Below are 57,671 nucleotides of genomic sequence, written 5' to 3' on the forward strand. Positions count from 1 at the left end.
GCTCGTCCGTGCGGTTAAAGTTGTTCTGATTTGTCTGTAAATTTTTCTCTTGTACCTGCAATACATACAACGCATTGGTATAGCTGTCCCAGGCATTTCTTATATCACGCTCTACTTCTAGGGCAATTTGCTTTTGAAGAAGTTCCTGCGTTTCATAGTTGATTTTTGTGTTCTTGATGTTGGTAATGCTTCTCCCCCCATCAAAAAGATTCCAGGTAAGATTGATACCGCCTGTAACCCCAGTAGCTGAATTTTGTACCACGAATGCCAACGGACTGTTGTTATTGGATTCGTTCCAACCATAAGTTCCGGTTAAACCGATTGTAGGCAGGTAGGCACTTTTTGCAGATTTGAAATTGTAATTGTTGATGTTCAATTGTTTTTCTGCAATCTGTAATCGGATATTGTTGAGTTTGGCCTCGTTGTGCATATTTTCCATCTCAAGCCCGGGGATAAAATTCACCGTGGTATCCGCTGTGAAATTCTCGGACAGTTCACGATTGAGTATCAAGTTCAAATCCCTCATTGTATTTCTCAGCTGCTGTCTGGAATTCAATAAATTGATGCTATCCGTGTTGATATCCACTTCTGCGTTCAATACATCCAAACCTGTATTTTGCCCATAATCAAACTGATATTCGGCTCTTTTTAATCGCTCTTTGGAAATTTCAAGTGCCTGCGACAGGTTTTCAGTATTCTCCGTCAATCGAGCTACTTCATAATATACTGTAAACAATTGAAGTATGGTAGTCTCTATGGTTTGTTGCACTTCCAGTTCTGACTGTTGGGAACGCTCCTTGAAACTTTTGTAGTCATAATGCCTCCCCAATCCATCAAACAGCGTATAGTTTAGATTGACCGATGCATTGTAACGCCTGGTCTCCACCCCATCGGCAGTTCTGGTATCCCCATTGCCCAAAGTACCTTCCGTATTTTGTCTGTCGATAGTACCTCCGGCATTAGCAGTTAAACTGGGTAAATATCCTGAATTGAGGATATTAGCATTGTTATCATCAATTTGTTGCGTGTTTCTCGCCACTTGTATCCCCAGGTTATTGGCCAATGTCAGGTCTATTGCCTCTTCCTTTGTAAGCATTTGATCCTGTGCCGAAACGAATAAAATCGAGAAAAGGAGGGGTATTGTAGTTAAATAATGTTTCATTCCAATGTGCCTTCTAAAACTTTTGAAGCCTCTTTTTCCTGTGTATGATTAGTGCCTCCATTTTGACTATATAATCCATCTTCCATCATATGTTCCTCTTCATTGCGCTCCCTAATGGACCTTTCCACTTCTTCTCTAGTTGCCTTTTCTCCCGTCCATAGCTGTTTAAAGAACACCTTCACATTATTCCCAAAAGATAAAAAGATAGGCAACATTAAAAGTGTCAACACGGTGGCAAATGCAATCCCGTATGCAATGGAAAGCGCCATGGGTTTCAGGAATTGTGCTTGTCTACTTTTTTCCAAAAGTAAGGGTGCCAAACCAGCAATTGTTGTGATCGAAGTCAAGAAAATAGCCCTAAAACGAGATCGTCCTGCTTCATAAATGGCTTCATCAAACTTAAGTCCTTCCTTGAGGTTGTTGTTGAATTTACCGATGAGGACCAGGCCATCGTTCACCATAATACCTATCAAGGCTATAATTCCCAACAACGAAAGAATATTGATAGGGAAATTATGAATCCAATGTCCCCATGCAACAGCGGTAAGACTAAAGGGCACCAAAAGCAATAACAACAGGGGTTGGCTAAAGCTCCTGAAGGTAAATGCAATGGTGATAAAAATCAATATCAAAACTGTAAGCCCCGCATAATTGAGCGAATTCTGGAACTTGTTCCGCTCCCGGTTCTGTCCTTCATATGAAGGTGTGATAGATGGATTTTTGGACAAAATATCCGGCATGACTTCATTCCTTATCCACAACATGATATCAATGGCACTGGTAGTTTCCGGATTGGCCAAATCCGAAGTCAACTGAATTTCCCGTTGACCATCCAAGTGGTTAACGGCCACATCGCCGCGTTCAATGGTATACGTTGCAATTTCCTTTAAAGGAACTCGCTCTCCCATGGGGGTTAAAATGCGCATTTCGTCCAAATCCGTAATAGACGAACGATTAGTACGATCGTAACGTACCCACACCTTAATCTCATCTTGCCCTCGTTGAAAACGTTGTGCCTGGTTTCCAAAAAATCCTGCTCTAACCTGATTCATGACGGTTCTCAAATCCAATCCAAGCAAATAGGCATTTTCTTTGAGTTCCAATCTAATTTCTTTGATTCCGGCTGGATCGTTGTCGGCTACATCCTTCAATAGGGCATTGTTCAGCATTGCCGCTTTCAATTCCTCTTTTGCCGCCTTTAATTCCGAAATATTATTTCCCAACAGAGATACTGAAACAGGGTCTCCTCCAAAATTACCTCCAGAACCATAAATCAGGCTTTCAACACCAATTACCGGCCCCACCAATTCCCGCAACCTGCCGGTTACCATACTTGCCACAATATCATCTGGACGTTCTTCTCCCGGCAACAAGTTGATGATCAATGTAGCTGTTGAAGAACCAGGCCCCAAGGTCTTTAGCATGTTTTCATAAAGCACCTTGTCAGTTCCTTTCATGTATTCCTCTGTTAGTTGCTCATTTACAATTTGCGCTTTCTCCTGGATCATGGTGATAATGGAATCCGTAATCTTCTCATTGGTACCATTTGGCATTTGAAGTTCAACCGCAATACGATCACTGGCTATTCTAGGAAAAAAAGCTGTTCTAATAATACCGCCCCCTATGGAACCAAACGTCAGAGCCAAGGCCATAAAGAACAATGAGAACGTGAGGAATTTATAATTTAAGGCAAACTTTAGTGTCGGACTATACCAATTGTCACGCATGTACGCCATGGCCTGATCACCCAGCTTGTTTATTACTCGGAGTTTTGCAAATATTCTGCCCAAGCTTGATGTAGGGTCCTGACTTTTTGGCCTCAAGGCTTTGGAATGCGCCAAGTGGGCCGGAAGTATGATCAAAGCTTCCACCAAGGAAACCACCAAGGTCAATATAACAATTACGGAAACTTCACTAAAGAAGTCTCCAATTCGACCATCCAGGAAGAGGAACAGGGAAAAGGCCAAAATGGTGGTAATAATTGCTGAAAGTATTGGCGGAATTACTTCCATGGTGCCATCTATGGCCGCCCTAATAGGGGTTTTTCCTTTTTCGTAATGCTGATAGATATTCTCTGCAATAACAATCCCATCATCTACCAAAATACCGATTACAATAATCATCCCAAACAAGGAAAGCACATTGATCGTTACATTGAACATTGGGGCAAATACAAACATCCCTAAGAAGGCAATGGGCAAACCAAATGCAACCCAAAAGGCTAAGCGTGTGTTCAAAAAGAGCGACAAAAACAGTAAAACCAAAATCATCCCGATAACTGCATTCTCGGTAAGCAAATCGGTACGTTGGGTCAAAGTCTTGGACTGATCGCTGATCACTTCCAATTTGGCATTGCTGTATTTTTTATTGAAATCGGCCACATATTCCTTGACATTCTCGGCAGAGCCTATCAAATCTTCCGTATTGGTACTAGTGACGGTCACGTTTACAGACAACTCCCCATTAAGAAAGGATGCATTCGGAGTCTCCGAAAAGCGGTCGCGGATAACGGCTACATCTTTTAGTCGTACTGTTCTACCTGCTGCGTCGGCACGAACAACAACATTGGAAAGTTCATCACCATAGTATGAGCGGTTATTTGCACGAATCAGATAATCCTCGGAATTTGTTTTGATATTTCCACCGGTAACCAGAATGTTTGCATTGGTGACTGCCCTTGCCACTTCATCAAAAGTCAAATCATAGGCCAACAAACTGTTTTCGTTTACGGCGATTTCAATTTCTTCTTCTGGATAACCTGAAATTTCTATTTGCGAAATCCCTTCGATCGCACGCAAATCATTTTCAATTTGACGTCCAATTTGTTTCAGGGTGGAAAGTGATATGTCTTTCCCGCTTACGGCAAAACTTATTGTTGGTCTAACGGCTTCACGTTTGGATACGATCAAAGGTTCCATTCCGGTAGGAAATGTAGGCACCCGGTCTACAGCATTTTTGACTTCCAAGAGCATAAAATCTATATCTCTGCCCTTTTCTATTTCCACATTGATGGAACCACTATTTTCACGTGAGGTGGAAGTTACCCTCTCTACACCTTGTAGGCCTTTGAGGTTGTCCTCAATCTTTAGTACGATACCTTCTTCAACTTCCTGGGGCGAGGCTCCAGGATACGTTATATTGATCAGTATGTTCTGCGAATCCACCAATGGAAAAAAGGAGGATTTCAAAGAAAGTGCCCCAACAATTCCAAAGATGAAAAATGCCAGAATAATTACGTTGACCGCAACGTGGTATTTTATGAAATACGATATGACCTTTCTCACGACTTGGTTTTTTTGGCAGCATCGAACACCCTTACTTCCATTCCGGCATAACCGCCCGATAATGCTTTGGAGACAATAATAGCGTCATCTGGCACATCTTTGAGCACCACGGTCTTATCTGTATAGTATACTGGCTTGACATCAATTACATCCAAAATAGTGTCACGCACCACAAAGATTTGATTGTTCTCCAACAGCAGTGAGCGGTCCACCTCTATAGCATTTGGTTCTTCCTTGGCCTCCAAATTGGCTTCCAGATATTGCCCTTCTTTTAGGTTTTCACCTTCCACTTCAATATAGACCGTAATGGTCTGGGAGTTTTGGTCTACACGCCCATTAACACGGATAACTTTGCCCGTGAAAGTTTGTGTTTTCTCCAAATTTGAAAGTTCCACTTGTTTTCCCACGGTTAAATAATCCCCATAGGTTTTACTTACGGAAACTTCCAATTCATAAACACCTGTGTTTATGAATTCCCCCAGCTTCTGACCAACCCGAATTAGGGTTCCCTCGGTAACCAAGGCCTCCGTTAACACCCCTCTGAAAGGAGCGGATATGTTATATTTTGAAAGTCTTTGTTCTAGATTCTTGACGTTATAGTAACTCGATATCACCCCTCTTCCGGAAATGAAGAACTTTTCTTTTTCATTGCTCATTTCTGGCAACGTTGGGGTAGTCTTGTCCAAATCGAAACCATTCAGGTAGTTCTGCCACTTGGGATATATTTCTGGATAATCCAATCGCAAATCGGGCATTATGGAAGTAAGAAGGTTGTACAGATTACTTTTCGCAGATTGCACACTGGCGTAATATTCGTTGGCATCGATTCGAATCAATGTTTGACCAGAACTGTATTCTTGACCTGTTCGGAACAATTTACTACCTGTTCGAAACACACCTTGAACCTCAGAAAACAGCTCGACTCTTCTTTTAGCTCTAAGATTGCCATTGGCCGGTACCATAATCGGCACAGTGGAATTCTTAACTGTATCCACAAATACAGTCTTCACTACTTTTTGAGAAGGAGGTCTTCTTGTCTTCTTGCTGCCAGAAATCATTTTGGCAAGAAAAATAGAAAGAAAAATAACCACGCTGCCGGCTACGACCGATAATATAAGCTTACGCATGCACTAGGAAAATTAGTATTTGCAAAGCTATTCCCTACATTTTTTGGAAAGGTTAAATATTTCATAAATGTGGAAGGCGTGGGTTTTTAAAAACAAAAAAAGGGGATACACGCCTGCATCCCCAAACCAAACAAACTAAAGTATAACTAACTACTCATTTTCGTCAAAATCTTCCTCATCCTCAAATTTGGTATCCGCCATTCGTGTGCGTTTCAACTGAATAGCATTAAACTTGGGATGTTCTTTTCTTTCATCAGTGTCAAAAACCAAGAACTGATCTGTATCCATGGCGTTAAGACCTGTATACGAGTTGAACTTGTTGTTCTGTAGCTGTAAAATCTTAAGGCTGGCCAATTGGCTAAATTCAACAGGAATTTCTCCTCCCAATTGATTGTTGGCCAAAACCAACTCCTTTAACTGGCCCAAATTCCCTATTTCTTCTGGGATTGAACCCTCCAGATTATTCTCAAATAACCCTAGAGCCTCTAAATTGGAAAGATTTCCGATGGATTCCGGAATAATTCCCTTTAAATTATTACTGGAAAGGTTGAGCTCCTTTAGGTTCTCCAATACTCCAAATGAAGGTGGTATTGGGCCGCTCAAAAAGTTATTGAACATTGAAAATATTTCAAGTTCCTTAAGTTGCCCTATTTCTGTTGGAAGCGCACCTTTTATCCGGTTCATCTCCAAACGAAGTACCTTCAAATTTTTAAGATTTACGATATCCTTTGGTAAAACCCCAGTTATGCTGTTAAAAGCAAGATTAAGATGGGTCAGGTATTTTAATTTTCCCAAACTTTCGGGAAGCACACCGTTCAAATTGTTGTGGAACAGATTTATTTCAACCACATGTCCATCCTTCAATTCTATACCCTTCCAAGTGCCTACGGGAGCCTCAAGGTCCCATGTAGCAGTCCACTCTGGCCCCTTTGTACTATTGTATAGGTCCACCAGCACACTTTTTTCCTTTTGGGATATTTCATCTGCTGATACCCGCATGGAGGAAAGAGCCAACAATAAGAGTAAAACGACTAATCTATTCATTAATTACTTATTTAATTCTAAAGAATTTACTTACAAAGTAACTAAAGAACAGGAACAACTACAAAATTGATCGGTGAAGTACCCTAGAAATGTTGTGAAACCAGAAATTATTGTGGTTTGGATTTCTGCTTTTTGGCTAATTGTAGGATTCCAGCTCGCCTGACAGCTTTTCCCAATCCTCCATCAAGGATTCCAAAAGTTCCTTTTTACCATGGTAATCATCAAAAAAACCGGGTTTTGCAATTGTGCTGTCATAATCCATCAACAAATCATGATCCGCAATGGCTATGTCTTTTTCCAATTGCGAAATTTTCTTCTCAACGCTGCTCAATTTGTTCTTTATGGATTTCATCCGTTTTTGAGCGGCATAGTCATTTTCTTTTACCGGTTTTTTCTCCGTAGGTGCCTTGGTTTCTCCTTTTTCTATTTTTCTGAAGTCTTCCGCTTTGCGCTGATCCAGATAAAAATCGATATCCCCAAGGTATTCTTTAATGGCTCCATCCTTAAATTCATAGACCCTATCCGTAAGGCCTTGAAGAAAATCACGATCGTGAGACACCAATACCAATGTCCCTTCGAAATTCTGAAGCGCTTTTTTCAACACATTTTTGGACTTGATATCTAAATGGTTGGTAGGCTCATCCATTATCAAAACATTGAAGGGCTGTAAAAGCATTTTAGCTAGGGCCAAACGATTTCTCTCTCCTCCTGAAAGTACCTTTACATGCTTCTCCACCTCATCTCCACGAAAAAGAAAAGATCCCAAGATGTCTCTTACTTTGCTCCGATTGGTTTCATTGGCAGCATCAATCATGGTATCCAAAATGGTTTTTTCTCCATCCAGGTACTCTGCCTGGTTCTGGGCAAAGTAACCAATCTGAACGTTGTGCCCTGTCTTTAAACTCCCGGTATGGTCCAATTCCCCAACCATGATCTTTGCCAAGGTGGTTTTTCCTTGACCGTTTTGGCCAACAAAAGCTGTTTTACTGCCTCTCTCTACTAAAAGGTTAATGTTTTCCAACACCTGTTTTGGTCCATAACTTTTTGAAAGGTCTTCCAGCTCTGCGATCACCTTTCCCGGAGTTACGGACACTGGGAACCTTAGGTTCATAACGCTACCATCTTCTTCATCTACCTCGATGCGTTCCATTTTGTCCAATTTTTTGATCAGGGACTGTGCCATGGACGCCTTTGAGGATTTAGCCCTAAATTTCTCAATCAACCTTTCGGTCTGTTGAATCTGCTTTTCTTGGTTTTTTTGGGCATTGAGCTGTTGCTCTTTTATTTCCTTTCTAAACTCCAAGAACTTAGTATAGGGCTTGTTATAATCATATATTCTGCCCAAAGAAATCTCAATGGTTCGATTGGTGACATTATCAAGAAACATTTTATCGTGTGATACGATTACCACAGCCCCAGGATAGTTTTTTAGAAACTGTTCCAGCCAAATAATAGATTCTATATCCAAATGGTTGGTGGGCTCATCCAAAAGCAGCACATCGTTATTCTGGAGGAGTAACTTTGCCAGTTCAATTCGCATCCTCCATCCTCCGGAAAAGGTGTCGGTCAACTTATTGAAGTCCTCGCGTTTAAAACCCAATCCCTGAAGCACCTTTTCAGTATCTCCTTGATAGTTGTACCCTCCCAAAATTTCATATCTATGGGTAACATCGTTAAGGTCTACCATTAATTGGTGATAGGCTTCGCTTTCATAATCTGTACGTTCGGCCAAAGCCGTGTTGATCTCATCAAGTTTGAGTTCCAGCTGCTTGATTTCGGAAAAGGCTTGATAGGACTCTTCCAAAACAGTTCTTCCCTGTTCAAAATCAATATCCTGCTTCAGAAAACCAATATTGGTATCCTTTTCTGTTGCTATTGTTCCTTCATCCAGTGCCATTTCCTTGGAAAGCAACTTTAGCAGGGTAGATTTTCCAGCGCCATTTTTACCAATAAGCCCTACTCGATCTCCCGCATTCAACCGAAAGGAAATCTCTTCGAACAAATATTCGCCTCCAAAGGCAACAGAAAGGTTATGGATATTCAACATTTTATGTGACCTGAATTACAAAACTAACCTGGCTGAATCGTATTTTTGTGCCAAAATCGCTGCAAATGTTAAAAAAAGGAACCAAACTCTACAGCATTTTAACAGGAAGTTGTCCTAAATGCCATGAGGAAAGCATGTATGTAAACACCAATCCCTATGCCCTTCCCCAATTGTTTAAAATGCATGAAAGATGTTCAAACTGTGGTACCAAATACAAGATTGAACCATCCTTTTTCTATGGTTCAATGTACGTGAGCTATGCCGTGGGGATTGCCTTTGCAGTTGCTGCGTTTGTTATTTCCTTCCTTTTTGTTGGAACATCCTTGGTAAATACCTTTATTGCCATTGTAGCCACCTTGATCGTTTTTATGCCGGTCATTATTAGGTTATCCCGAAATATTTGGATCAACTTTTTTATTAAATATGATCCTCCCGTAGTAAAAAGTCAGTTGGAGTAGTACTTTTTGGTAAATCTGGATATGTTGATTTCTGGATTCAATTCCATGCCCTTCTCTATGGCATTGTATAATTGTGAGGAAACATACGGAGCCAAAAGCACTCCCCTGGAGCCCAATCCGTTTAGTACATAAAGGTTTTTGTGATCTGGATGTTGACCCACCAAGGGCCTGCGGTCGATTACGGTAGGTCGTATTCCAGCTACATGGTCCACTATTTCAAAATCACATTTAAGAAAAGTTCTGAGCTTCTCGAGCAATTCTGTTTTTGCTTCCTCGGTAGGAATATTGGTCTTGTCTTTCCATTTATATGTAGCTCCCACCAAATAGAGATCATCCTCCATCGGAATAGTAAACACTGAAGATTTGATCACGCTATTTTCCTTATAGCTGGGAGCTTTAATGGCAAGTAGCTCGCCCTTGGTTCCATTTAGTGGAAGGTAATCGAAATAGGGGTTCTTTTTAAGCCCGTAACCTTCGCAAAAAACGATTTGCTTGGCTTGTGTGGTTTTATACGAAATATGGTCTGACAAGGCCTTAAATTGATTAAAATCAAAGGTTTCTTGCTCCAACACTCCTTTTTTTCTTAAATAATCTTTATAAGCGACAAGAAGGGTTCCTGTGTCCACCCTTCCAGTGTATTTCACTTTTCCAAAACCAAAAGGTGCCTCAATACCAGGATTTTTGTTTTCCAGAATCTTTGTTGAAAGAAAATGATCAAGTCCAGGCTTATCAGCGGCCTCAAACCACATGTTCTGCTCCTCAATGGAAGCGAACTTGCGCAGTACGCGAAGCTTATGGTCCAGTTTTACTGCTAGCTTCTCCTCAAGATCGGAGTAGAATGGGGCTATTTTCTGCATTTGCTCCCCAGCTCTCCAGGCCATGGTGAACCTTTTGAGGATGACAGGATTGTAAAGACCGCCCGCCACTAGGGAAGATTGTTGGGAATCATCCGAAACTACCATATAGGATTTACCCTCTTTTTCAAGGGTTTCGCAAAAAGAAATTCCGGCCAAGCCTAGGCCAACTACCAGATAATCCAACATGCAGCTAAGGTAGTGATCTTGGTCGGGATTTTGTCATGAAACCATAATGTTTAAAAGGGTGGTAAGGCAGAGGTTTGGACGCTTGTTCAATTAAAAACCACATAGTAACACTCCAACCTAGATCTATCCATAATGGCATCTATCAACTCAAATAGGGCATCCATCAACTTGCGCCCAATTATTATCCATTTGTCCCTTACTATTAGAGTCCACAAAACTTTTTTATCATGAAAAAACATGCTTTGACTTATGCTTCGTGCATCCTCGTTACGCTACTTTTTGTGTTTTGCAGCAAGGATGACACCAAAAAACCGGATGTCCCGGAATCCAATCCACCCACAATTTCCAGTTTTACACCTTCAAATGGAACGGTAGGCACCGGTGTGACCATTAAGGGTTCCAATTTCAGCGCCACAGCAAGCGGGAACATTGTGAAGTTCAATGGGACCAAGGCCACTGTGAACACTGCTTCGGCCACGCAACTGGAAGTTACGGTCCCCTCCGGGGCCACCACAGGGAAGATCAGTGTGGAAGTGGACGGGGAAAAAGCCACCAGTGAAGGCACGTTCACTGTTACCGAGCCCTCGGCCAATGCACCGACCATTACCGGTTTTGATCCAACCGAGGGAACCCCCGGTACCACAGTGGAGGTCTCCGGAACCAACTTCAGTACCACTATGGCCGATAATCTGGTCAAGTTTAATGGGACCACTGCCAATGTAAGTGCCGCAACGGCCACTTTGCTCACTGTTCAAGTGCCCAATGGGGCCGAGACCGGACCTATCACGGTCACCGTAGATGGGGAGACCACCCAGAGCAGTGACGACTTTACCGTTAACGAACCCTCTGCAAATGCACCGACCATTACCAGTTTTGATCCAACCGAAGGAACCCCTGGTACCACAGTGGAGGTCTCCGGAATCAACTTCAGTACCACTATGGCCGATAATCTGGTCAAGTTTAATGGGACCACTGCCAATGTAAGTGCCGCAACGGCCACTTTGCTCACTGTTCAAGTGCCCAATGGGGCTGAGACCGGACCTATCACGGTCACCGTAGATGGGGAGACTACCCAGAGTAATGAGGACTTTACCGTGTTGGTACCACCGACAATTTCCATAAGCGGGTTTGCCCCCGACCAAGAAAATGTGGGCGCCGAAGTGGTAATCAATGGAGCCAACTTTGATCTCGACCCCGCCAATAATACCGTCAAATTCAATGGTGTGGATGCTGAGGTGACCAGCGCCAACTCCACACAACTTACGGTGACCGTACCCGAAGGGGCCACAACAGGCACCATTACCGTAACCGTGGGGGAACAGACTGGGGAAAGTACAGAAGAATTTACTGTAGGGCCATGGAGAAAACTCGCAGATTTTCCTGGAGAAGCAAGAAGAGATGGGGTTATGGCAACTTTGGAGGATGAAAATGGAAAATTATTTATTATAGCAGGTTTAGGGTTCTCATTTAACGGAAATACAGAACTGGATGATATATGGCTATACAATCCCGAGACCGATGAGTGGACGGAACAAAATGGTAGTTTTCCCGGTGGAAAAAGATACGGGCCATTTTCCTTTACCATTGATAACAAATGGTTTGTGGGAGCAGGAAATGACGGTCAACAGAAAGTAAATGACTGCTACAGGTATAATCCTTTAACTAAGTCGTGGGTTGTCGTTGCTACACCAGCCACTCCTCCAGGTCTGAACGGAAGAACCTTTACAGTAAATCAAAAAGGTTATTTATTTGGTGGCACTAATACTGCACATTTTCAAGAATTCGATACAAACTTAAATAGTTGGAATGATAAAAACACTATTGGCAATAATCCGAGAATACGTCCAGTAAGTTTTGTGATTGACGGTATTGGGTACATTGCGACTGGCTATAACAATAGTGACAATGTCTATTATAAGGATATACATCGGTACGACCCAAATCTTGATTCATGGTCTGAAATGCAGTCACTTGATATTGGATTAGAAAGATATGGCGCCATAGGATTCGCGCTTAACGGAAAAGGGTATTTGGGCACAGGTATAATTCATTCGGGTACACCCAAACACTTCTCAGATTTGTTTGAATATGACCCTAATTCCAATTCTTGGTCACAAAAGACATCATATCCTGGAGCTGCGCGTTATGGTGCATCTTCAACTACATTAAATAACAAAGCTTATGTTTCATTTGGCGAAACCAAATTCGCAAATGAAGACAGAAATGATTTTTGGGAATACACTCCTGCTCTGGATAATTAATTTACATACAATTCATAGGATTAAAAGGGGACTTTGTCCCCTTTTTTATCACCTTTTCTTTAAAGTAAAAAACAAAAATTTGTCTTTCCTGCGAAAGCAGGAAACCACTTTATACCAAAGAATGCCCCATAACATACACGAATACTATGTTTATATACTTACTAACCAAAAGAACGGGACCTTATACATAGGCATGACCAACAACCTACAACGACGGGTCCGGGAACACAAAAGTGGAAAGCTGAAAGGCTTTACCCAAAGGTATGGTCTCCACCGGTTGGTCTATTATGAGTTTCATCAGTATGTAAACAATGCCATTCTTAGAGAGAAACAGCTAAAAAAATGGAAACGCCAATGGAAAATACGGCTCATTGAAGCAGAAAACCCATACTGGTCCGATCTAGCAGAGGGTTGGTCTTGACCATGGATTCCTGCCTTCGCAGGAATGACCAAGTAAGAAACCGAAAGAACATCTAGAAAGGTCCAAGCCCAAAATAGACTATGGCTGGCTGACACCTAAAACAAAAAACGCCGCACTAGAGTGCGGCGTTATATGAATTGAATTGGAAAATTATTTTATGTGGATTCCGAAACAAGTTCGGAATAATTCAACCATCAACTTTGATTCGCCATTCGCTTTCAAAGTTGGGTTTCATTAATATGCCCACATGTCCTGTTCCCTATCGCGGATGACCTCTTTAATTCTTTTGGCCTCCAACAATTGGAACAAAGCATTGTCAAAAATATAATCGTCTATTTCACGGTCTCCGTGAACGTTATCCTCTTTATAGATTACACCATTAAAACGTCTTGCGTTCAATAGCATATCATAAGATATAGGTCTAGCGGAATTGCGCTGGTTGTAGACCTTGGCATCGTGCAGTATTTGTCTAGCAGCAGGATACCATACCCAGAACAGTTCTACTTTGTTCTCTCCTGGGTCCACAGATTCATCATCTATGAAGTTTACGTCTGGTGCAACAGGGGCTATTCCCAACAAACGATATTTAAGTTCACCTTGTCGCTTGTCAAAATACCAGATTCCTTTAATGCGATACTCTTCAATATCCGCAGCGCTCAAATCCCTTTGGTTGATAAACTCAGGGGAAATCTGTTCACCGGCATTCAATTGTTCGTATCCTAAATCTGTGGTATCCACTTTGCTCAAGGTAGCGCCCAAATCGTTCAACGTACGTTTTTCTGTGAAGTACGAATCTGTATATACCTCGGTCAGTTTACCATTTCTCATGTTTTTCATCAACACATGGTACAAAGACCTTCTGTCAGCCCCAATACCAATGGTATCGGTAGGGTAATACAGCGGGAAGTTGACACGCTCATCAAGATCTATGGTCTCCCATACGGTCTTGGACCATAGGATGTCCCTATCATCCACATAACCATACTCTAGGGGAGCATCATTATCTTGTTCTATTTGGGCTTCTGTCTTTTTTCCTATATCATCCGGCAGCTTGGCATTCAAGATGTTTGCCTGGGCCATCATTGATACGGGCAATAAGCTTAAAGCTCCAATTAAAAATGCATTTTTCCAATTCATGATTTTACTTCTATACTTTATTAGTTTGTAAGCTCAACTACAACAGGAGATACCTTTTTCAACTTGTAGCTTCTATTGTTGGTGATATATGCGTTGATATCAAAAATCTGAACGGCATCACCTCTTTTAGCTCTCTTAAGAGCAGACTTGGCCTGGCTGTTCAATTTGTTACCTTTTACAACGATCGTTGGTTGACCTGGCACCTTGAACTTAAATCCGCCAACGGCTAAGTTCAAATCAAAATCAAAGTCCTCCAACATAGCGCCAACTGTAGAAATCTCAAGGTTTCTTCTAGGCATTTTAACGCTACCTGCCTCACCTCTTACCGTACCACCTGGTCTTGGGATATCCTTGATCCTAAATTCAGACTTGGTAGAGATAGCTTGACCATCTGGCAATGTACCTGAAGCAGTAATGGTAACCGTTCTTCCAGTTCCAGGGTTCATGATATAGTTGCTACCGCTTCTTCTGGATAAACCAGCTGCTCTTGCGTTAACTTTATTATCAGGAATACCAGGGATGGAAATGGTCATTGGGTTGGCCACACCACGGTAAACAACGTTCATCTTATCTGCAGAAATAACCGCAGCGTTAGGCTTGGTGATAGTAGCAAAGGTGTTGTTCACTTCTACAGGAACTTCCTCACCATCTTGCATAAAGTACATTGTACCTGCAATAGTATGGTCACCAGCAGTTCCAGCACTGATCAACATTTTGATACCACCTTCTTCCAATAGATAGTCTTTTCCTTCAGTAAGATTTCTACCATCCAATTTAAGCTCTGCCTTCACAGGCTTGGAAGATCTATCGGTTTTACTGATGATAATTTTACCATCATATTTTTCACCCGTATAGAACGCGCTCTTAGATGCATGCAAAGAAGTCGCAAAGTTTTTCAAAGAAACTGCTTCTGTAAGGTTACCTTCCAAAAGACCTTTCAATACTTCTTGCTCAGTAGACATGATATCTGCCTGCAATTGTGTAATCTTGGTCAAGGAAGCAACTAGTGGATATCCTTCAAAATGGTAGTTCATCCAATCTACTTTGATGTTATCTCGTAGTCTGGTCACTTTTCCGTTATCATCACCAGTTTCAAATCTAGTTTGAACTGCTCCTTTGATCTCTGACATATTTTCTGGCAATGCAGCTAAAATCTGCTCTCTATAATTCTGAAGGGTAGACAAGAATTTCTCGCCTTCCGGCTTCAACTTGTCTCCTTGGAAAAATAGGTTGTCCAAATAGTCAGACTTATCCATAACAACATAGTTGTTTGGGTCTTCCTGATCGGCAAGCATGCCTTTTTTCAATTCCTCCAAGTACTCATAGTACTCAAGGGAAAGTTTTTGAACAGTCTGGGCTTTTTCAAACAAGGGACCATACTTGATCGCATCTTCAGATGCTTTGGTCTCCAGACCTTCAAAATAGGCCAAGTTGTTTGCTTCAGCTTTCTCATTGGAAGTTTCCAGCTTTGCATTCATCAAACCGAATGCGGCAAGAACCTCCTTGCTCATATTTAATGCCAACATCGCGATGAAGATCAAATACATGAGGTTGATCATCTTCTGACGTGGTGTTTGTTTTCCTGATGCCATGTTTTATCTAATTAGAATTAATAATTAATTTGATTTGGGTTTGGTATATTAATCAAATCCCCTAATTAGTTTTTACTCATGGCGGATAGCATACCTCCGTAAACTCCGTTCAAAGAAGAAAGATTGGTTGCCAAAGATTCCATTTGCTCTTTTAATGCACCTGCGTTCTGTACTACTTCCTCATTGATGGAAGCTTGACGGCTAGCGCTTTCCAATTGTACTTTGTACAAGCTGTTCAAAGACTCCATTTGAGCGGCAGCATGAGACAACTCTTCAGAATACTTCTTAGTGTGTTGGATAGCATCTGTAGTCGGAGCAATACCTTTAGCAGCACCTTCAAAATTCTTGATGCTATCTCCTAAACTTGTGAAAAGTTCAGAATCGATATTCGCTTCTTTCAATAAATCATCCAATTTTCTGGAAAGAAGACCTTCAGCTTCTTTAGCTTGCTTAGCCTCATTTTTGTTTCCTTTAGATTGACCGTGAGCCAATTCAGGATACACCAAAGACCAATCGTACTCATCATCTACTGGTTCAAATGCAGAGATAGCGAAGATCAATGCTTCAGTAATAAGTCCAACAGCAAGAAGCAATCCACCAGTCAGTGGTCCGAATTCCCAGTGAAGGATCTTAAAAAGTGCACCAATAATTACTACTGATGCTCCCAGCCCGTAGGCCATGTTAAACAGCTTTTTTGTTGATTTTGACTGTGCCATAATTCTAGTTTTAATTAAGTTATATAAATAAGTATTTGGTTACTTGTGATTTATATAATGTTCTCTTTTCTTTTACAATGATAAATAATTAGTTCGGAAGTCCTTGCCCCTTTGTTGAGTCCTCTTCTCCCATGTAATCCTGTACTGTTCTGAAACCGATATAGCTTCTTGCAGAATCCTGGTATTCATAGTCACGCGTACTTACCTGTAGGAAGTATGCTACGTCTTTCCAAGATCCTCCGCGGATCACTTTTCTTTTGTTCTGTCCAGATCCCACATTTGGGTTCATTGTGGACAGATATTCATAAGCTCCTTGATCAAAACTGGAGCTTGTCCATTCTGATACATTACCTGCCATGTTATACAGGTTATAATCGTTTGGCTCAAAGGATTTTGCCTCAACAGTGTACAGTGCAGCATCTGCGGCATAATCTCCCCTTTGCGGTTTAAAGTTTGCCATAAAACAACCTGTATCACTGATCACATAAGGACCACCCCATGGGTATGTACCTCCTTCAATTCCACCTCTTGCTGCATATTCCCATTCAGCTTCTGTGGGTAACCTGAATTGGTTCACAAATTGTCTTCCACGACTTTTTTGATCGTCGTTCTTAAATTTGGTCCTCCAGTTACAGAATGCCTTGGCCTGCATCCAGTTTACCCCTACAACAGGATATTCACTGTACGCATCATGCCAGAAATAGTCATTGTGCATGGGTTCGTTATAAGAGTATTCAAAATCCCGAATCCATACTGTGGTATCTGGATATATCTCCAACTCTTCATGCTTTATGAAGTCTTTTCTGCTTCCGGTCCTTGCCCTTGCCGCAGATTCGATGTCCATCCAACTATACTTGTACTTTAATTGGGTAACATCAACGGAACGTAATCCATTATAGCTTTCTTCTTCAGGAAGATAAATGGAGTCCATTACTTCTGCATAGTATTCATCCGGATATTCGGATGTATCCCAAACAAGGTCTGCATCTTTGTTCAATGCTCTTCCTTCATATCCAGTCTCTCCCAAGCCGGCGTAGTTGTCGAGCATATATTTTTCGTAAACAGATATCTTAGTGGTATCGGTATCTTTAAAGGCATATTCCCCTATACCTTCATCTTCTGGACCAAGGCCCAGTTCGTCGGCCAAAATGGCCAGTTTTGTTCTGGCAATGGAATCCTTTACCCATTCCACAAACTGTCGATACTCGCTATTAGTGATTTCCGTATCGTCCATATAAAAGGAACGCACGGTAACCGTTCTTGTGGGAGCGTTAGATACTTTTGCCTGATCTTCCTCAGCTTTACCCATTACAAATGAGCCTCGGGGAATCAGTTCCATTCCATAGGGTTTTTCTGGATGCCACTTTTTTCCAGGGGCCCCGACCAGTTCACCTTTTGATCTTGATTTTGACCCACAACTCGTGAGTAAAAAAACAAGTGCTATAGATGAAAAGAATAGCTTTCTCATACTTTAGGTTAAATTTTCGATTTAAGATTATAAACTGTACAACACAAATTCATTACTCTCAAAACTGCTTTTTGAATAATTTATTGTGCAAATACAGTTAATGCCCAAAATTTTAATTTGTTCAGTTAAAGCCTTTTCTGTAAGCTTTGAACCACCTTTCGGGAATGTTTTGGTTGCAAGCATCCAAATAGTCCCCTTCGGTGCAAGGTAATAACGCGGGTGAATTTGTTTTAGTATGTTCAGGTAAAATTGATGGTACTTCTACCCACCAACGTTCCGTTACATGGCTTTTGTAAAATACCAGTTCCTCGGTATCCGTTGGAACCGTGAACTTGGTAAAATCCTCACTCTTGGAACTGGGGTGTTCCTTAATCCTAAAACTTAATCCTTCTATGAAGTACCAAATAATCTGTGCAATCATTTGAAAGGCCTGGGGCGAATTTTCCCCTTCATAAATTCCGAACAGAGAAACTTTGTCGCTTATTCCAGCGTAGCGTGCTATTGCACAAATTTCCCTTCCTGTGAATCCGTTTGGTGAAAAGTTTTGTGACAATCCCATTTCTCCTGCCCTAATGGCCCTGAGATCTAAACTTACAATATGGGAACTCCGCAAAACAGGTTCGGCCAACTCAATGTTCGCGGTGATATCTCCCAATCGATAGGCATCAAAGAAAAGTCGTTCCATAAGATCTACCTCTTCCTGCGCATTAAAATAACTTTGGTATCCTATGTTTGAGAAGTTAAAAAGGTTGTTGGGTTTATCGGTTATGATCCTACTCATGTATGAGTGTGAAGAAATCAGCTCGTCATCTTCGCCAAAATCAAAACGGCTGTCTATGGACACAAGATTTACCATGTCCCTGATTTTATCGAAAGCCCTATAGGTTGGAAATGTAATGTCTTGGGTGGCACCTATTATAATAGGTATAATATTTTCTTCAAGTAAGCCTGCTGCAATTTCTTTGACCACAAAGTAGGTGTCCTCTACAGTGTCTCCTTCCTCCACATCCCCAAGATCAATTATTGAAGAATTCCAATTGCCCATCATAAGCCGGTACAATTGAATTCGGATTTCATCAATATTTAATTTCTCCGGTTTTTTCTCAAATGCGTTCCTGGATTCCAACACCCCAAAAATGGCCACAGTGACATTGGCAAAAACTGGGAGTCCATCTTTTTTGGTATGCATGTGGATGTTCTTGCCCAATGCTTGTGGTGGCAACAACTCTGAAAATGCCAGTACTTTGTCTTTGACTGGAACTAAAAAATCAAATGCCATGTTATTTTTTAGTTTTTGCCTTGGCCTTGGTTTTTTTCTTGGGAGCTTTCTTTTCCAAAAGTGCTTGGGCTTCTTCCAATGAGATTTTTGAAGCATCGATATCTTTGGATAGCTCTACTTTAATCCTACCCTTTATAATATTGTGTCTTCCCCAACGGGCTTTTTCAATACGAATTTTTTCTTCGGGCCATTCCTGCACCAATTTCTCGGCCTCTTTTTTCTTTTTGTCCTCAATAAGTTCCCCTATATCAGATTGGGATAGATTATCGAAGTCGTATTTTTTGTTCACATTGATGAACATTCCATCCCATTTAATGAACGGTCCAAACCTTCCTTTTCCCTTGGTCACCTCTTTTCCTTCATAGGTTGCAATCGGGGCATCTGCTTTTTGTTTCTCCTTGATCAAGACTATGGCCCTGTCCAGATCCACATCAAAAGCACTTTCACCTTGGGCCAGTGAAATGAATTTTTTTCCAAACCTTACGTAAGGACCATATCTACCAACGTTGGCCTCAATCTCTTCTCCTTCATAAACTCCAAGCTTTCTAGGTAGCTCAAAAAGGTCCATCGCTTCTTCAAACGTAATTGTATTAATGGATTGGTCTGGCAAAAGACTTGCAAAAAGAGGTTTTTCCTCTTCGTCCACTGTACCTATTTGCACCATTGGACCAAAACGTCCCAATCTGGCCGCAACCTGTCTACCGGATTTTGGATCTACTCCCAAGACACGTTCGCCACTAGCTCGTTCAGCGTTTTCTTCAACCTCAAGAACATTGGGATGGAAATCTTGGTAGAAGTCTTTCATCATCTGTTTCCAATCTTCTTCCCCAGCAGCAATTTCATCGAAGTCTTCCTCGACCTTGGCTGTAAAATTGTAATCCAGAATCTTGGTGAAATGGTTCACCAAAAAATCATTGACAATCATTCCAATATCGGTCGGAACCAACTTTCCTTTATCCGACCCCACCATTTCGGAGAGTTTCTTTTCCTGAATTTGGCCATTTTCCAAAATCAGCTGGACGTATTTACGCTCCGTTCCTTCAACACTGCCTTTTTCTACATAACCCCTGTTTTGGATAGTTGAAATAGTTGGCGCGTAAGTAGAAGGTCTTCCGATTCCCAGTTCTTCCAATTTTTTTACAAGCGAAGCTTCTGTATAGCGATAAGGAGGTCGTGTAAAACGTTCCGTAGCCGTGATGTAGTTATTGTGCAATGCTTCCCCAATTTGCATGGCTGGAAGCATTCCTTCCTGTTCTTCGGCTCCATCCTCTTCATCGGTTCCTTCCAGATATACCTTTAGGAATCCATCAAACTTGACCACCTCGCCATTTGCAGCGAATTCCTCTTGATGCGTGGAAGCCTTAATCTTTACATTGGTCCGCTCCAACTCCGCATCACTCATTTGAGAGGCCAATGTCCGCTTCCAGATAAGTTCATAGAGTTTGGACTGGTCTCTTTCCAAAGATGGAGATTGCAATTTCATATCTGTAGGCCTGATAGCCTCATGCGCTTCTTGAGCCCCTTTAGCTTTGCCTGTATAGTTCCTAACCTTACTATAAGACTCGCCATAGTTTTGTACAATGGCATCTTTGGCAGCATTTAATGCTTCATTGGAAAGGTTTACACTATCCGTTCTCATGTAAGTAATCAATCCAGCCTCATATAACCGTTGGGCCACTTGCATTGTTCTACTCACAGAAAAATATAGTTTCCTTGAAGCCTCCTGTTGTAAAGTTGATGTTGTAAAGGGAGGTGCCGGTGATTTTTTTGCTGGTTTTTTATCCAGGCTTGCAACAGAGAAGTCTGCTCCAATGTTTTGTTTTATGAATACCTCCGCGCTTTCTTTGGTTGAAAAGGTTTTGTTCAGCTTTGCAGAAAAAGTATTCCCGTTTGCAGTTTTGAACTCTGCCTTTATCCTGAAGGAAGCTTGGGGATCAAACCCTTCGATTTCCCTTTCCCTCTCAACAATCAATCTGACCGCAACGGACTGAACCCTTCCTGCCGAAAGTCCAGGTTTTATTTTTTTCCAAAGTACAGGGGAGAGTTCATAACCCACTAACCTGTCCAAAACTCTTCTTGCCTGTTGGGCGTTCACCAAATCATAGTTGATCTCCCTAGGATTCTCAATTGCCTTTTGTATGGCCGATTTTGTAATGGAGTTAAAAACAATACGCTTAGTCTTGCTTTTATCAAGTTTCAGCTCTTCGGCCAAATGCCATGAAATGGCCTCCCCTTCTCGGTCCTCATCACTGGCCAACCAAATGGTATCAGCTTTTTGGGCCAGCTCTTTCAGCTTTTTGACCAAAGCCTTTTTTTCCTTATCGACTGTATATTTTGGCTTAAAATTATTGTCCACATCCACACCAAGTTCTTTGGATGGAAGGTCAACAATATGTCCAAAACTGGACTCAACCTGATATTCATTTCCTAAAAATCGTTCGATGGTCTTTGCCTTTGCCGGGGACTCAACAATAACTAAATTCTTTGGCATGCACTGGGTTTTGAGGTAACAAAAGTATATCAATTTTTCGATTTGAAGCGATCTCTTGATTGCAAGCAAAGAAATATTAAGGTTAAGATTCTCTTCAAATCCAGGATGAAATATTCCCAAAAAAACAATTTCAATCCATTAGCCAACAATATTTTATAGCTACTTTTAAAGACTATTTTTAACCTAACAACATGAAAAAAATTACACTTCTTCTACTTGCTCTTTCCATGATTTGTGTTACCGTTGAATCCAGCGCCCAACGGAAAAAAAACAAAAAGGAAACAACTGAAACGTTTCAAGAAAAATTATACAACGGAATGGAATGGCGTCTTGTTGGCCCTTTTAGGGGAGGAAGAGCAGGCACAGCCACTGGAGTGTTGCACGACCCCAACCTTTATTACATGGGTACCGCTGGTGGCGGGGTATGGAAAACCACCGATGCCGGCAATAGCTGGAGTTGCATTTCTGACGGTTATTTTGGAGGATCCATTGGTGCTATCGCAGTTTCGGAATCTGACCCAAATGTTATATATATTGGAGAGGGAGAGCAGACCCTTCGCGGAAATGTATCCTCAGGAAACGGTCTCTGGAAAAGTACCGACGCTGGTGAAACCTGGAAATTTATAGGTCTTGAAGGATCCGAGCATATTGCGAGAATACGAATTCATCCCACCAATCCAGATTTAGTCTATGTAGCTGCTATTGGAAACTTGTGGATTCCCAATGAAACACGTGGTGTCTATCGATCAAAAAATGGTGGTGAGACCTGGGAAAAGATTCTGTACGAAAGCGACAAAGCTGGTGCAGGAGATTTAATTCTAGACCCAAACAATCCGAGAATCTTATACGCATCTACCTGGCAAATGAAACGGAATGGTTATCGGATGGACAGTGGCGGACCGGATAGCAAGATGTACAAAAGTACTGATGGGGGCGACACCTGGACGGACATTTCCAGCTATGCTGGATTACCGGATGGACCGTGGGGAATTGTGGGCATCGCGGTTTCCCCATTAGATTCAGAAAGGGTTTGGGCCTTGATAGAAGCTGAGGACGGAGGCCTTTTTAGATCTGATGACGCTGGAAAAACCTGGAAGAAAATCAATGAGAATAGAGCGCTAAGACAAAGGGCGTGGTACTATACCCGCATTTACGCAGACACTCAAAATGTTGACAAGCTATTTGTAATGAATGTTAGCTATGGGGTTTCTACCGATGGAGGAAAAACCTTTACATTGAAAAACGCACCGCATGGTGACCACCACGACTTATGGATCGATCCTAACAACGACCAACGAATGGTTATAGCGGATGATGGAGGTGCTCAAGTTTCAAATGATGGGGGTGAAAATTGGACAACTTATCACAACCAACCCACCGCACAATTTTATAGGGTTACCACTGATAATTCTTTCCCATATCGAATTTATGGAGCACAACAGGACAACAGTACGGTACGTATAGCCCATAGAACATCCGGAGCTTCCATTTCTGAGTCTCATTGGGAACCTACCGCAGGGGGAGAAAGTGCCCATCTGGCAATAGACCCCAATAATAATGATATTGTTTACGGAGGTACATTTAAAGGCTACATGATGCGAAAAGACCATAGCGTGGACCAAACCAGATCTGTGAATATTTGGCCAGACAACCCGGCCGGTTCCGGAGCGGAAGTAATGAAATACCGTTTCAACTGGAACTTCCCTGTGAAATTCAGTATCCATGACTCCAAAAAGCTTTATGCCGGTTCCAACTTTTTGCACGTTACCACAAATGAAGGTCAAACCTGGAAGACCATTTCACCAGACCTCACACGGGGACTCCCTGAGACCATAAAATCATCTGGAGGTCTTATTACGCAGGACAATACGGGTGCCGAGTTTTATTCCAACCTGTTTGTAATCAACGAATCTCCTTTGGAAGAGGGAGTCATTTGGGTGGGCAGTGACGATGGACTGATCCATGTTTCCCGGGACAATGGCAATACCTGGGACAATGTTACCCCGCCTTCCAACATGAGTCCAAAACTGAATATGATCAATTGCATAGATCCAAGCCCTTTTGATAAAGGCACTGTTTACGTAGCTGCAACATCGTATAAGTTTGGGGACTACACTCCATATCTCTATAAAACCAGCGATTATGGACAATCGTGGAAGGTGATAACCAAGGGAATCAAAAGTAACCATTATACGAGGGCCATACGTGCTGATAAAACGAGAAAGGGACTGCTATATGCCGGTACAGAATGGGGCATGTATGTTTCTTTTGATGATGGGGCAAGCTGGTCTCCATTCCAGCTCAACCTCCCCATTACCTCAATTCGTGATCTTCACGTACGCGACAATGACCTCATTGCCGCCACTCATGGACGTAGCTTTTGGATGATTGATGACCTTACCCCCTTGCATCAACTTTCTGATGAAATGGCCAGCAATGATTTCCATCTCTATAAACCAGACAACGCCTATCGCATGCAACAATCTGGCGGATGGTCAAAGCCCAACCCAAAACTTGTGGGTCAGAATCATCCTGATGGCGCAATCATCAATTTTTATGTGAAAGATGTCAAAGAAACTGATTCGATAAGTATTGAAATTCTTGAATCTGACGGAACACTGATCCAAAAGTTTTCGAACAATGCAAAGGAGAACAAACTGGACCCGGGCGCTCCAAAACCGTTAGAGGTTGCCTCCGGAGGAAATCGTTTAATATGGAATATGCGATATCCTGGTTTTAAAGCTTTTAAGGGCATGGTGCTGTACTCGTCACCTAATGTTGGACCTAAAGCTGTACCTGGGGAATATCGTGTTAGAATGCGTTACAACGGGGTTGCCTCTGAGCAAGTATTTACCATTGTTAAAGATCCAAGGATGCCCAATACAAACGAAGACTATCAAAAGCAGTTTGACTTTTTGATCAAGGTTCGTAACCAAGTGAGCAGGGCAAATACGGCAATCTCAGACATAAGATCTGTTGAAAAGGACTTAAAATATCTCAAGGAAAAGACTTCGGACAATGAAACCATTCAAAATCTTATCTCCGAATTTCAGACCAAATTGGACGTTGTGGAAAACAATATCCATATGACTAAAAATCAAAGCCGACAAGATCCTTTAAATTATGGAATACGAATCAATAACAGGCTAGCTTTTTTAATGGCAGATTCCCAACGCGGAGATTACCCTCCTACGGACCAATCGCTCGAGTTTTTTGAAGAAGTGACCAAAGAACTGGATGCCGAGATAAATGCGCTCAACAGTTTGTTACAGGGCTATGTTTCCAAAATCAATGGTCAGGTTTCGGAGAGTAACATCAAAATTATTTCTACTGAATAATTGGTTAAAATAGTTGAACAAAAAAGCCCCTTTAAAGGGGCTTTTTTTAGTTAAGACCAATCTGGCTTAAAAGTTTTATTTCATTTTCTAAATACTCATATTGATAGAGCACGCCATCTCCAACCATGATCAAATGATTTTCCATTGGGATGACATCATACGTAACAATATCTTCAAAATGGTTTAACTCAACCAGGTTTTCAACATCTGTCTTGTCAAACACTTTTAGACCTGAAGCTCCATCACAAATGAATAGCTTTTCTTCCTTTATTCCCAATCCGTAGGGTTCATCCATAGGATACTCTATGGCAAGTTCCGGATTTTTGATGTCAGATATATCCACAATATACAATCCACTCTCTACAGCACCACACAGGTTGCCTCCCCTAAGGGTTACGTAGGCATAATCGCCATCGACCACCACAGGGTCACAAGCAGTGCCGTGCTCAAAGTCAGAAACGAATGTAGGTTTTGAAGGTTCGGATATGTCATAAATGTACATGCCCCGTGTACCACCCAAAAACAATAAATCTCCCTGATTAAAAATAGTTTCTATGCCCCAACTAGTGTAGACCTCATCCAAAACTTCAGGAGCATCAAGATCAGAAATATCAAAAACATTGATGCTTGACCATTCAACGGCGTACAAATAGTCGCCAACAATCCTAAAGCGAGCCAAAGAGCCTCCTTGGCCTGTATCTGATGTTGGAGCTGCATTGGTATTGGCAAGAGCTCCATCTTCTAGGTATGCAAAACCATATTTTTCATTGAACTCATTTTCAGTCATTCTCACCGTTTTGGTCTCCCAACCAACAATGGCTTCTCTATTGGCATCCAAATCACTGTAGTCGTAAGCATCAGCTTGAGGCCATTCAACATCAAAGCCAACGGTACACCAGAATTCTTGATAAATGGCGTTTTCCAATCTTTTGACATCTCCAATATTATTGATGTCCGAAATATCCATGATTACCAGATCACCATAGCTGTCCGCATATAGCTTATCGTTTTTAATGGAAATATCATTGTTCCCTTCAAGCTTTATGAAAGCAATTTTCTCGGGCAAAGCTGGGTTTGAATTGTCCAAAACATGCAGCCCCCTGCCAACATCATTTACGAAAATGTAATTCTTATACGCGTAAATTTTTCCAGATTGAACAATGTCCACAGGCTCAATAACATCAATGGCCTCTTCTTTAAAAGTCAATAGATCGGTCGTTAGCGGGGTAGCAATAAGATACTCGTTGGTTCCCGCAGGCAAATTATCAGAATCATCACAAGCAAGAAAGCTTAGTGATAAAATTGAAAACATAAATAGGATGCTCTTTTTCATAGGTGTTTAAGTTTTTTGATGCAATTACAGCCTTTAGATAAAAATCGTTAAACAAAGTTGCGTTTCCTTTTGGTTAAAATTTAACTGCCAAATTGTCACTAAAATGGAATATGCACTATCTTTGCAGCCCATTTATTGTAAATGATGAACGATCAGGGCACAGAGAAAATAATAGACGAAACCAAACAAGGGACCACACTCACATTAAAAAAAGAGGAAGCGAACACCCGAAAACTTTATATAGAAAGTTACGGATGTCAAATGAACTTTTCCGATAGTGAGATTGTGGCCTCCATCCTATCTCAAGAAGGTTTTAACACCACCCAAAAACTTGAAGAGGCCGATTTGGTTCTGGTAAACACCTGCTCCATTAGGGAAAAGGCGGAACAGACAGTTCGTAAACGTTTGGAGAAGTTCAATGCGGTAAAAAAGACAAACCCGGGAATGAAGGTTGGGGTGTTGGGATGCATGGCAGAACGTCTAAAAAGCAAATTTCTGGAAGAAGAAAAGATTGTGGATATGGTAGTTGGGCCAGATGCCTACAAGGACCTCCCCAATCTAATTCAGGAAGTTGATGAAGGTAGGAATGCGGTCAACGTTATCCTTTCCAAAGATGAAACCTATGGCGATGTCGCTCCGGTACGGCTGAACTCAAATGGAGTAACCGCTTTTGTATCCATTACCCGAGGATGCGACAACATGTGTACTTTTTGTGTAGTTCCGTTTACTAGAGGTCGCGAACGTAGTCGTGACCCACAGTCCATTTTGGCAGAAGTAAACGATTTATGGGAAAAAGGATTCAAGGAAGTTACCCTACTGGGGCAAAATGTGGACAGTTACCTTTGGTACGGCGGTGGATTGAAAAAGGATTTTGAAAAAGCCACAGATATGCAAAAGGCCACCTCAGTGAATTTTGCAAAGCTACTGGAATTGGTTGCCCAGGCCCAACCCAAGATGCGCATCCGTTTTTCTACTTCAAATCCCCAGGATATGACTTTGGATGTCATTGAGTCCATGGCCAAATATGAAAATATATGCAAGTATATCCATCTACCCGTACAAAGCGGCAGCAATAGAGTTCTCAAAGCCATGAACCGTCTGCATACACGGGAAGAGTATTTTGAACTCATTGACAACATCCGAAGAATACTACCAGATTGCGCCATTAGTCAAGATATGATTGCTGGATTCCCAACCGAGACCGAGGAAGACCATCAAGACACCTTGAGTTTAATGGACTATGTGAAGTACGACTTTGGTTTTATGTTTGCCTATTCCGAAAGGCCGGGCACTATGGCAGCTAGAAAACTGGAGGACGATATCCCTGAGGAAACCAAAAAGAGGCGATTACAGGAGATTATCGAGTTGCAACAAAAACATGGCTTGTTACGCACCCAGCAACATGTTGGGAAGACAGAGGAAGTTTTGATCGAGGGAGCTTCAAAAAAATCTGATGCCCATTGGATGGGACGCAATTCGCAGAACACCGTTGTGGTTTTTCCTAAGGAAAACTATAAGGTTGGGGATTTTGTAAATGTGAAGATCAATGACTGTACTTCGGCCACATTGATCGGTGAAGCTGTTGAATATTCAAAGAACAACTGATCAATGGAAAACGTACAATCCATAAAACAACGGTTTGAGCTTATCGGTAACGACATAAAGCTCAATCGCGCTATTGAAAAAGCCATACAAGTGGCTCCTACGGACATTTCGGTTTTGGTAACTGGGGAAAGTGGGGTTGGTAAGGAGTCCATTCCCAAGATTATTCATTCCCTCTCCCACCGAAAGCATGCCAAATACATAGCCGTTAACTGCGGAGCCATTCCAGAAGGAACAATTGACAGTGAATTGTTTGGCCACGAAAAAGGAGCTTTTACAGGTGCCACACAGACCCGTAGTGGATATTTTGAAGTGGCCGATGGGGGTACCATATTTCTTGATGAAGTTGGAGAACTGCCATTGACCACTCAAGTGCGACTTCTCCGGGTTTTGGAAAACGGCGAGTTCTTAAAGGTTGGGTCATCAAACGTACAGAAAACAGATGTCCGAATCGTGGCCGCCACCAACATTAATATGTTCGAGGCCATTAAAAAGGAGAAGTTTCGTGAAGACCTGTATTATAGATTGAGTACCGTGGAAATCAGCATCCCTCCACTACGTGATCGTCAGGGAGACATCCATTTGTTGTTTCGAAAATTTGCTTCGGATTTTGGCCAGAAATACAAAATGCCCACCATCCGCTTGGAAGATGATGCTGTCCAGTTATTGCTCAAATACCGCTGGCCTGGAAACATTAGACAACTGCGTAATATTGCTGAGCAGATATCAGTTTTGGAGGAAAACAGGAGCATTTCTTCTACCACTCTCAATAGCTACTTGCCCAATGCCGGGGATTCCAATCTTCCGGCCGTTATCGGTCAGACCAAAAAGGAAAATGATTTCAGTAACGAAAGGGAAATCTTGTACAAGGTACTTTTCGATATGAAAGGTGATCTCAACGATCTCAAAAAACTGACTTTGGAATTATTGAAACACGACAATTCTGAAAAAGTCCAAGAAGAAAATGAGACCTTGATCCGCAAGATCTACGGGAACAAAGAAGAAGAAATTCCTGCCGAAGAAAGCAGTATGACAGAGGTTCTACACCTACCAGAACCCGTCGTGGAAACAACCGTTCCTGCTGTGCAGTCCCAGGAAGACCGTTACCATTTTGCCGAGGAAATCGAAGAGGAAGAAACCTTATCTTTACAGGAAAAGGAAATTGAACTGATCAAAAAGTCATTGGAACGCAACCGTGGAAAACGAAAGGCTGCAGCTGCAGAACTTGGCATTTCGGAACGAACATTGTACCGAAAGATAAAACAGTATGATCTTTAATCCCACCTGCTTAATGGAACTTGGATTCATGAAAAAAAATAGTTTGAAAATTGGAATAGTGGGAGTGGCCCTGTTTTTAAATAGTTGCGGTGCCTATAACTTTTCCGGCGCCGACATTGGTACAGCCCAAAGCTTTCAGGTTAACTTTTTTCAGAATTACGCAGATCAAACACCAGGATCCACTTTTGTTCCTGGATTGGACCGGGACTTTACCCTGGCACTGCAAGATATGATCAATAACCTGACCAGTCTTTCCCTTACAGGCAGCAATGGCGATTTACTCTATGAAGGTGAAATTGTGGAATACAAAGTAATTCCTATGACAGCCACTGCAGATCAGCGAACCGCTCAAAACCGACTTACCATGAGTGTAAATGTCAGGTTCTATAACAATACCAAAGACGATGCTGATTTTGAACGCAGGTTTTCCTTTTTCTTTGACTTTGATGCCGCCGCAGCATTGACATCAGTGCAAGCTCAGGCCCACGAAGAACTTTTTGAACGATTGACACAAGACATTTTTAATGCCTCTTTAGGAAATTGGTAGCGGAATGAACGTATCGGATTTTTTACATATTCTTCAAAAATCAAACACCATCCTGTCTCCACAACAGACCAGGGAGCTGGAAGGCATTATTGAAGAATACCCTTATTTTCAGGCGGCAAGGGCGCTGCATTTAAAAGGGCTTAAAAATTTGGACAGCTACAAATACAACAATGCTCTAAAAGTGACCGCCGCTCACACTGCCGACAGGGATGTTCTTTTTGACTACATCACATCACAAGAATTTGTACAGAACAATATTGCCGATACCATAGCTGGCCGCGGATCAAAACTAGAGGAGCAAAGTGCAGTTTCGGAAGAGATTGAACCAAGTCCTTCAGTTGAAACCATTCAGGCTGAATCCAATGAAGCGCTGCCACAAAATATTCAGGATGCAGAACAAATTTTGAATCCTTCGTTGTTCAAATCAAAAGAAGAGAAAGAAGTAACAGAAACAGATGACCAAGATGAGCCTTCCGATACTGATACTGACCTAGAGTTGGGCAAACCCCTTCCTTTCACAAAAAAGGAAAGACATTCTTTTACAGAATGGCTACAACTGACTTCCACAAAGACCGAACAGGAGGAACCCGTGGAAGAAGTCACAAAATCGGACAGGAAGCAGAGGTTTGATCTTTTGGACAAGTTCATTGAAAACAATCCTAAGATTGTCCCCAAAGATTCCATGGTAAAGGTAAACATTAAAGAGTCCACTAAAATTGACAAAACCGAGCTAATGACCGAAACGTTGGCCAAGGTTTACCTGGAGCAAAAAAAGTACAAAAAAGCCATCCAAGCATTCAAAATTTTGAGTTTGAAATATCCAGAAAAAAGTGGTTTCTTTGCAGACCAAATTCGGGCGGTGAAGAAGCTGCAGAAAGAAAAAGAATGAGTTAAAAATGAGCACGTTTACAATTTTTTTGATATTGATCATCATTGTCTGCCTTTTATTGGTTTTGGTCATTATGGTCCAAAATCCTAAAGGTGGAGGATTGTCCTCATCATTTGGTGGTGGTGGCAACCAGGTCGTAGGAGGAGTAAAAAAGACTGGGGATTTCTTGGATAAGAGTACCTGGACACTTGCTACCCTACTCATTGTACTGATCCTGCTTTCCAACATTTCCCTAAAGGGAAGTTACAGCCAAGCAGATTCCAAGTTGTTGCAGGGAGATGATACCGAGGCCACAATCCCGGAAGCAGTTCCTGAGGAAGTGCCAGAACAACTTCCTCCTGCCACAAACCCAGCGGACACGATCAACTAAGAAGAATGGCAAATCATACAAAAATGCCAGCTTGAATGACAAGCTGGCATTTTTGTTTTCCATAATGTCAGTTTTTATGCAATGGCATAATTTCTGCCCAAAGTTTCCCGAATTTTTAAATCAAATACCTAAAAAATAATAAGATGGCTAAAATCAACATCAAACCATTGGCGGACAGAGTTCTTGTAGAACCGGCCCAAGCCGAGACCAAAACTGCTTCTGGAATCATTATTCCCGATACAGCAAAGGAAAAACCCCAAAAAGGAAAAATTGTGGCTGTTGGCCCAGGCACCAAGGACGAACCTATGACAGTTAAGGTTGGCGACATGGTACTTTATGGTAAATATGCAGGTACCGAGCTAAAGCTTGATGGTGGAGATTTCTTGATCATGAGAGAAAGTGACATTTTAGCAATTGTTTAATCAAAAAATCAACTAAATAAAATGGCAAAAGACATTAAGTTTGATATAGAAGCACGCGACGGCCTAAAAAAAGGTGTAGACAAATTGGCCGAGGCTGTTAAAGTAACCTTGGGACCTAAGGGAAGAAATGTGATCATCAGCAAATCTTTCGGTGCTCCACAGGTAACCAAAGATGGTGTATCCGTGGCCAAGGAAATTGAATTGGAAGACGCCCTTGAAGACATGGGTGCACAAATGGTAAAAGAGGTTGCCTCTAAAACCAATGATCAAGCAGGTGATGGTACTACAACTGCCACCGTTCTTGCCCAAGCCATCGTTAAAGAAGGATTAAAGAACGTAGCCGCCGGAGCCAACCCCATGGATCTAAAAAGAGGAATCGACAAAGCAGTTGAGGCCCTAGTTGGAGATTTGGAAAAACAAGCCAAAAAGGTAGGTAGCGACTCTGATAAAATCAAGCAAGTTGCTTCCATCTCATCAAACAATGATGAAACCATTGGAGATTTAATTGCTACAGCTTTTGATAAAGTAGGGAAAGAAGGTGTAATCACCGTAGAAGAAGCAAAAGGTACTGATACCTATGTAGATGTTGTTGAAGGAATGCAGTTTGACAGAGGTTATCTTTCTCCATATTTTGTAACAGATACAGATAAGATGATTGCCGATTTGGAGAATCCATATATTCTTCTTTTTGATAAAAAAATCTCCAATCTACAGGAAATTCTACCCATACTTGAGCCAGTTGCCCAATCCGGAAGACCACTATTGATCATTGCCGAGGATGTTGAAGGGCAAGCCCTTGCCACATTGGTTGTGAACAAATTGAGAGGTGGACTTAAAATTGCCGCTGTAAAGGCTCCAGGTTTTGGAGATAGAAGAAAAGCTATGTTGGAAGACATTGCTATCCTAACCGGAGGTACCGTAATTTCTGAAGAAAGAGGATTCTCCTTGGAAAATGCTTCCTTGGATATGTTGGGAACTGCAGAAACAGTGACCATCGATAAGGACAACACTACAATTGTGAACGGTTCCGGAAAAGCTGCTGACATCAAAGGAAGGGTAAGCCAAATCAAATCACAGATTGAAACCACAACCTCTGATTACGACAAGGAAAAACTTCAAGAGCGTTTGGCCAAATTGGCCGGAGGTGTTGCCGTACTTTATGTAGGTGCCGCATCAGAAGTGGAAATGAAAGAGAAAAAGGATCGTGTAGATGACGCACTACACGCTACCCGTGCAGCAGTTGAGGAAGGTATCGTTGCTGGTGGGGGTGTTGCCCTGGTACGTGCCAAAAAAGTACTTGAAAAACTAGCAACGGAATCCCTGGATGAGACCACTGGAATCCAAATAGTGGCCAAAGCCATTGAGTCTCCTTTACGTACTATTGTTGAAAATGCAGGAGGTGAAGGTTCCGTAGTAATTTCAAAAGTACTTGAAGGCAAAAAGGATTTTGGATACGATGCCAAGGCCGACAAGTATGTAGATATGCTTCAAGCAGGAATCATCGATCCCAAGAAAGTAACTCGTATTGCATTGGAAAATGCTGCTTCAGTTGCAGGGATGATTTTGACCACAGAATGTGCGTTGACAGATATTAAAGAGGATACCCCTCCAATGCCTCCTATGGGCGGCGGTGGTATGCCCGGTATGATGTAAAAAACATCAAATCTTAAAAATCAGAAGGCCCATGTTTTACGTGGGCCTTTTTTATTTCCCTACCGTTGTCCATACTTGTTAAGCTGTCCTTGGTCTAAAACATTCTTGAAAAAGTATTTTAATAGTTACTTTTTATCTATAAAATACAAGCAATGAGACCTTTACACTTCACCTACGTAGCCATACTTCTTTTGTTGGCATCGGCTTTTATGATTCCTAAAAATGCTATCCCTCAAAAGAATCCTAACATATCCGTTATGGCCTATTACGTTCCGGAAAAGGATTATCAGCCAGAAAAACTGCCCTTGCATCAGTTGACCCATATAATATTCTCGTTCACCAATGTAATCGATAACCAAATGCAGTTTCGGCATGCAGAAAACAAGGAAAAACTGCATCAACTTGTGGCCCAACGAAAAAAACACCCAAACCTAAAGGTTATGATTGCCTGTGGAGGTTGGGGCGCAGATGGTTTTTCGGATATGTCGCACACTCCTGAAAATCGAAAGAAGTTTGTCGAAAGCGTGGTTGCGTTCAATAAAAAATACGACTTGGATGGTTTGGATATGGACTGGGAATATCCCGCCATTCCCGCAGCAGGAACCGGAGCAAGACCTGAGGACAAACAAAACTTTACCCTGTTGATGAAAGAACTTCGTGAGGGGTTGAATACTCTTAAAAGAGAGCAGACACTAACTTTTGCCTCGGCCGGTTGGAAACGCTATTATGAAAATATTGAATTGGAGAAAGTGATGCAATATGTGGACTACATGAACATTATGACCTATGATCAAGTGGGTTCCAACTCCCCATTTACAGGTCATCATACCCCCTTGGGATTCATCAACGAGAAGGATATAGCGGGAACCCCTGCGGCAGAATTTCTAGAGGATTGGAAAAAGAAAAGAAATGATGGTCGGGATTATGGTCCCAGATCAGCCGAAAAAATAGTTTCCTATTGTTTGGAACAAGGTGTTAAGCCAGAACAATTGGTCATTGGTTCCGCTTTTTACGGAAGGGCATGGAAGGGTGTTCCTCCCAAGAGTAATGGTCTTTATCAAACCAATTCAGGCGCCCATATTGGATGGTCTGCCTACCAACAAATCAGAAATGAATTTGAATCTGATCAGAACTATGTCAGGTATTGGGACCCTATTGCCAAAGCGCCTTATCTCTACAATGCCAAGGACAGCATTTTTATAAGTTATGATGATACCGTTTCGGTTCGATTAAAAACCGAATACGCCATAAAAAAGAAATTAGGGGGAATTATGTTTTGGCAGTTAGGCAATGATACCAAAGAAGAGAACAGCCTGTTGAAATCCATGTACGATGCTTCTATAAAGGAATGACCATTTAGATTAAAGTTGAACCTATGCGGAAAACTTACTACACATTGTTATTTTTTATCGGAATCATGGTCACCTCTTGCTCTTCGGACCATATTGTCTTGGTAAAAAATGGAAAAACCAATTATGAAATTGTCCATCTGGGAAGTGCCTCCGAGAATCAATACAAATCAGCTGAGAAACTCCAAAGCTATCTTCAGAAAATAAGTGGTGCAAAGTTGGAGCTCGTTGACGAAAGTTCCCAGACCTTGGGAAAGAACAAAATCTATATCGGTACTATAAAAGAGGAGGAACTAACCCCGCATCAAATCAGAATTAGAACCGAAAATGATAATGTTTCTATTGCAGGCGGTTCCGATATGGCCACCAATAATGCTGTTTATGAGTTTTTGGAAAAATTCTTGGATTGCAAATGGTATGCACCAAATGCTGAGGAAATCCCATCGCTTACCACAATAAGCTTAGACCCAATTGACTTTAGCTATATTCCAGAAATAACCACTAGGACCGTACATTCTAAACTTTTCTATGAAAACCCGGAGTTTGCAGACCAGCTCAAAGTAACTTATGAAGCATTCCCTACATATGTTCCTTCGGCCCGGGTGCACACATTTCACAAATTCATGCCCGAGGAAGTTTTCTACCAATCCCATCCAGAGTATTATGCCTTGCGCGAAGGAAAAAGGTTGCCCACACAATTATGCCTCACCAACGAAAAAGTTTTAGAAATTGTAAAGGATTCTGTTAGTGCTCTTTTTGACAGACATCCAGATGCTTTGGTGATTTCAGTAAGCCAGGATGACAACCAACAATATTGTCAATGCCCCAATTGCAACAAAATTGATGTAGCAGAGGGAAGTCCGGCCGGAACCATGATTCACTTTGTAAATAAAGTGGCCAGAGCTTTCCCCGACAAGACCATTTCAACCCTGGCCTATCAACACACCCGTAAACCTCCAAAAATCAAACCAGAAGAAAATGTTTTGATTACGCTTTGCTCCATTGAATGTGATAGAAGTGGTCCTATTTCAGAAAAGTGTACCGATTTTGCGGATGACCTAAAAAACTGGGGGAAATTGACCAACAACATCAGAATTTGGGATTATACCACGCAATTCACAAACTTCCTGGCTCCCTTTCCAAATATCAAGACCCTAAAACCAAATATTGAATTATTTCGTGACAACAATGCCAAATGGGTTTTTGAGCAACACAGTCATAATCCAAGTGAGCTTTTTGAATTACGATCATACATCACCGCCAAATTACTGTGGAACCCCAATCTGAATTTTGAAGAGCTCCTAGAGCAATTCACCAATGGTTATTATCATGAAGCGGGACCTTTTGTTAAAAGTTATGTTGATTTGATCCATTCCAAGTTAAGTGAAGATGACGATTTTTTTCTCTTCCTATATGGTGATCCTTCGGAAGCATTCAATTCTTACTTAAGCCCAGAAATGTTGGATGAATACTCCCGTCTTTTTGAGCAAGCTGAATCAGCCGTCGCCTCCAAATCTGAAATACTCAAAAGAGTAAAAATGGCCCGTATGGGTGTTGACTATGCAAGGCTAGAAGCAAGTAGAAAAAATCTATCAGAAAACTACAGTCTAACCCTTTCCGATGAAAATGGGATAGAATCCATAAATCCGAAAGTGGCTCTACTTCTGGACAACTTTAGTAATACGGCAAAGGAAAACAACATTACCCTGATGAATGAAATGGGATTTACCGTTAAAGAGTACGGCTCCAATTATATTTCAGCTTTGGAAATGGCCAAAAAACCAAATAAGGCTAAAGGTAAAAAAGTCATCTCCATCACCAACCCCACAAAGTATGCAGATGAAAACCCAATGGTCCTGACCGATGGTGCGCTGGGAGGAAGTAGCTTTTATGCCAATTGGCTGGGATACGTTGGAACAGATATGGAGGTAATCGTGGATTTGGAAGAACTTCAACACATAAGTTCAATCTCCATGGCCTTTCTGCAAGTGACCAATCATGTTGTCTTTTTTCCTACTTCAGTCACTTACTATGGTTCACAGGACAATAAAAATTTCATTCCGCTTGGCTCCGTAAAAAACCTTAAACCTTTGACCAAAACCAGCAAAATCAATGAAATCAATTACTTTGACCAAAAGTTTTCCCCAACAGAAGTTAGATATGTAAAAGTTGTGGCTGAAGCCGAAAAAACTCCATATTGGCACCACTACGCAGGCTTACCCTCATGGGTCTTTGCTGATGAGATTATTATTGATTAGCAATGCTTGTGATACGAAGTTATTCCCAACAAATCCCATGGAAAACTATACCGATAACTAATTTGAAAACAAAATGGAAATGAAAAACCTCCAGAAAAGAAAATGGGCAACCCTACTATTTTTCCTAATTGTGGGTTTCAGCACGTTACATGCCCAAGCTGTTTATGAGGAAGAACGTTATGTACCCGAGACAGACCCGATGGTGCTGAAAAAATTGGAGGAATGGCAAGATTTAAAGTTTGGGCTCTTGATGCACTGGGGTCCCTATAGTCAATGGGGAATTGTGGAGTCTTGGTCTCTCTGCCCAGAAGAATATGGTTGGTGCGAGCGCAAGATGGGCGCCAATCCAAATGATTATTTTGCCTACAAGAAAGAATATGAAAATTTACAGAAAACCTTTAATCCCACTAAGTTTAATCCGGATAAATGGGCAAAAGCAGCCAAGTATGCTGGAATGAAATATGTGGTTTTTACCACAAAGCACCATGATGGGTTCTCCATGTTTGATTCAAAATACACCGATTACAAAGTAACCGACCCAAAAACGCCTTTTTCAACACATCCCAAAGCAAATATTACCAAAGAAATCTTTGATTCATTCAGAAATGAAGGACTGTGGGCGGGCGCTTATTTTTCAAAACCAGATTGGCACATGCCATATTATTGGGACCCATACTTTCCTCCTCGGGACAGAAATGTAAATTATGAACCAGAGGCCTATCCAGAAAAATGGCAACACTATGTGGATTTTACCCATAACCAGATTTTGGAATTGCTTACAGACTACGGGAAAGTGGATATTTTGTGGCTGGACGGTGGTTGGGTCGCCAAAACACCAAAATCTTTCATTACCAGCTGGTATGACCACCAACTTAAGGACAATGCCAATGGCTATCTTAAACATCGCATAATAAACCAGGACATTAAAATGGATGAGCTGGTGGTTAAAGCAAGACAGAAACAACCTGGGTTGATTGTTGTGGACAGGGCAGTCCATGGAAAAAATCAAAACTATTTAACACCAGAAAACCGAGTTCCTGAAAAACCACTGCCATATCCATGGGAATCATGTATAATTTCCGGTGGTGGATGGTCCTATACCTTCGATGCAAACTATATGACCAGCCATGAAGCCATACATACTTTAGTGGACATTGTGGCCAAAGGGGGAAATCTATTATTGAACATTGCCCCTAGTCCTGAAGGCGAATTGGACGAAGGTGCATACCGATTGTTAGAAAAAGTTGGAGATTGGATGAAGGTAAATAGTGAAGCCATTTACGGGAGCAAGGCCGTTGAACCGTACAAATTTGACAATGTGTGCCTTACCTCAAAAGGCGATGTCATTTATTTAATCAATCTTATTAAAGAAGGTCAAGACACACTTCCATCAGAAATCAAATTCCCGTTGACAAAAGGTCAAAAAAGAATGAGAGCAACACTTTTAGGGCCAAATATTCAGCTAAAAACCAAAAAGGTTGATGATTACCTCATCATAAGCATTCCAAAGAGCAAAAAACAACAATTGCTGAATACCGAGGCATTTGTAATTAAATTAGGACAGTAAAAGTCCCTTTTACACCAGTTTTGATGTAGAAGGGACCTATTACATTTTAAATCATCAACATCCATACTGCCATAACCAACATGATGGCATTTTCTATGAATGTCGCTTCGGTCATGGGAAGATTTAAGGCAGTTCCCAAACATGCACAACGAATGGATTTTTTGTCCAACAAAGTCTTGGTGACACCTAAGGTGGTAATTCCAAGAATCACCACTGTAACTATCAGGGCAAACTGAATCTGGATTCGCATTAAAAAAAGTATTCCAAGTCCAAGTTCCATAAATGGATATACCCATCCATAGATAGGGAGCACTTTGGCCAATGGATCATACATTCCAAAACTTTCCGGAAATCCTTTTAAATCCAAAAACTTGAAAAAGCTGAATACGACATAAAACAGTCCCATGAAGTCCAACATGGCCTCAGAGATGCTCCAATCTTTAAAGTTTAACAAAAAAGCGGCAGAAAATAGATAGGCAAAAATCAAAAATAAAGGACGTAATTGTACCCATTTTGATTTTTCCTGACCATGCAACATTTCCATCACATGGTTACCCTTTTCCTCAATGCCATACTTCTCTGAAAGAGCAGATTGAAACTTTTGGAGCGGCACATGATTTTTCATGGTAATTTTCGCCTCTCCTTGCTCAAGGTCCACGTTCACCTCTCGTACACCATCAACTTTGGACAACTTTTCCATTACCGAGGACGCACAGCCCTGGCATGTCATTCCTGTAACGGTATAGGTATGTTCCATTAGTGTTTGTCGCTATCATCTGTATTGTCCTCCCTGTATTTACAGCAAGGATGAATATCATCGTAGGCTTCCTGGGTGGCCTTAAGCTCCTTGGTATCATGTCCTACCTCTGCCAATGCGGTCTTGATCTTCATAGGGTCAGTTTTACGCTCATCCACTACCAAAGACAACTGATGTGTTGGAATATCCCAAAGCGCATATTTTACCCCAGGCACATTTAGGGCAGCTTTCTCAATGCGCATTTTGCACATTTCGCACTTCCCATCCACCTCAAAGGTCATTTTCTTATTCTTTTGCTGGCCCATTGCGGTCAACGAGACCAATAAACAGGCTAAAACCAATATGCTATTTTTCATTTTTATGTTTATTTAATTGTTTACGATTTAAATCTAAAACCCATGTATAGCATCCGTCCAAAAATTGGAGCGTATACAATGGTAGTGTCAAAATTTGTTCCAAAGGGGTCATCCGCTCCCAAAACAGCATTGCCCTGTCTAAAATTCGTCAGGTTTTCCCCACCAAGATATACTTCAAACTTTCTGGAGAAAACTTTGGTGACCTGTGCGTTCATCAAACTGTATCCGTCTGCAAAATCACCCAATTGAAATTCTACTGGATTTGACAATGTACTTGGCAGTCTTTGTTCTCCAATTAGGTTGACTGTATAATCGAATCGCCATTGCGACCCATTTTCAGTAAGCTCCGTATTATATCCCAAGTTGGCAAAATATCGATGTCTTGCTTGCAAAGGTTTTTGCAACAACCCTGTTTGAAAATCTGTTTTTACATCATAAAATTTGTATGCGGTACGCAATTCCAACTTAGGGAGTATTTCATGGTTCAATTCTACTTGAAGGCTATTGGCATAACTCTTCCCTTCCAGATTTGAAAACCTTACCTCTCGAGGATTTTCCCAATCAACCACAACCTGATTATCAAAATCAGTCCTGTAAAAATCTATGGAAAAATCACCTGGCCGCTCAAACAAAGTAAATCTTTGTATAAAACCAAACCCAAAGTTCACTGCTTTCTCAGCATCAAAACCATAAATGTTGCCTCCATTTCCATTTAATTGGATTGTTCTTGCGGAAGCGAACATTCTTTGGTTCTCCGCAAAGATATTGGCCGCTCTTCTTCCAAGTCCAAAGGATCCTCTAAGACTGGCCTTTTCCCAAGGTGTATATCGCACATGCAGTCTTGGCGTAAAGAAAGTGCCCAAGCGATTATGGGTGTCCAATCGGGCTCCCGCCGTTAAGCTCAATTTTTCCAAATTTGTGTAGTTGTATTCAAAGAATACGCCCGCAGACCTATCCGACCTGCTGAAAGCTTGTCCATTGACCTGTTCATCGTAACCATCATAGGCAAAAGAAAGACCCGTCTTAAACTTGTGCTTGGTATTTCCTATTATTGAATTGAACAGCAAATTGGAATAAATGCTCTCATGATCAATATCATAGGTATTGAAACCATAATAAGAATCCTGGGCATGATGGCTATAGGATGCCTGAAAACCAAAACTTTGGAAAGGTAGATTGGGAAATACATATCCTAGTTTAAGAGACCCATCAAATCTTTTGGTATCAATTTCACTACCCCAAGAGTTAGTGGTGAATCTATCGGAATCAGGGTCAAAATCTTCTTGTCCTACTTGTTTTTCATCATTTAAAAAACGAAGATTAAAAAAGCTCACCCAGCCTTTCTCGGGATTCTGATATTGCCATCGGTTCATGATATTGATTTGATTGGCCAGAGGGGTATCCAAAAAACCATCATCATTGTTATCCACCTCAACATCCCTTCGGTTTCCGTGCAGATAAAGCCCGGTACTCCATTTGTCCGATAATTTGGTATTGAGATGGGTGTTCAATTCCAATCTCCCGTTCATATTGGCATAGCCGTTCACAAAAACAGGAACGTCCGTGAAAGGTTTCTGAAGCTCGGTATTGATTTGTCCCGAGATACTTTCGTATCCATTGACCACACTCCCTGCTCCTTTGGTAATCTGGATACTTTCCACCCAGGTTCCCGGGGTAAAAGTCAATCCATAGGTTTGGGAAGCTCCCCGAACCATCGGGATATTTTCCTGCGTAATGAGCAAATAAGGACTGGTCAATCCCAGCATCTGAATTTGCTTGGTACCTGTTAGTGCATCATTGAAATTTACATCAATGGCAGGATTGGTCTCAAAACTTTCTGAAAGATTGCAACAGGCCGCTTTTAAGAGCTCTGCACTATTAATGGTGACCATGTTCTGAGAAGAAAAAATGGTCTTCTGCACGGCTTCTCTTTCTTGTTCCAGTACTACTTCATCCAATTGGTTTGAGGGTTGTAGCCAATGATGCACCATTTTAGGTTCGTCAATGGTAAGCGTATCCGTTTTAAACCCAACAAAGCTGATAATCAATTTATCATACTTATTTGAAAAGGGAATAGCAAAGGTTCCATCATCTTTGGTAATGGTACCGATAGGAGAATCTTGCCAGTAAACGTTGGCCCCAGCAAGTCCAATATGTTTATTTTCTGAATTGGCCTCCATAACCATCCCCTGAATTTGATCCTGGGCGGTAACCAACATTGGGAGCCATAAAAGCAGTATTAAAATTTGTTTCATTATGTATTGAATAGAATTAATAGATTAAAATCCAAAGCCCGAATCACATAAATGAGACGGGAGCAACAGTATCAATTCAATACATCAAATCAAGAAAACCTGATCCAGGACCTGGACATCCCTCACCAAAATAGGCGGCGGGTATTTTTCATTGGGAACAGGGAGTTCCTCCAATGGAGTGTAAAGGTCAAGATAAGATTGGGCAAACGTTACCAAAAAGGTCTGCTGCTCTAAATCTAAGTCGTTCCATGAAAGTTTAAGATCATCCTGACCCTGGAGTGTGAAGGATTCATCGTCACAGCATGGTATTTCCAATTCCTCACCCATGGCTGTGGCTGCTTCTTCCATACCACAATCCTCTGCATGGGCAAAAAAGGAAATGTCCATGACCCTACCCATACAAAGGTGTTTGTCCACGGTCCAAGAGACTGTGGAGAACAACACCATCAAGGCAAGAAACGTAGAAGTGATATTTCGAAAAATCGATTTCACAGGGGTAAAATTACGATTTATTTCCTTTTTGGGTATTTTCTGGCAGTTTCCTTAACTAAACTTTAAGGTGCTTTTGATAAAGTTTTGGAACAATTATCGACCTAATCCCAAATGAAATACATTTGCAAAAAATTAATCCCATGCTTACATCATTAAGACCAAAAGTCCTCTCCATTCTCAACAATGAAAGCAAGAATGTAGATGCCCGTTTAGAAGAAATCTGCGAACTTCTACGTGATAGTATCGACTATTATGATTGGGTTGGGTTTTATTTTAGGAACGGTAATAAGGAAGAACTAAAGCTTGGCCCTTATGCAGGAGAACCTACGGATCACACAACGATACCTTTTGGCAAGGGCATTTGTGGACAAGTGGCAGTAAGCAATGAAAACTTTGTGGTTCCCGATGTTTCTGCCCAGGACAATTATATTGCATGTAGCATCACGGTAAAAGCTGAAATTGTGGTCCCTCTTTTTGTAAATGGAAAGAATATTGGTCAGATTGACATTGATTCCAACACCCCTGACCCATTTACTGAGGAAGATGAGCGGTTTTTGGAATTTGTCAATGCCGAAGTGGCCAAAGTTCTGTAAAACTTCTGTCATTTTGTTGATAACCCTTCCAGCTTTTTAGGGACAAAAAAATTACTTTTGTGTGCTTAAGAAATTGATTTTTAAGACACACAATGAACACTTCCAAAAAAGCTTCTGCTGCACTAATTTCCGTATTCCACAAAGACGGCCTTGAACCAATTGTAAAAAAGCTAGATGAGCTTGGTGTAACCTTATATTCCACAGGGGGCACTGAAAAATTCATCCGGGATTTGGGAATCAATGTCGTCCCAGTAGAAGAAGTTACAAGTTATCCTTCCATTTTGGGAGGTCGAGTAAAAACCCTTCATCCCAAGGTCTTTGGGGGAATACTTAACAGACAGGATAATGAAAGTGATGTTACCCAAATGGAAGAGTTCAACATTCCACAACTGGATATTGTCATTGTTGACCTTTATCCTTTTGAAAAAACTGTGGCTAGTGGCGCTTCTGAACAGGACATTATTGAGAAAATTGATATTGGGGGTATTTCGTTGATCAGAGCGGCAGCCAAAAACTTCAAAGATGTTCTATGTGTCTCTTCAATGGAAGATTATGGGGATTTTTTGAATGTCATTTCCGTAGGAAATGGAATGACCACTCTTGAAGACCGCAAGCGTTTTGCCACTAAGGCTTTCAATATTTCATCGCATTACGATACAGCAATCTTCAATTATTTCAACCAGGATAATGAAGAAACAGCTTTGAAAATTAGTGAGCTTAAGGGACAAGTACTCAGATATGGGGAAAATCCACACCAAAAAGGAATTTTCTTCGGTGATTTTGAAGCCATGTTCACCAAACTACACGGAAAGGAGCTATCCTATAACAATCTATTGGATGTGGATGCCGCGGTAAACTTAATGGAGGAGTTCAAAAATGACGATCCAACTTTTGCCATTCTTAAGCACAATAATGCATGTGGTTTGGCAACCAGGGATACTATAAAACAAGCTTATGTGGATGCCCTGGCCGGTGACCCTGTTTCTGCCTTTGGAGGTATTTTAATTTCCAATGTTGAAATTGACAAAGGTACCGCAGAAGAAATCCACAAGCTTTTCTGCGAAGTGGTCATCGCTCCAAAATTTTCTGATGACGCCCTAGAAATTTTAAAGGGGAAAAAGAACCGAATCATATTGGTTCAAAACCAAATAGCGCTTCCTTCTACTTTGGTGAGAACTTGTTTGAATGGGGTTCTGGTTCAAGATAAAGACCTTAAGACCGATCAAGAGCAAGATCTAAATCCGGTTACCGATAAAAAAGCTTCTCAACGAGAAATTGACGATTTGATATTTGCTTCGAAATTGTGCAAGCATACCAAAAGCAACACCATAGTTCTTGCAAAGAACAAACAGCTATGTGCCAGCGGTACGGGACAGACCTCCAGGGTAGATGCGCTAAACCAGGCCATTCACAAGGCCAAATCCTTCAATTTTGATTTGGAGGACGCTGTAATGGCGAGCGATGCCTTCTTTCCCTTCCCTGATTGTGTGGAGATTGCACATAAAGCGGGTATTAGAAGTGTGATTCAACCGGGAGGATCCATTAAGGACCAATTGAGCATTGATTATTGCAACGAAAATGGTTTGGCCATGGTAATGACTGGCACTAGGCATTTTAAGCATTAATTTTAGTACATTAGCCGATATTTTTTTCGCTAATCCAAAAACTTGAGCTTTCTATGGGATTTTTTGATTTTATGACGGAGGAAGTTGCGATTGACCTGGGCACCGCAAATACATTGATCATTCATTTGGACAAGGTTGTGGTGGACAGCCCTTCTATTGTTGCTAGGGACCGTATATCGGGGAAAATCATTGCTGTGGGCCGAGAAGCCAATATGATGCAGGGCAAAACCCATGAAAACATCAAGACCATTAGACCATTGAAAGATGGGGTTATTGCCGATTTTGATGCTTCGGAGAAAATGATCAACATGTTCATCAAGAACATACCGGCATTAAAGAAAAAATGGTTTCCCCCTGCGTTAAGAATGGTTATCTGTATACCTTCCGGAATTACTGAAGTTGAAATGCGCGCCGTTCGGGAATCCGCGGAGCGGGTAAACGGAAAGGAAGTATACCTTATCCACGAGCCTATGGCCGCTGCCATTGGTATTGGATTAGACATTATGCAGCCCAAAGGAAATATGATTGTGGACATAGGGGGTGGTACCACGGAAATTGCCGTGATTGCATTGGGTGGAATTGTTTGTGACAAGTCAGTGAAAATTGCAGGGGACGTATTCACAAATGACATCATTTACTACATGCGCACCCAGCACAACCTTTATGTTGGTGAAAGTACTGCGGAAGCAATAAAAATTGAAATTGGATCGGCCACCGAAGATTTAAAATCCCCGCCAGAGGACAAATCAATTCAAGGAAGGGATTTATTAACTGGAAAACCAAAACAGGTACAAGTTTCCTATAGAGAGATTGCCAAAGCATTGGACAAAAGTATTCTGCGGGTAGAAGATGCCGTAATGGAAACTCTTTCACAAACTCCTCCAGAATTGGCAGCCGATATTTACAACACCGGAATTTATCTAGCAGGTGGAGGATCTATGCTCAGAGGACTGGATAGAAGGCTTTCGCAAAAAACGGACCTACCCGTTTACATTGCAGAAGACCCATTGCGTGCCGTAGTACGTGGTACGGGTATAGCACTCAAAAATTTAGAACGTTACAAGAGCATATTAATCAAATAGGGCGGTTTAGATAACTAAATTGTCCGAGGAATAGCGTTCAAACTTTCTTAACTAGACTCAGATTGCATGCAACGCATCATCAATTTTATCCTTCGCTATAGAAATGCCTTTCTTTATGGGTTTCTTACGTTTGTATCATTGGTGATTACGGTTAGGTCTCACTCGTACCATCAGTCCAAATTCTTCAACTCTTCCAAATGGCTTACGGGTAATGTTTATAACCTGAGCGCCAATGTTTCTTCCTATTTTGGACTTCGTGAAGAAAATACGCGACTAGTCCAAGAAAATGAACGATTGCGAAAAATGCTCTTTAACAGCAACGTTGACGGTCCAGAAAGTATTGACACACTCTCTCTAAACTACGAGGTAATGAGTGCCAACCTAATTAAAAATAGTTTTGCCTCGCCTAGAAACTACATTACCATTGACAAAGGAGAAAAACATGGGGTGACCCAAGATATGGGAGTGATCACAACCAAAGGGATTTTAGGAATTGTAGAGAATACTTCAAACAATTTTGCTACCGTACAAAGTGTGCTGAATACCAAGTCGAACATCAATGCCAAAATAAAGAACACCAATTATTTTGGGTCCCTTGTATGGAACTCCGAAGATTATACGGTGGTGCAGTTGGTGGATATTCCCAGATTGGTGCCTTTGGTTGTTGGAGACACCATAGTAACCGGGGCCATGTCCAGTATTTTTCCCGAAAATATCCCTATTGGTGTCATCAAAAAATATGATCTAAATACATCTAGAAGTTTTTATAATATAGATGTGGAGCTGTTCAATGACATGGCCAATATTAAGAACGTGTATTTGATCATGAATAAGAACAAAGAAGAAATCGAAGCTCTGGAAGCGACAACCGCCAATGAATAGTGTAATATTTCTTAACGGTTTTAGGTTTATACTGTTGATCTTGGCTCAGGTCCTGATTTTCAACACGCTTAATTTCATGGGATTCATTAATCCCCTGGTCTATGTCATCTTTTTTTACTGGTACCCCATTAAAGCAAACCGAGCAATATTTATTTTGGTTTCCTTCATATTAGGGCTCACCATTGATATTTTTTCCGACACACTGGCCCTACATACGGTCGCATCACTTACCGTAGCCTATACCAGACCTCTGTTGATGCGGTTCTGTTTTGGGGTCAACTACGAGTTTCAAAATTTCAGTTTTAAGAATACAACACCAATACAGAGACTTACATTTCTTGGTCTGTTGGTTTTTGTTCACCAGGTTGTTTTCTTCTCTTTGGAGATATTGAGCATATCCCACTTCGTCTTAATTTTGAAAAAAGTATTTGCCACAGGTATTGTAACTTTGGTATTATGTGCACTGTTCAGTTCGCTTTTTAGCCCTAGAAGCGAATAAAAAAAGTGTTGTTTCGTTAAAACATAACAGGGTATGCATTAATTTGTCTGTTGATGAAAAAATTACTTTTATCTTCTGTCATCATCATTATAGGATTCACCTTCATTGGGAGGCTGTCCTATTTGCAGCTTTTTCGCTTTTCCCCTGACCAAACATTGGAAGATCCAGCAATCAAAGCCATTTATGATTATCCTGAAAGGGGCTATATATACGATCGTAACGGAGAGCTTCTTGTGGGGAATCAAGCCGCTTATGATGTAATGGTAATTCCCAGGGAGGTAAAACCGTTGGATACCTTGGAATTTTGTGGACTACTTGGTATAGACAAGCCCACATTCCTTCAAAAAATGAAAAGGGCACGAACCTATTCCCCAAGACTACCTTCCGTTCTGGTTCCCCAACTATCCAAAGAAGATTATGCCAGACTTCAGGAAAAAATGAGGCATTTTAAAGGATTCTATATTCAAAAGAGGTCCTTACGATATTATGCAACCAACAGTGCCGCCAATGTATTGGGTTACATTAGTGAGGTTGGAGAATGGGATTTGAAAAACAATCCATACTATAGGGCCGGTGAGCTAAAGGGCCGTACAGGGATTGAACAACAATATGAAGAGGTCCTTAGAGGACGTAAAGGGGTTAAGTTCATTCAAAAGGACCGTTTTAATAGAGATATAGGACCCTACAAGGATGGTAAGCTGGACACTTTGCCAGAACAGGGAAAAGAAATTCACATTACACTGGACAAAGCCCTTCAAGAGTATGGAGAACGATTAATGCAAGGTAAACGTGGTGGTATTGTGGCTTTGGACCCAAAATCTGGTGAGATTCTGGCCATGATATCTGGACCCACGTACGATCCTGCTCTTCTGGTAGGAAGGGAACGTTCAAAAAACTACAACAAACTTCATTACGATACCATCTCCAAGCCCACTTGGGACCGCTCTATTTTGGCAGAACCCTCTCCTGGATCACCTTTTAAGACCCTCAATGCCCTCGTTGGGCTACAGGAAGGAGTTATTGACCCTACCACAAAATTCCGTTGCTATAATGGTTTTTATGTGGGCAACGTCAAAAGAGGATGTCATTGTGGTGGTGGCGTGCGAGATATGAACTCTGGAATATATCAGTCCTGCAATGCCTATTTTGCCGGGACTTTTAGAAAAATCTACGGTAAATACGCCACAACGGATGAAGGCATGGATGTGTGGGAAAAACATATGAGAAGTTTTGGCCTAGGTGGTTATTTGGGTACCGACCTCCCTACCGGAAGACCTGGAAGGATTCCAAATAAAGCCTATTATGATAGAGCTTACGGAGATAACCGATGGGCCTCTTCATTTATTATTTCCAATTCCATAGGTCAAGGGGAAGTTGCTGCCACTCCTCTACAGCTGGCCAACATGACGGCAGCAATAGCCAACCATGGCTATTTTTACACACCACATGTTATCAAAAACATAGGAAACACCGGTGGGATTGATCCAAAGTATACGGAACCCCATTATACCACTATCGACAGAAAGCATTTTGAACCTGTAATCCAAGGTATGGCCAACGTATACAAATATGGTACGGCAAAATGGATTCAGATTCCAGGGGTTGAAATAGCTGGTAAAACAGGTACGGTTGAGAATTTCGTCAGGGTCAACGGGGAGCGAATGCAACTTACAGATCACTCAATCTTTGTGGCTTTTGCACCCATCGAAAACCCCCAAATTGCCCTGGCCGTTTATATTGAAAATGGTTACTATGGCGCTCGATATGCGGGGCATATTGCTTCACTCTTGATCGAGAAATACATTAAAGGTGAGATTACAAGAAAAGATTTGGAAAAGCGCATGCTAGAGAAAACCTTGGAGCACGAGTATGCCAAGCCATACAGTGGAGAACCATTCAAGATAAATGAATATGTCTGGTAGAGGGCTTTTTGGCAGATTAGACTGGCTGACCGTTTTTCTCTATCTCCTACTTGTGCTCATAGGCTGGGTAAATATTTATTCTACCACGCTAAGTGATCCCAACGTTTCCATATTCGATTTTTCAACGCTATATGGCAAACAGCTCTTTTTTGCTGGGCTTGCCCTTCTGGGCGTAATCTTGGTCCTTTTTATTGAAACCAACTTTTTTGAAAGGTTTGCTTCTATCTTTTATATCATCTGCATGGTTTTATTGCTGGGGCTTTTTGTTTTTGGAAAGACCATTGCCGGAGCAACTTCATGGTACGACCTAGGCTTTTTTAATCTACAGCCTTCAGAGTTGGCAAAGGTGGCCACTGCTCTAGCCCTTGCAAAGTTTTTAAGTGATATCCAGACGGACCTTAAACTCTGGAAGCATCAGCTATATGCTTTGATCATTATTCTGGTCCCGGTTCTCTTGATTCTCCCCCAACCGGACCCGGGGAGTGCCTTGATCTACTTTTCACTGTTCTTTGTTCTCTTTAGAGAAGGTTTTCCTTTGTTTTACTTAGGAATCTTATTGTTTATAATCGTATTATTTGCCACTACTTTGATGTTTGGGACCGTTTGGGTGGCCATAGGGTTGGTTATTCTTACCGTTTTGGTCTACACTTTTAAAAAAGCTTCCCTAAAGATTCCATTAATTCCGGTGATAGGTACCATCATACTCTCGGTATTATTTTCCCTGTCTGTAAACTTTGTTTATGAAAACGTTTTTGAACAACGCCACAGAGATCGTTTTGCATTGTGGTTGGGGCTGGAAAAAGATGAGAGCAAGCTGGAAGAAATCAGAAAGACCATTGGCTATAACACCTATCAATCTGAAAAAGCCATTGAATCTGGCGGTTTTTTTGGAAAAGGATTTCTTGAAGGTACCAGAACAAAGGGAGATTTTGTTCCTGAACAACATACAGATTATATCTTTAGTTCTGTAGGCGAGGAATGGGGTTTTATGGGAACCGTCTCGGTAATTTTACTTTTTACCATCTTCTTTCTTCGTCTTGTGCAACTTGCCGAAAGACAAAAAAATGGTTTTAACCGAATGTATGGTTATGGAGTTATTTCCATTTTAGTGTTCCATTATTTCATCAACATTGGAATGGTCATCGGTCTATTGCCTACCATTGGGGTGCCCTTACCATTTTTTAGCTATGGTGGTTCTGGACTTATCTTTTTTACTATGCTGCTTTTTATTTTTTTGAAGCTCGATTCCAACCGTTTAAAGGATGGGGTTTAGAACTTCCAACCATCTATATCAATACCAGATTCAAGTTTTTCCTGTGATGTTTGAGGTAGTTTGTGAAAGAAGTCGATACCTGTTCTGCGCTCAATTTCATCCACCGAAACCAAAAAGCTTTTTATGGGGAGTTGTGTTTCTTTATTGGGAATTAGAAATGCCACCGTTTTAAAAGAGTCATCTTTCTTAAGCAAAACCACCTTATAAAAAGCATCTGGAACATCTACATCCTCCTCTCCTATTTCCTCCAATCCGTTTTCCAGAACACCTCCGGTCACCACAACCAAATCGCCATACCTTTTGCACCAGTAGCGGACCTGTTGTTCCAAGCTGTTCCAAATCCCAGCATTGAACTCCCTGTTCTGCGGGCTAATGTTACTTGTATAAAAAGTTTCATTGTAGGCCTGTTCAGAAAACCTCCTGTCTCCCGCTGGGCAAAGGTGCCCCCGGTCGTAACCAGAACCTTTATAGTTTCTCCAATCTGCTGATTTGGTCTTGATCTTCGGGTCTTCAATAAAATAAGGTCTGTTTCTGTCGTCTTGGGTAAGGTGATTTCTTTCCAATTTATAGGCCACCCATTCAGCTTGTTCATGTGTTTCACTATAGGAAAGTGTAAAATATTCGTGCTTCACAATGGTTCCGGTAGTAGTGCTAGGTAATAACTCATTTCGCACACGATTGGAAGGGTCGCTGGAGCCAGATTTGGAATAGGTTGCCGGGGTATAAAAGTTTTCAAAAATCCAGAATCCAATAACGCATAGAATAAAAAGGAGGGTATATAGGGTTTTGTTTTTCACAAATAACGGATTTGGGCAAAACTAAGGACTCTCAAACAAAAAAAACCAACCTAAAGGTTGGCTTTTATATATTTTAGAAAGTGGTTTATCCTTTTACACTGGCCAATTTTCGCTCTCCTCCCTTGATGTTGTTAAGCTGAAGGTCGCGAAGTACGTTTACAGCTTCCTCAACATAGATATCCCTTGCTAGGTCCTTGTGCCACCTGTCTCTTTTTTCTCTGAGGATGGAGTCCTGGGTGAATAACTCGGTTTCATATTTTAACGACTGAAAGGTAAGCTTTGAGTCATATTCCCGTAGACTATTGAATTTTTCTGAACGTGTTTTTGCCTCTTCTCCTTTTTTGACATAGGAATCATAATTCAAGGAAATCAAGGTCTCATCCTGTTGCTCTTTCAGCCATTTAGCATTTTCTTCAATCAATTTAATCTGTGCATTGTTGGCCATTCGTTTTTTGCTGTTGGCCACTGTGGTTTCAAAATCGATGTAACCATCCCACACTTGGTAATCAGCAGGGGTAATCTTGTCCCACCCCAAAGGATTTTCCTGATCACGTTCTCCCAAATCGATATAGCTGTATCTATCTGGAACAACAATGTCACTTTTTACACCTTCTAATTGGGTGGAACCTCCATTGATCCTATAGAATTTTTGGGTAGTAAGCTTGATGGCTCCTAAATCACCGTGCTCATTGCTTCTAACAATATTGTCCAAAGGAATTACATTTTGAACGGTTCCCTTTCCAAAAGTCTGCTTACTGCCAATTACTACAGCTCTTTTATAATCCTGCATCGCCGCCGCCAAAATCTCGGAGGCAGATGCTGATAGTTCATTTACCAAGATCACCAATGGGCCATCCCACTGAATACGCTCATCTTTATCTTCGTGGACTTCTTTGCGCTGCCCTGATGAACGCACCTGGACAATTGGACCATCTTTGATGAACAATCCGGCCATTTCAACCACAGTCTTCAAAGAACCGCCGCCGTTATCCCTAAGATCGAGCACAATACCTTCTACACCTTCTTCCTTAAGACGTTCTACTTCTTTGGCTACATCTGTTGCTGCATTTCGCTCCGTGTAGTCTTCAAAATCCACATAGAACTTGGGTAGATTGATCAATCCGTACTTGTTGGTCTCTTTTTGGATCGTAGCGGATTTTGCATACGATTCTTCCAATTCAACCACATCCCGGGTTATGGAAACTTCCTCAATGGTGCCATCCACCTTACGCACGGTAAGGTCTACCACAGTACCTTTTGGTCCTTTGATCAATTTAATGGCATCATCCAGTCGCATACCCACAATATCTGTAGGCTCTTCTCCATCTTGACCAACTTTTAATATTTCGTCCCCAACCTCGAGAGTTTGCTCTCTCCAGATAGGTCCGCCTGATATGATTTCTACAATTTTTGCGCCTTCTGGTCTTTTCTGCAATCGGGCACCAATACCTTCAAACTTACCTGACATCCCGATGTCAAATTTTTCTTTGTCATCTGGTGCAAAATAAAAGGTGTGTGGATCAAATTCGTCCACTATGGTATTGATGTACTGTACAAACCAATCTTCACGTTCTAGGTCGTCAACAAAATCAAAGAATTCATCCAAAGTGTTCTTTGTGTTGTCCCTGGCTTCTTCTTCGGTCAAAGCTTTGTCTACATTCGTGGGAATTGTATTGAATGTATAGGCTTGAGAAGCAATTTCATCACCTACAGATTGTTCTATTTCCACAATCCTGTTTTCTACCTTGTTCTCAAAAACAGCAAGTGTATTGTATTTTAACTGCTTTCTCCAACGTTCTTTAAGTTGTTTTTTGTTGGAAGCAAATTCTTGTTCTTTATAGTCAATATTGATGGTTTCATCCAAAGTATAATTAAAGGGCTCAACCAATACTTCCCTATAAATTTCCTTGGCCTCATCCATACGTTTCATCAAACGTTGGTATACCACATTAAAAAAGTTGATCTCAGTGTTTCTGATCTCATCATCGATCATAAACCTGTATTTTTCAAACTCTCGAATATCACTTTGAAGGAAATATCTCTTGGTAGGATCAAGGATGTCTATGAAGTCATCGAATACGTTGGAGCTAAAAGTATCGTTTAGGTCTTTTGGTTCATAATGTCCCCGTTCCAACACGTAGGTAATCAGGTCCAACAACAATTTATCCTTGTCATTGCTTTCAAAAGATTTGTTGGTAAAGCTACAAGAGGCAACCGCAAAAAGGATTACCAATAGTGCCCAGATAAAGTTCTTTTTCATAATCTGTTTTTTTCTTGAGCGAAACAATTTGACAAAAAAAATCATCAAATTGATGGTCTGCCATCCATCATTTCAGGTTTTATGGATTACCTAAGATACTGAAAAAACCGTGCCAGCACTGTCTGTGGCATTTAATTTTTTGTTAAACCACCCAAGTTCCATATCCTTATGAAAAACGTATTTTTACGGCATTAATTATATAAAATGAAAAAACCACTGATCCTGGTAACCAATGATGACGGTATAACCGCTCCTGGACTTAGGGCTTTGATACAAGTGATGAAGGAACTCGGAGATGTGGTAGTAGTGGCTCCAGACAGTCCCCAATCTGGTATGGGACATGCCATTACCGTTGATAGCACCTTGTTTTCGAAAAAAGTTGTGATTGACCAAAAAGAAGGAGCTCCCACCGAATATAGTTGTAGTGGAACCCCTGCGGACTGTGTCAAATTGGCGCTTCGTGTTATTTTGGACCGAAAGCCAGATATCTGTGTGAGCGGGATCAATCATGGTTCAAATTCGTCCATCAATGTAATTTATTCAGGTACCATGAGCGCCGCCATTGAAGCAGGCATAGAAGGTATTCCCGCCATAGGGTTTTCGCTATGCGATTATTCCTGGGAGGCCAACTTTAAACCATCTTTGTCCGCTGTAAAAAAAATAGTTCGGGAAGCGTTGACCCACGGTATTCCAAAGGGTACAGTACTTAATGTGAACATTCCCAAAACTGAGGATGAACCCAAAGGAATTAAAATTTGCAGGCAGGCAAGGGGCAACTGGAAGGAGAAATTTGATAAAAGGACCAGTCCCTCTGGAAAGAACTACTATTGGTTAACTGGAGAATTTGAACTTTTGGACAAAGGAGAGGACACCGATGAATGGGCATTGGCGCAGGGCTATATTTCTGTGGTCCCAACTCAATTCGACTTAACGGCACACCATGCCATTCACCAAATCAATAATTGGAATTTTTGATGAACAGCAAAAAGGAAATAATAATCGGTTTTATCGTGGGCATCATTGCCAATACCTTTGGTACTTTGCTCTATATTCTATTGTTTTCCGATATGGGTATTCTGGAAACATTTGATGCTGCAATCAAACAAGGCCATTTGGGTAGCTTATTGGCCCTAGGTGCCATACTAAACCTGGTTGCCTTTTTTGGTTTCCTTCGGATAAAAAGAGAGCATAGGGCAAGGGGCGTAATGATAGCCACATTGCTGACCGCTTTGATCATATTGTTTTATAAGGTCTTTGGTTAAACCTAGAGATCCAATGACAGTTTTAGAATTTGATATTTTCGCATGAAGTACTACATCATAGCTGGCGAAGCTTCTGGAGACCTGCATGGCTCCAACCTCATTAAAGCTCTTAAAAAAGAGGATAAAGAGGCTCAAATTCGTTGTTGGGGAGGAGATTTAATGCAACAGGCAGGAGGTGAACTGGCCAAACACTACAAAGAAATGGCCTTTATGGGATTTTTGGAAGTCATCAAAAACATTCCCACCATCTTCAAAAACATAGCATTCTGCAAGGAAGATATCCAGAAATTCAATCCCGACCTGATCATTTTCATTGATTTCTCCGGATTTAACCTTCGTATTGCCAAATGGGCCAAGCAACAAGGGTTTAAGACCAACTACTACATCTCTCCACAGATCTGGGCTTCCCGCGAAGGCAGAATAAAAAAGATAAAGAGGGACATCGACAACATGTATGTGATTCTTCCTTTTGAGAAGGATTTTTACGAGAAAAAACATGATTATCCTGTACATTTTGTGGGCCACCCACTAATTGATGCCATTGAAAATACCACGATTGTAGAGGAGGCAGCATTCAGAAGCGAAAATAATCTGGATCCCACTAAACCAATTATTGCCCTTCTTCCTGGAAGCCGAAGGCAAGAAGTACAAAAGATGTTGGCGGTTATGCTGTCGGTGCAAGAAGATTTTTCCGAATATCAATTTGTGATAGCCGGAGCCCCAAGCCTACCCGATTCTTTTTACAAATCCTTTTTGAGCGGAAACGTAGGATTCGTTTCCAACCAAACCTACTCTTTATTGAAACACTCCCATGCCGCATTGGTCACCAGTGGAACGGCCACTTTGGAAACCGCTCTTTTTGAAATCCCTCAAGTGGTATGCTACAAAGGAAATTGGATTTCCTATCAAATCGCGAAGCGTATCATTACTTTGGATTTTATTTCGCTTGTGAACCTCATCATGGACAAAGAGGTGGTTAAAGAACTGATTCAGAATGAACTGACGACAGAGAATCTTAAAATAGAGTTGTCAAAAATAATTGAAGGAAAGGACAGGGAACGCATCTTGATGGATTACCAGGAACTCCGCAAAAAATTAGGCGGAAAAGGTGCCAGTCAATTGGCCGCTCAATTAATCGTTAAAAATGCTTAGATTTAGCTTCCAAGAATGCAATACTATTCTTGGATGTTACGCAAAACCATTTTCTTACTATTTCTTTCTGCCTTTGTGGCCTGTGGCCCCGGCAAAAGAAAACGCACCTACAGCAAGACCCGAACCATTACGGTAGAGGGGTCCACCGAAGACATTTCTTCCAGAAAATCCAAAAAGGAAGAACGAAAAAATACCAAGGCCGAGGCTATAATTACTACTGCCATGGGCTTTTCTGGCACCCGATATAAATACGGGGGCATTACAAAAAAGGGCATGGACTGCTCTGGTCTAATCTATGTTTCCTTAAAGGAAAACGACATTTTATTTCCTCGCACCTCCTATCTCATGGCCAACGAAGGTGAGCGAATAAAAGTGAGGCAGGTACAAAAGGGAGATCTTCTCTTTTTTAAGACCAGCAAGCGCGGAAACCGCATCAACCATGTAGGTTTGGTGGTGGATGTTAAGGGAGACGACATAAAATTTATTCACGCCACAACCTCCAGAGGCGTTCTAGTATCTTCCCTCCGGGAAGGGTATTGGAACTATGCCTTTGTTAAAGCCATGCGTATTCTTTAATGCGCGCCTTTAGCTTTGTGTCAATTCGGTTGACACTATGCCTAGTCACAGGCATTCTCTTGGGCTTCTATTTGGATATAGCCCCTTACACCCCTTTCATGGCCATATTGGCTTTGCTTCCCTTGTTGTATTGGTTCAAAAAGAAACAGCCGCGGGAAGGCTTTCCCTATTTTGAGATTGTCACTGTATTGGCCACCATTCTTGTAGGAGTTTTTGTGGTGGGTATGGATAGTTCCAAGGGATTGAAAAACCATTATTCCCATCATGATTTAGGGAAAGAAAGTTTGTGGAACTTAAAGGTTAGGGAGGTATTGAAGCCCAACTCTTTTTCCCAACGTTATGTGGTTCAGGTAATCTCTAGGGATAATGAAAAATGCAATGGAAAGATGGTTTTGAACCTTCCAATTGATTCCACTGGAACAAAATATCAGGTGGATGAAGAACTATATGTTTTTTCAAAACCTGAGGATATCAAACCTCCATTGAATCCACATCAGTTCAATTACAAAGATTTCCTAAAGAAACAGGGAATCTTCCATCAAATAAGGGTAAATCCCGAATCAGTTCTAGTCCATAACCATCACACATGGACTTTATTGGGTAAAGCTTCACGGGCTAGGGAACATATCATTTCAAAATTAAAGAGGGAGCACTTTGGAAAAGAGGAACTAGCCGTTATCCAGGCACTATTGTTAGGGCAAAGAGATGATATTTCAGAAAGCACTTATAACGACTACGCCAACGCCGGGGCCATACATATCCTTGCTGTATCTGGCTTGCATGTAGGCATCTTGCTACTTCTATTACAGTTCGTTTTATCCCCTTTGGAACGATTGCCTAAAGGCAACACCCTCAAATTGGTGCTTATTGTGTTATTGCTTTGGGGATACGCCTTTGTGGCAGGGCTCTCTCCTTCCATCATCCGAGCAGTAACCATGTTCTCTTTTTTGGCTTATGCCCTCTATCTGAATCGACCTACAAACTCGTTCAACATTGTTGCCCTGTCCATGTTCTTTATTCTTCTGGTAAAACCTTTGATGTTGTTCCAAGTAGGATTTCAGATGAGCTATGCCGCAGTTTTGGCCATTGTCTGGATCTATCCCAAACTTCAACGGTTCTGGCTACCTGAAAATTTTATCGTTCGAAAAACATGGCAATTACTCTCGGTAAGTGTTGCTGCGCAATTAGGGGTTTTGCCCATCAGTCTGTTCTATTTCCATCAATTTCCCGCACTTTTCTTTATCTCCAACCTTTTGGTTATTCCTTTTTTAGGTTTGATTTTGGGCTTTGGGGTTTTAACCATTGTGTTATCGCTTTTCAATTATCTCCCTTCCTTTTTGGTCACAGGATACAATTGGACCATCAAGACCATGAACTCGGTAATAGGTTGGTTCGCCCAACAAGAAGGTTTCATCATAAAAGATATTCCTTTTGATGCTTTTCAATTGATCCTTGGGTATCTGACCATAATTGCACTAGTTATTTTTCTCTCCAAACCAAAATGGAAGACTGCTTTAGTGTTGACTTTTGGGATTGTTGGCCTTCAAGTTTGGGGCATTTGGGGGCAAATACAGCTCACAAAGAGGGAAAGTCTTTTGTTGCTCCATAAATCCAGAAATACGGTTCTCCTACATCAAACAGGACGACATTTAGATGTTCATGCCAAAGACACTACAAATCTCAACCGTATTGTAAGGGATTATTCCATTGCGGAACGAATTCATTCCGCTTCCATCTCCGAACTGAAAAATA

At 41.4% G+C, this 57,671-nt stretch carries 45 protein-coding genes (2 of these 45 cut by a window edge); 26 read left to right on the top strand and 19 right to left on the bottom strand.

The features are described from left to right. The 5 genes from DX873_RS07980 to DX873_RS08000 form a co-directional block, all read right to left on the bottom strand. Nucleotides 1–1,162 carry the 5' portion of a TolC family protein gene (locus DX873_RS07980; protein ID WP_116183939.1) on the bottom strand. Its footprint begins 158 nt before the window's first position, so only the first 1,162 of its 1,320 coding nucleotides appear in the window; its start codon is at nucleotides 1,160–1,162; its stop codon lies off the left edge, out of view. Next, complete coding sequence (locus DX873_RS07985) at nucleotides 1,159–4,446, bottom strand: efflux RND transporter permease subunit (RefSeq protein WP_116183940.1); 3,288 nt, start codon at nucleotides 4,444–4,446, stop codon at nucleotides 1,159–1,161. Before DX873_RS07985 ends, DX873_RS07980 begins: the two co-directional genes overlap by 4 nt. Further along, nucleotides 4,443–5,573 (bottom strand): efflux RND transporter periplasmic adaptor subunit, encoded by a 1,131-nt coding sequence (locus DX873_RS07990; RefSeq protein WP_116183941.1) that lies wholly within the window; start codon nucleotides 5,571–5,573, stop codon nucleotides 4,443–4,445. Before DX873_RS07990 ends, DX873_RS07985 begins: the two co-directional genes overlap by 4 nt. Nucleotides 5,574–5,723: 150 nt before the next feature. After that, entirely contained in the window at nucleotides 5,724–6,617 is an 894-nt protein-coding gene (locus DX873_RS07995; RefSeq protein ID WP_116183942.1) for a hypothetical protein, read from the bottom strand. 136 nt (nucleotides 6,618–6,753) lie between these two features. Then, nucleotides 6,754–8,664 (bottom strand): ABC-F family ATP-binding cassette domain-containing protein, encoded by a 1,911-nt coding sequence (locus tag DX873_RS08000; protein WP_116183943.1) that lies wholly within the window; start codon nucleotides 8,662–8,664, stop codon nucleotides 6,754–6,756. A gap of 65 nt (nucleotides 8,665–8,729) precedes the next feature. Here DX873_RS08000 and DX873_RS08005 point away from each other — a divergent pair, with 65 nt between their 5' ends. Then, the gene (locus tag DX873_RS08005) at nucleotides 8,730–9,122 is read left to right on the top strand and encodes a DUF983 domain-containing protein (RefSeq protein ID WP_116183944.1); all 393 of its coding nucleotides are present in this window, start codon (nucleotides 8,730–8,732) and stop codon (nucleotides 9,120–9,122) included. On the opposite strand, the gene DX873_RS08010 is transcribed toward DX873_RS08005, so the two are convergent. Further along, a complete protein-coding gene (locus DX873_RS08010) occupies nucleotides 9,110–10,165 on the bottom strand; it encodes an NAD(P)/FAD-dependent oxidoreductase (protein ID WP_116183945.1) in 1,056 nt (351 codons plus the stop codon). The genes DX873_RS08005 and DX873_RS08010 overlap by 13 nt on opposite strands. A 227-nt stretch (nucleotides 10,166–10,392) precedes the next feature. Between DX873_RS08010 and DX873_RS08015 the strand changes: the two genes are divergently transcribed. After that, complete coding sequence (locus DX873_RS08015) at nucleotides 10,393–12,426, top strand: IPT/TIG domain-containing protein (protein ID WP_116183946.1); 2,034 nt, start codon at nucleotides 10,393–10,395, stop codon at nucleotides 12,424–12,426. A 121-nt stretch (nucleotides 12,427–12,547) separates the two neighbouring features. Then, complete coding sequence (locus DX873_RS08020; protein WP_116184833.1) at nucleotides 12,548–12,847, top strand: GIY-YIG nuclease family protein; 300 nt, start codon at nucleotides 12,548–12,550, stop codon at nucleotides 12,845–12,847. 234 nt (nucleotides 12,848–13,081) lie between these two features. Here DX873_RS08020 and porN read toward each other — a convergent pair whose 3' ends face one another. From porN to topA, 6 genes are all read right to left on the bottom strand, one after another. Further along, nucleotides 13,082–13,984, bottom strand: coding sequence for a type IX secretion system ring subunit PorN/GldN (gene porN / locus DX873_RS08025; RefSeq protein ID WP_116183947.1), 903 nt, complete (start codon nucleotides 13,982–13,984; stop codon nucleotides 13,082–13,084). A gap of 20 nt (nucleotides 13,985–14,004) precedes the next feature. Next, nucleotides 14,005–15,576: a type IX secretion system motor protein PorM/GldM gene (gene porM / locus DX873_RS08030; protein ID WP_116183948.1), complete on the bottom strand. Its 1,572-nt coding sequence runs from the start codon at nucleotides 15,574–15,576 to the stop codon at nucleotides 14,005–14,007. A gap of 65 nt (nucleotides 15,577–15,641) precedes the next feature. Further along, nucleotides 15,642–16,292: a type IX secretion system motor protein PorL/GldL gene (gene porL, locus DX873_RS08035; protein WP_116183949.1), complete on the bottom strand. Its 651-nt coding sequence runs from the start codon at nucleotides 16,290–16,292 to the stop codon at nucleotides 15,642–15,644. A gap of 88 nt (nucleotides 16,293–16,380) precedes the next feature. After that, complete coding sequence (porK, locus tag DX873_RS08040; RefSeq protein ID WP_116183950.1) at nucleotides 16,381–17,760, bottom strand: T9SS ring complex lipoprotein PorK/GldK; 1,380 nt, start codon at nucleotides 17,758–17,760, stop codon at nucleotides 16,381–16,383. Nucleotides 17,761–17,881: 121 nt separating this feature from the next. Further along, on the bottom strand, nucleotides 17,882–19,039 hold the full coding sequence (locus DX873_RS08045; protein WP_116183951.1) for a formimidoylglutamase: 1,158 nt from the start codon (nucleotides 19,037–19,039) through the stop codon (nucleotides 17,882–17,884). Between the two features lies 1 nt (nucleotide 19,040). Then, nucleotides 19,041–21,530: a type I DNA topoisomerase gene (gene topA, locus DX873_RS08050; RefSeq protein WP_116183952.1), complete on the bottom strand. Its 2,490-nt coding sequence runs from the start codon at nucleotides 21,528–21,530 to the stop codon at nucleotides 19,041–19,043. 191 nt (nucleotides 21,531–21,721) lie between these two features. On the opposite strand from topA, the gene DX873_RS08055 reads away from it, so the two are divergent. Then, nucleotides 21,722–24,868 (top strand): WD40/YVTN/BNR-like repeat-containing protein, encoded by a 3,147-nt coding sequence (locus tag DX873_RS08055; protein ID WP_116183953.1) that lies wholly within the window; start codon nucleotides 21,722–21,724, stop codon nucleotides 24,866–24,868. A gap of 46 nt (nucleotides 24,869–24,914) precedes the next feature. On the opposite strand, the gene DX873_RS08060 is transcribed toward DX873_RS08055, so the two are convergent. After that, complete coding sequence (locus DX873_RS08060; protein ID WP_116183954.1) at nucleotides 24,915–26,201, bottom strand: LVIVD repeat-containing protein; 1,287 nt, start codon at nucleotides 26,199–26,201, stop codon at nucleotides 24,915–24,917. Between the two features lie 144 nt (nucleotides 26,202–26,345). On the opposite strand from DX873_RS08060, the gene miaB reads away from it, so the two are divergent. The 10 genes from miaB to DX873_RS08110 all read left to right on the top strand — a co-directional run bounded on the left by miaB (nucleotide 26,346) and on the right by DX873_RS08110 (nucleotide 38,136). Then, entirely contained in the window at nucleotides 26,346–27,806 is a 1,461-nt protein-coding gene (miaB, locus tag DX873_RS08065; protein WP_417935340.1) for a tRNA (N6-isopentenyl adenosine(37)-C2)-methylthiotransferase MiaB, read from the top strand. A gap of 3 nt (nucleotides 27,807–27,809) precedes the next feature. Then, the gene (locus DX873_RS08070) at nucleotides 27,810–29,081 is read left to right on the top strand and encodes a sigma 54-interacting transcriptional regulator (protein WP_116183956.1); all 1,272 of its coding nucleotides are present in this window, start codon (nucleotides 27,810–27,812) and stop codon (nucleotides 29,079–29,081) included. Nucleotides 29,082–29,109: 28 nt separating this feature from the next. Next, the gene (locus DX873_RS08075) at nucleotides 29,110–29,628 is read left to right on the top strand and encodes an LptE family protein (protein ID WP_116184834.1); all 519 of its coding nucleotides are present in this window, start codon (nucleotides 29,110–29,112) and stop codon (nucleotides 29,626–29,628) included. A 4-nt stretch (nucleotides 29,629–29,632) separates the two neighbouring features. Continuing rightward, complete coding sequence (locus DX873_RS08080) at nucleotides 29,633–30,517, top strand: hypothetical protein (protein ID WP_116183957.1); 885 nt, start codon at nucleotides 29,633–29,635, stop codon at nucleotides 30,515–30,517. Between the two features lie 7 nt (nucleotides 30,518–30,524). Continuing rightward, entirely contained in the window at nucleotides 30,525–30,887 is a 363-nt protein-coding gene (gene secG / locus DX873_RS08085) for a preprotein translocase subunit SecG (RefSeq protein ID WP_116183958.1), read from the top strand. A gap of 143 nt (nucleotides 30,888–31,030) precedes the next feature. Then, complete coding sequence (locus tag DX873_RS08090; protein WP_116183959.1) at nucleotides 31,031–31,309, top strand: co-chaperone GroES; 279 nt, start codon at nucleotides 31,031–31,033, stop codon at nucleotides 31,307–31,309. 21 nt (nucleotides 31,310–31,330) lie between these two features. After that, on the top strand, nucleotides 31,331–32,962 hold the full coding sequence (gene groL, locus DX873_RS08095) for a chaperonin GroEL (RefSeq protein WP_116183960.1): 1,632 nt from the start codon (nucleotides 31,331–31,333) through the stop codon (nucleotides 32,960–32,962). Nucleotides 32,963–33,114: 152 nt separating this feature from the next. Continuing rightward, on the top strand, nucleotides 33,115–34,314 hold the full coding sequence (locus tag DX873_RS08100) for a glycoside hydrolase family 18 protein (RefSeq protein ID WP_116183961.1): 1,200 nt from the start codon (nucleotides 33,115–33,117) through the stop codon (nucleotides 34,312–34,314). A gap of 23 nt (nucleotides 34,315–34,337) precedes the next feature. Beyond that, on the top strand, nucleotides 34,338–36,569 hold the full coding sequence (locus DX873_RS08105) for a DUF4838 domain-containing protein (protein WP_116183962.1): 2,232 nt from the start codon (nucleotides 34,338–34,340) through the stop codon (nucleotides 36,567–36,569). 79 nt (nucleotides 36,570–36,648) lie between these two features. Next, nucleotides 36,649–38,136 carry an alpha-L-fucosidase gene (locus DX873_RS08110; RefSeq protein WP_116184835.1) on the top strand — a complete coding sequence of 496 codons (1,488 nt, stop codon included), beginning with the start codon at nucleotides 36,649–36,651 and terminating at the stop codon, nucleotides 38,134–38,136. A gap of 46 nt (nucleotides 38,137–38,182) precedes the next feature. Here DX873_RS08110 and DX873_RS08115 read toward each other — a convergent pair whose 3' ends face one another. From DX873_RS08115 to DX873_RS08130, 4 genes are all read right to left on the bottom strand, one after another. Next, complete coding sequence (locus tag DX873_RS08115) at nucleotides 38,183–38,893, bottom strand: heavy-metal-associated domain-containing protein (RefSeq protein ID WP_116183963.1); 711 nt, start codon at nucleotides 38,891–38,893, stop codon at nucleotides 38,183–38,185. Then, nucleotides 38,893–39,249: a heavy-metal-associated domain-containing protein gene (locus DX873_RS08120; RefSeq protein WP_116183964.1), complete on the bottom strand. Its 357-nt coding sequence runs from the start codon at nucleotides 39,247–39,249 to the stop codon at nucleotides 38,893–38,895. The genes DX873_RS08115 and DX873_RS08120 overlap by 1 nt, the downstream gene beginning before the upstream one ends. A 20-nt stretch (nucleotides 39,250–39,269) precedes the next feature. Further along, on the bottom strand, nucleotides 39,270–41,504 hold the full coding sequence (locus DX873_RS08125) for a TonB-dependent receptor (RefSeq protein WP_116183965.1): 2,235 nt from the start codon (nucleotides 41,502–41,504) through the stop codon (nucleotides 39,270–39,272). An 84-nt stretch (nucleotides 41,505–41,588) separates the two neighbouring features. Continuing rightward, entirely contained in the window at nucleotides 41,589–41,996 is a 408-nt protein-coding gene (locus DX873_RS08130) for an HYC_CC_PP family protein (RefSeq protein WP_232520879.1), read from the bottom strand. Between the two features lie 140 nt (nucleotides 41,997–42,136). Between DX873_RS08130 and DX873_RS08135 the strand changes: the two genes are divergently transcribed. The 7 genes from DX873_RS08135 (at nucleotide 42,137) to rodA (ending at nucleotide 49,872) form a co-directional block, all read left to right on the top strand. Next, nucleotides 42,137–42,589, top strand: a complete 453-nt coding sequence (locus tag DX873_RS08135) for a GAF domain-containing protein (RefSeq protein WP_116183967.1) — start codon at nucleotides 42,137–42,139, stop codon at nucleotides 42,587–42,589. A 92-nt stretch (nucleotides 42,590–42,681) separates the two neighbouring features. Continuing rightward, nucleotides 42,682–44,214 carry a bifunctional phosphoribosylaminoimidazolecarboxamide formyltransferase/IMP cyclohydrolase gene (gene purH, locus DX873_RS08140; protein ID WP_116183968.1) on the top strand — a complete coding sequence of 511 codons (1,533 nt, stop codon included), beginning with the start codon at nucleotides 42,682–42,684 and terminating at the stop codon, nucleotides 44,212–44,214. 53 nt (nucleotides 44,215–44,267) lie between these two features. Beyond that, the gene (locus DX873_RS08145) at nucleotides 44,268–45,296 is read left to right on the top strand and encodes a rod shape-determining protein (protein ID WP_116183969.1); all 1,029 of its coding nucleotides are present in this window, start codon (nucleotides 44,268–44,270) and stop codon (nucleotides 45,294–45,296) included. Between the two features lie 66 nt (nucleotides 45,297–45,362). Further along, nucleotides 45,363–46,178: a rod shape-determining protein MreC gene (gene mreC / locus DX873_RS08150; RefSeq protein WP_116183970.1), complete on the top strand. Its 816-nt coding sequence runs from the start codon at nucleotides 45,363–45,365 to the stop codon at nucleotides 46,176–46,178. After that, nucleotides 46,171–46,677 (top strand): rod shape-determining protein MreD, encoded by a 507-nt coding sequence (locus DX873_RS08155; RefSeq protein WP_116183971.1) that lies wholly within the window; start codon nucleotides 46,171–46,173, stop codon nucleotides 46,675–46,677. The genes mreC and DX873_RS08155 overlap by 8 nt, the downstream gene beginning before the upstream one ends. 53 nt (nucleotides 46,678–46,730) lie before the next feature. Further along, nucleotides 46,731–48,599, top strand: a complete 1,869-nt coding sequence (locus DX873_RS08160; RefSeq protein WP_116183972.1) for a peptidoglycan D,D-transpeptidase FtsI family protein — start codon at nucleotides 46,731–46,733, stop codon at nucleotides 48,597–48,599. After that, a complete protein-coding gene (gene rodA, locus DX873_RS08165; RefSeq protein WP_116184836.1) occupies nucleotides 48,589–49,872 on the top strand; it encodes a rod shape-determining protein RodA in 1,284 nt (427 codons plus the stop codon). Before DX873_RS08160 ends, rodA begins: the two co-directional genes overlap by 11 nt. Here rodA and DX873_RS08170 read toward each other — a convergent pair. Both DX873_RS08170 and DX873_RS08175 read right to left on the bottom strand, forming a co-directional pair. Next, entirely contained in the window at nucleotides 49,869–50,669 is an 801-nt protein-coding gene (locus DX873_RS08170) for a DNA/RNA non-specific endonuclease (protein ID WP_116183973.1), read from the bottom strand. The two genes, rodA and DX873_RS08170, sit on opposite strands and share 4 nt — an antisense overlap. An 85-nt stretch (nucleotides 50,670–50,754) precedes the next feature. Next, on the bottom strand, nucleotides 50,755–52,929 hold the full coding sequence (locus DX873_RS08175; protein WP_116184837.1) for a carboxy terminal-processing peptidase: 2,175 nt from the start codon (nucleotides 52,927–52,929) through the stop codon (nucleotides 50,755–50,757). A 204-nt stretch (nucleotides 52,930–53,133) separates the two neighbouring features. Between DX873_RS08175 and surE the strand changes: the two genes are divergently transcribed. From surE to DX873_RS08200, 5 genes are all read left to right on the top strand, one after another. Continuing rightward, the gene (gene surE / locus DX873_RS08180; RefSeq protein ID WP_116183974.1) at nucleotides 53,134–53,904 is read left to right on the top strand and encodes a 5'/3'-nucleotidase SurE; all 771 of its coding nucleotides are present in this window, start codon (nucleotides 53,134–53,136) and stop codon (nucleotides 53,902–53,904) included. Continuing rightward, the gene (locus DX873_RS08185; RefSeq protein ID WP_116183975.1) at nucleotides 53,904–54,191 is read left to right on the top strand and encodes a hypothetical protein; all 288 of its coding nucleotides are present in this window, start codon (nucleotides 53,904–53,906) and stop codon (nucleotides 54,189–54,191) included. Before surE ends, DX873_RS08185 begins: the two co-directional genes overlap by 1 nt. Nucleotides 54,192–54,233: 42 nt before the next feature. Beyond that, a complete protein-coding gene (gene lpxB / locus DX873_RS08190) occupies nucleotides 54,234–55,343 on the top strand; it encodes a lipid-A-disaccharide synthase (protein ID WP_116183976.1) in 1,110 nt (369 codons plus the stop codon). Nucleotides 55,344–55,376: 33 nt separating this feature from the next. Next, entirely contained in the window at nucleotides 55,377–55,919 is a 543-nt protein-coding gene (locus DX873_RS08195; protein WP_116183977.1) for a C40 family peptidase, read from the top strand. Nucleotides 55,920–56,017: 98 nt separating this feature from the next. Continuing rightward, a protein-coding gene (locus tag DX873_RS08200) for a ComEC/Rec2 family competence protein (protein ID WP_232520880.1) crosses the window boundary here: on the top strand, nucleotides 56,018–57,671 show its 5' portion. Its footprint extends 272 nt past the window's final position; 1,654 of the gene's 1,926 nt are visible here — the first part of the coding sequence; the start codon lies at nucleotides 56,018–56,020; the stop codon falls past the right edge of the window.

The organism is Flagellimonas nanhaiensis (assembly GCF_003382275.1).
Classification (GTDB): Bacteria; Bacteroidota; Bacteroidia; order Flavobacteriales; family Flavobacteriaceae; genus Flagellimonas; species Flagellimonas nanhaiensis.

Coding starts and splice junctions, on each gene's coding strand:
- DX873_RS07990 (WP_116183941.1), bottom strand. CDS start 5,573: ATGCGTAAGCTTATATTATCGGTCGTAGCCGGCAGCGTGGTTATTTTT.
- DX873_RS07995 (WP_116183942.1), bottom strand. CDS start 6,617: ATGAATAGATTAGTCGTTTTACTCTTATTGTTGGCTCTTTCCTCCATG.
- DX873_RS08000 (WP_116183943.1), bottom strand. CDS start 8,664: ATGTTGAATATCCATAACCTTTCTGTTGCCTTTGGAGGCGAATATTTG.
- DX873_RS08005 (WP_116183944.1), top strand. CDS start 8,730: ATGTTAAAAAAAGGAACCAAACTCTACAGCATTTTAACAGGAAGTTGT.
- DX873_RS08010 (WP_116183945.1), bottom strand. CDS start 10,165: ATGTTGGATTATCTGGTAGTTGGCCTAGGCTTGGCCGGAATTTCTTTT.
- DX873_RS08015 (WP_116183946.1), top strand. CDS start 10,393: ATGAAAAAACATGCTTTGACTTATGCTTCGTGCATCCTCGTTACGCTA.
- DX873_RS08020 (WP_116184833.1), top strand. CDS start 12,548: ATGCCCCATAACATACACGAATACTATGTTTATATACTTACTAACCAA.
- porN (WP_116183947.1), bottom strand. CDS start 13,984: ATGAATTGGAAAAATGCATTTTTAATTGGAGCTTTAAGCTTATTGCCC.
- porM (WP_116183948.1), bottom strand. CDS start 15,576: ATGGCATCAGGAAAACAAACACCACGTCAGAAGATGATCAACCTCATG.
- porL (WP_116183949.1), bottom strand. CDS start 16,292: ATGGCACAGTCAAAATCAACAAAAAAGCTGTTTAACATGGCCTACGGG.
- porK (WP_116183950.1), bottom strand. CDS start 17,760: ATGAGAAAGCTATTCTTTTCATCTATAGCACTTGTTTTTTTACTCACG.
- DX873_RS08045 (WP_116183951.1), bottom strand. CDS start 19,039: ATGGCATTTGATTTTTTAGTTCCAGTCAAAGACAAAGTACTGGCATTT.
- topA (WP_116183952.1), bottom strand. CDS start 21,530: ATGCCAAAGAATTTAGTTATTGTTGAGTCCCCGGCAAAGGCAAAGACC.
- DX873_RS08055 (WP_116183953.1), top strand. CDS start 21,722: ATGAAAAAAATTACACTTCTTCTACTTGCTCTTTCCATGATTTGTGTT.
- DX873_RS08060 (WP_116183954.1), bottom strand. CDS start 26,201: ATGAAAAAGAGCATCCTATTTATGTTTTCAATTTTATCACTAAGCTTT.
- miaB (WP_417935340.1), top strand. CDS start 26,346: ATGAACGATCAGGGCACAGAGAAAATAATAGACGAAACCAAACAAGGG.
- DX873_RS08070 (WP_116183956.1), top strand. CDS start 27,810: ATGGAAAACGTACAATCCATAAAACAACGGTTTGAGCTTATCGGTAAC.
- DX873_RS08075 (WP_116184834.1), top strand. CDS start 29,110: ATGAAAAAAAATAGTTTGAAAATTGGAATAGTGGGAGTGGCCCTGTTT.
- DX873_RS08080 (WP_116183957.1), top strand. CDS start 29,633: ATGAACGTATCGGATTTTTTACATATTCTTCAAAAATCAAACACCATC.
- secG (WP_116183958.1), top strand. CDS start 30,525: ATGAGCACGTTTACAATTTTTTTGATATTGATCATCATTGTCTGCCTT.
- DX873_RS08090 (WP_116183959.1), top strand. CDS start 31,031: ATGGCTAAAATCAACATCAAACCATTGGCGGACAGAGTTCTTGTAGAA.
- groL (WP_116183960.1), top strand. CDS start 31,331: ATGGCAAAAGACATTAAGTTTGATATAGAAGCACGCGACGGCCTAAAA.
- DX873_RS08100 (WP_116183961.1), top strand. CDS start 33,115: ATGAGACCTTTACACTTCACCTACGTAGCCATACTTCTTTTGTTGGCA.
- DX873_RS08105 (WP_116183962.1), top strand. CDS start 34,338: ATGCGGAAAACTTACTACACATTGTTATTTTTTATCGGAATCATGGTC.
- DX873_RS08110 (WP_116184835.1), top strand. CDS start 36,649: ATGAAAAACCTCCAGAAAAGAAAATGGGCAACCCTACTATTTTTCCTA.
- DX873_RS08115 (WP_116183963.1), bottom strand. CDS start 38,893: ATGGAACATACCTATACCGTTACAGGAATGACATGCCAGGGCTGTGCG.
- DX873_RS08120 (WP_116183964.1), bottom strand. CDS start 39,249: ATGAAAAATAGCATATTGGTTTTAGCCTGTTTATTGGTCTCGTTGACC.
- DX873_RS08125 (WP_116183965.1), bottom strand. CDS start 41,504: ATGAAACAAATTTTAATACTGCTTTTATGGCTCCCAATGTTGGTTACC.
- DX873_RS08135 (WP_116183967.1), top strand. CDS start 42,137: ATGCTTACATCATTAAGACCAAAAGTCCTCTCCATTCTCAACAATGAA.
- purH (WP_116183968.1), top strand. CDS start 42,682: ATGAACACTTCCAAAAAAGCTTCTGCTGCACTAATTTCCGTATTCCAC.
- DX873_RS08145 (WP_116183969.1), top strand. CDS start 44,268: ATGGGATTTTTTGATTTTATGACGGAGGAAGTTGCGATTGACCTGGGC.
- mreC (WP_116183970.1), top strand. CDS start 45,363: ATGCAACGCATCATCAATTTTATCCTTCGCTATAGAAATGCCTTTCTT.
- DX873_RS08155 (WP_116183971.1), top strand. CDS start 46,171: ATGAATAGTGTAATATTTCTTAACGGTTTTAGGTTTATACTGTTGATC.
- DX873_RS08160 (WP_116183972.1), top strand. CDS start 46,731: ATGAAAAAATTACTTTTATCTTCTGTCATCATCATTATAGGATTCACC.
- rodA (WP_116184836.1), top strand. CDS start 48,589: ATGTCTGGTAGAGGGCTTTTTGGCAGATTAGACTGGCTGACCGTTTTT.
- DX873_RS08175 (WP_116184837.1), bottom strand. CDS start 52,929: ATGAAAAAGAACTTTATCTGGGCACTATTGGTAATCCTTTTTGCGGTT.
- surE (WP_116183974.1), top strand. CDS start 53,134: ATGAAAAAACCACTGATCCTGGTAACCAATGATGACGGTATAACCGCT.
- DX873_RS08185 (WP_116183975.1), top strand. CDS start 53,904: ATGAACAGCAAAAAGGAAATAATAATCGGTTTTATCGTGGGCATCATT.
- lpxB (WP_116183976.1), top strand. CDS start 54,234: ATGAAGTACTACATCATAGCTGGCGAAGCTTCTGGAGACCTGCATGGC.
- DX873_RS08195 (WP_116183977.1), top strand. CDS start 55,377: ATGTTACGCAAAACCATTTTCTTACTATTTCTTTCTGCCTTTGTGGCC.